Annotated in this window: 51 protein-coding genes and 2 tRNA genes (2 of these 53 running past the window's edge); 19 read left to right on the forward strand and 34 right to left on the reverse strand. The window is 43.6% G+C overall.

What is annotated here, in order from left to right:
- The 5 genes from CDO33_RS16505 to CDO33_RS16525 form a co-directional block, all read right to left on the reverse strand.
- Window positions 1-567, reverse strand: the 5' portion of a protein-coding gene (locus CDO33_RS16505; protein ID WP_242973450.1) for an ABC transporter permease. Its footprint begins 333 nt before the window's first position; 567 of the gene's 900 nt are visible here — the first part of the coding sequence; the start codon lies at window positions 565-567; its stop codon lies beyond the left edge, outside the window.
- A 576-nt stretch (window positions 568-1,143) separates the two neighbouring features.
- Window positions 1,144-1,734, reverse strand: coding sequence for a 5'-deoxynucleotidase (gene yfbR / locus CDO33_RS16510; protein WP_103079740.1), 591 nt, complete (start codon window positions 1,732-1,734; stop codon window positions 1,144-1,146).
- 105 nt (window positions 1,735-1,839) lie between these two features.
- Window positions 1,840-2,991, reverse strand: a complete 1,152-nt coding sequence (locus CDO33_RS16515) for an HD domain-containing protein (protein ID WP_103079741.1) — start codon at window positions 2,989-2,991, stop codon at window positions 1,840-1,842.
- Window positions 2,992-3,032: 41 nt separating this feature from the next.
- Window positions 3,033-3,530, reverse strand: a complete 498-nt coding sequence (locus CDO33_RS16520; protein WP_103079742.1) for an SEC-C metal-binding domain-containing protein — start codon at window positions 3,528-3,530, stop codon at window positions 3,033-3,035.
- Window positions 3,531-3,847: 317 nt separating this feature from the next.
- Entirely contained in the window at window positions 3,848-5,047 is a 1,200-nt protein-coding gene (locus tag CDO33_RS16525; protein ID WP_103079743.1) for an AraC family transcriptional regulator, read from the reverse strand.
- Window positions 5,048-5,188: 141 nt separating this feature from the next.
- On the opposite strand from CDO33_RS16525, the gene CDO33_RS16530 reads away from it, so the two are divergent.
- Genes CDO33_RS16530 through CDO33_RS16540 form a run of 3 tightly spaced genes read left to right on the forward strand, consistent with a single transcriptional unit; the run spans window position 5,189 to window position 8,510 of the window.
- Complete coding sequence (locus tag CDO33_RS16530; RefSeq protein WP_103079744.1) at window positions 5,189-6,604, forward strand: phosphoglucomutase/phosphomannomutase family protein; 1,416 nt, start codon at window positions 5,189-5,191, stop codon at window positions 6,602-6,604.
- 32 nt (window positions 6,605-6,636) lie between these two features.
- Entirely contained in the window at window positions 6,637-7,770 is a 1,134-nt protein-coding gene (locus CDO33_RS16535) for a GHMP family kinase ATP-binding protein (protein WP_161496395.1), read from the forward strand.
- Window positions 7,770-8,510 (forward strand): sugar phosphate nucleotidyltransferase, encoded by a 741-nt coding sequence (locus CDO33_RS16540; protein ID WP_103079746.1) that lies wholly within the window; start codon window positions 7,770-7,772, stop codon window positions 8,508-8,510. The genes CDO33_RS16535 and CDO33_RS16540 overlap by 1 nt, the downstream gene beginning before the upstream one ends.
- Before the next feature lie 408 nt (window positions 8,511-8,918).
- On the opposite strand, the gene CDO33_RS16545 is transcribed toward CDO33_RS16540, so the two are convergent.
- The 14 genes from CDO33_RS16545 to CDO33_RS16605 all read right to left on the reverse strand — a co-directional run bounded on the left by CDO33_RS16545 (window position 8,919) and on the right by CDO33_RS16605 (window position 27,522).
- The gene (locus CDO33_RS16545) at window positions 8,919-9,869 is read right to left on the reverse strand and encodes a uroporphyrinogen decarboxylase family protein (RefSeq protein ID WP_103079747.1); all 951 of its coding nucleotides are present in this window, start codon (window positions 9,867-9,869) and stop codon (window positions 8,919-8,921) included.
- A 274-nt stretch (window positions 9,870-10,143) separates the two neighbouring features.
- Window positions 10,144-11,196, reverse strand: coding sequence for a glycoside hydrolase family 18 protein (locus tag CDO33_RS16550; protein WP_103079748.1), 1,053 nt, complete (start codon window positions 11,194-11,196; stop codon window positions 10,144-10,146).
- Window positions 11,197-11,245: 49 nt separating this feature from the next.
- Window positions 11,246-12,526 carry a glycoside hydrolase family 125 protein gene (locus CDO33_RS16555; RefSeq protein ID WP_103079749.1) on the reverse strand — a complete coding sequence of 427 codons (1,281 nt, stop codon included), beginning with the start codon at window positions 12,524-12,526 and terminating at the stop codon, window positions 11,246-11,248.
- Between the two features lie 298 nt (window positions 12,527-12,824).
- Complete coding sequence (locus tag CDO33_RS16560; RefSeq protein ID WP_103079750.1) at window positions 12,825-14,657, reverse strand: ASKHA domain-containing protein; 1,833 nt, start codon at window positions 14,655-14,657, stop codon at window positions 12,825-12,827.
- 317 nt (window positions 14,658-14,974) lie between these two features.
- On the reverse strand, window positions 14,975-15,613 hold the full coding sequence (locus CDO33_RS16565; RefSeq protein ID WP_103079751.1) for a cobalamin B12-binding domain-containing protein: 639 nt from the start codon (window positions 15,611-15,613) through the stop codon (window positions 14,975-14,977).
- 156 nt (window positions 15,614-15,769) lie between these two features.
- The gene (locus CDO33_RS16570; RefSeq protein ID WP_103079752.1) at window positions 15,770-15,961 is read right to left on the reverse strand and encodes an aspartyl-phosphate phosphatase Spo0E family protein; all 192 of its coding nucleotides are present in this window, start codon (window positions 15,959-15,961) and stop codon (window positions 15,770-15,772) included.
- Between the two features lie 157 nt (window positions 15,962-16,118).
- Window positions 16,119-17,003, reverse strand: coding sequence for an L-serine ammonia-lyase, iron-sulfur-dependent, subunit alpha (gene sdaAA / locus CDO33_RS16575; RefSeq protein WP_103079753.1), 885 nt, complete (start codon window positions 17,001-17,003; stop codon window positions 16,119-16,121).
- 24 nt (window positions 17,004-17,027) lie between these two features.
- Window positions 17,028-17,705 (reverse strand): L-serine ammonia-lyase, iron-sulfur-dependent subunit beta, encoded by a 678-nt coding sequence (gene sdaAB / locus CDO33_RS16580; protein ID WP_202849458.1) that lies wholly within the window; start codon window positions 17,703-17,705, stop codon window positions 17,028-17,030.
- Between the two features lie 50 nt (window positions 17,706-17,755).
- Entirely contained in the window at window positions 17,756-19,504 is a 1,749-nt protein-coding gene (locus tag CDO33_RS16585; RefSeq protein ID WP_103079755.1) for an ABC transporter ATP-binding protein, read from the reverse strand.
- 523 nt (window positions 19,505-20,027) lie between these two features.
- Complete coding sequence (locus CDO33_RS16590) at window positions 20,028-21,686, reverse strand: DUF4091 domain-containing protein (RefSeq protein ID WP_202849459.1); 1,659 nt, start codon at window positions 21,684-21,686, stop codon at window positions 20,028-20,030.
- A 331-nt stretch (window positions 21,687-22,017) separates the two neighbouring features.
- Window positions 22,018-23,796 carry an aminopeptidase P family protein gene (locus CDO33_RS16595; protein WP_103079757.1) on the reverse strand — a complete coding sequence of 593 codons (1,779 nt, stop codon included), beginning with the start codon at window positions 23,794-23,796 and terminating at the stop codon, window positions 22,018-22,020.
- 246 nt (window positions 23,797-24,042) lie between these two features.
- On the reverse strand, window positions 24,043-25,206 hold the full coding sequence (locus tag CDO33_RS16600) for a Gfo/Idh/MocA family protein (RefSeq protein ID WP_103079758.1): 1,164 nt from the start codon (window positions 25,204-25,206) through the stop codon (window positions 24,043-24,045).
- A gap of 22 nt (window positions 25,207-25,228) precedes the next feature.
- Entirely contained in the window at window positions 25,229-25,375 is a 147-nt protein-coding gene (locus CDO33_RS20970; protein ID WP_161496396.1) for a hypothetical protein, read from the reverse strand.
- Between the two features lie 59 nt (window positions 25,376-25,434).
- Window positions 25,435-27,522 carry a sodium-translocating pyrophosphatase gene (locus CDO33_RS16605; RefSeq protein ID WP_103079759.1) on the reverse strand — a complete coding sequence of 696 codons (2,088 nt, stop codon included), beginning with the start codon at window positions 27,520-27,522 and terminating at the stop codon, window positions 25,435-25,437.
- A gap of 263 nt (window positions 27,523-27,785) precedes the next feature.
- Between CDO33_RS16605 and CDO33_RS20975 the strand changes: the two genes are divergently transcribed.
- Window positions 27,786-28,001, forward strand: coding sequence for a hypothetical protein (locus CDO33_RS20975; RefSeq protein ID WP_161496727.1), 216 nt, complete (start codon window positions 27,786-27,788; stop codon window positions 27,999-28,001).
- A gap of 384 nt (window positions 28,002-28,385) precedes the next feature.
- On the opposite strand, the gene CDO33_RS16615 is transcribed toward CDO33_RS20975, so the two are convergent.
- From CDO33_RS16615 to ruvC, 10 genes are all read right to left on the reverse strand, one after another.
- Window positions 28,386-28,462 (reverse strand) — tRNA-Arg (locus CDO33_RS16615).
- Window positions 28,463-28,473: 11 nt separating this feature from the next.
- Window positions 28,474-28,547, reverse strand: a tRNA-Gly gene (locus CDO33_RS16620).
- 361 nt (window positions 28,548-28,908) lie between these two features.
- Window positions 28,909-29,418, reverse strand: coding sequence for a metallophosphoesterase family protein (locus tag CDO33_RS16625; RefSeq protein ID WP_103079761.1), 510 nt, complete (start codon window positions 29,416-29,418; stop codon window positions 28,909-28,911).
- 39 nt (window positions 29,419-29,457) lie between these two features.
- On the reverse strand, window positions 29,458-30,060 hold the full coding sequence (locus CDO33_RS16630) for an XTP/dITP diphosphatase (protein WP_103079762.1): 603 nt from the start codon (window positions 30,058-30,060) through the stop codon (window positions 29,458-29,460).
- Window positions 30,029-30,805, reverse strand: coding sequence for a ribonuclease PH (gene rph, locus CDO33_RS16635; RefSeq protein WP_103079763.1), 777 nt, complete (start codon window positions 30,803-30,805; stop codon window positions 30,029-30,031). The genes CDO33_RS16630 and rph overlap by 32 nt, the downstream gene beginning before the upstream one ends.
- 36 nt (window positions 30,806-30,841) lie before the next feature.
- Window positions 30,842-31,930, reverse strand: coding sequence for a GerMN domain-containing protein (locus CDO33_RS16640; protein WP_103079764.1), 1,089 nt, complete (start codon window positions 31,928-31,930; stop codon window positions 30,842-30,844).
- Window positions 31,931-32,167: 237 nt separating this feature from the next.
- Window positions 32,168-34,198, reverse strand: coding sequence for an N-acetylmuramoyl-L-alanine amidase (locus tag CDO33_RS16645; RefSeq protein WP_103079765.1), 2,031 nt, complete (start codon window positions 34,196-34,198; stop codon window positions 32,168-32,170).
- Window positions 34,199-34,349: 151 nt separating this feature from the next.
- Window positions 34,350-35,345 carry a Holliday junction branch migration DNA helicase RuvB gene (gene ruvB, locus CDO33_RS16650; RefSeq protein ID WP_103079766.1) on the reverse strand — a complete coding sequence of 332 codons (996 nt, stop codon included), beginning with the start codon at window positions 35,343-35,345 and terminating at the stop codon, window positions 34,350-34,352.
- A 125-nt stretch (window positions 35,346-35,470) separates the two neighbouring features.
- On the reverse strand, window positions 35,471-36,076 hold the full coding sequence (gene ruvA, locus CDO33_RS16655) for a Holliday junction branch migration protein RuvA (protein WP_103079767.1): 606 nt from the start codon (window positions 36,074-36,076) through the stop codon (window positions 35,471-35,473).
- Between the two features lie 2 nt (window positions 36,077-36,078).
- Complete coding sequence (gene ruvC / locus CDO33_RS16660) at window positions 36,079-36,573, reverse strand: crossover junction endodeoxyribonuclease RuvC (RefSeq protein WP_103079768.1); 495 nt, start codon at window positions 36,571-36,573, stop codon at window positions 36,079-36,081.
- A gap of 611 nt (window positions 36,574-37,184) precedes the next feature.
- On the opposite strand from ruvC, the gene CDO33_RS16665 reads away from it, so the two are divergent.
- Together CDO33_RS16665 and argH are read left to right on the forward strand one after the other, a co-directional pair.
- Window positions 37,185-38,405 (forward strand): argininosuccinate synthase, encoded by a 1,221-nt coding sequence (locus CDO33_RS16665; protein WP_103079769.1) that lies wholly within the window; start codon window positions 37,185-37,187, stop codon window positions 38,403-38,405.
- A gap of 115 nt (window positions 38,406-38,520) precedes the next feature.
- Window positions 38,521-39,909, forward strand: coding sequence for an argininosuccinate lyase (gene argH / locus CDO33_RS16670; protein WP_103079770.1), 1,389 nt, complete (start codon window positions 38,521-38,523; stop codon window positions 39,907-39,909).
- Window positions 39,910-39,957: 48 nt separating this feature from the next.
- Here argH and CDO33_RS20980 read toward each other — a convergent pair whose 3' ends face one another.
- The 3 genes from CDO33_RS20980 to CDO33_RS16685 form a co-directional block, all read right to left on the reverse strand.
- Complete coding sequence (locus tag CDO33_RS20980; RefSeq protein ID WP_161496397.1) at window positions 39,958-40,131, reverse strand: hypothetical protein; 174 nt, start codon at window positions 40,129-40,131, stop codon at window positions 39,958-39,960.
- Window positions 40,132-40,545: 414 nt separating this feature from the next.
- Window positions 40,546-40,857, reverse strand: a complete 312-nt coding sequence (locus CDO33_RS16675; RefSeq protein WP_103079771.1) for a hypothetical protein — start codon at window positions 40,855-40,857, stop codon at window positions 40,546-40,548.
- A 383-nt stretch (window positions 40,858-41,240) separates the two neighbouring features.
- Window positions 41,241-42,422: a polysaccharide deacetylase family protein gene (locus CDO33_RS16685; protein WP_103079773.1), complete on the reverse strand. Its 1,182-nt coding sequence runs from the start codon at window positions 42,420-42,422 to the stop codon at window positions 41,241-41,243.
- A 228-nt stretch (window positions 42,423-42,650) separates the two neighbouring features.
- Here CDO33_RS16685 and CDO33_RS16690 point away from each other — a divergent pair, with 228 nt between their 5' ends.
- Complete coding sequence (locus tag CDO33_RS16690; protein ID WP_103079774.1) at window positions 42,651-42,842, forward strand: hypothetical protein; 192 nt, start codon at window positions 42,651-42,653, stop codon at window positions 42,840-42,842.
- A gap of 261 nt (window positions 42,843-43,103) precedes the next feature.
- Window positions 43,104-44,390 carry a hydroxylamine reductase gene (hcp, locus tag CDO33_RS16695; protein WP_103079775.1) on the forward strand — a complete coding sequence of 429 codons (1,287 nt, stop codon included), beginning with the start codon at window positions 43,104-43,106 and terminating at the stop codon, window positions 44,388-44,390.
- 149 nt (window positions 44,391-44,539) lie between these two features.
- Here hcp and CDO33_RS16700 read toward each other — a convergent pair whose 3' ends face one another.
- Window positions 44,540-47,101 (reverse strand): beta-mannosidase, encoded by a 2,562-nt coding sequence (locus CDO33_RS16700; RefSeq protein ID WP_103079776.1) that lies wholly within the window; start codon window positions 47,099-47,101, stop codon window positions 44,540-44,542.
- Window positions 47,102-47,218: 117 nt separating this feature from the next.
- Window positions 47,219-47,764, reverse strand: coding sequence for a type 2 periplasmic-binding domain-containing protein (locus tag CDO33_RS16705; protein ID WP_103079777.1), 546 nt, complete (start codon window positions 47,762-47,764; stop codon window positions 47,219-47,221).
- A gap of 585 nt (window positions 47,765-48,349) precedes the next feature.
- Here CDO33_RS16705 and CDO33_RS16710 point away from each other — a divergent pair.
- The 11 genes from CDO33_RS16710 to CDO33_RS16755 form a co-directional block, all read left to right on the forward strand.
- Window positions 48,350-49,363, forward strand: coding sequence for a substrate-binding domain-containing protein (locus CDO33_RS16710; protein WP_103079778.1), 1,014 nt, complete (start codon window positions 48,350-48,352; stop codon window positions 49,361-49,363).
- Window positions 49,364-49,414: 51 nt separating this feature from the next.
- On the forward strand, window positions 49,415-50,137 hold the full coding sequence (locus CDO33_RS16715; protein ID WP_161496398.1) for an SDR family NAD(P)-dependent oxidoreductase: 723 nt from the start codon (window positions 49,415-49,417) through the stop codon (window positions 50,135-50,137).
- 14 nt (window positions 50,138-50,151) lie between these two features.
- Window positions 50,152-50,811, forward strand: a complete 660-nt coding sequence (locus CDO33_RS16720) for a ThuA domain-containing protein (RefSeq protein ID WP_103079780.1) — start codon at window positions 50,152-50,154, stop codon at window positions 50,809-50,811.
- A gap of 53 nt (window positions 50,812-50,864) precedes the next feature.
- Window positions 50,865-52,337 carry a carboxylesterase/lipase family protein gene (locus tag CDO33_RS16725; protein WP_103079781.1) on the forward strand — a complete coding sequence of 491 codons (1,473 nt, stop codon included), beginning with the start codon at window positions 50,865-50,867 and terminating at the stop codon, window positions 52,335-52,337.
- Between the two features lie 52 nt (window positions 52,338-52,389).
- Complete coding sequence (locus CDO33_RS20625; protein ID WP_133158793.1) at window positions 52,390-52,584, forward strand: hypothetical protein; 195 nt, start codon at window positions 52,390-52,392, stop codon at window positions 52,582-52,584.
- Entirely contained in the window at window positions 52,559-53,581 is a 1,023-nt protein-coding gene (locus CDO33_RS16730; RefSeq protein ID WP_103079782.1) for a glycoside hydrolase family 130 protein, read from the forward strand. Before CDO33_RS20625 ends, CDO33_RS16730 begins: the two co-directional genes overlap by 26 nt.
- A 620-nt stretch (window positions 53,582-54,201) precedes the next feature.
- Window positions 54,202-54,612, forward strand: a complete 411-nt coding sequence (locus CDO33_RS16735; protein ID WP_202849460.1) for a VOC family protein — start codon at window positions 54,202-54,204, stop codon at window positions 54,610-54,612.
- An 11-nt stretch (window positions 54,613-54,623) separates the two neighbouring features.
- The gene (locus CDO33_RS16740; RefSeq protein ID WP_103079783.1) at window positions 54,624-55,301 is read left to right on the forward strand and encodes a PHP domain-containing protein; all 678 of its coding nucleotides are present in this window, start codon (window positions 54,624-54,626) and stop codon (window positions 55,299-55,301) included.
- Window positions 55,302-55,551: 250 nt separating this feature from the next.
- Entirely contained in the window at window positions 55,552-56,205 is a 654-nt protein-coding gene (locus CDO33_RS16745; RefSeq protein WP_103079784.1) for a hypothetical protein, read from the forward strand.
- Between the two features lie 16 nt (window positions 56,206-56,221).
- Complete coding sequence (locus tag CDO33_RS16750; RefSeq protein ID WP_103079785.1) at window positions 56,222-57,505, forward strand: alpha-helical endospore appendage domain-containing protein; 1,284 nt, start codon at window positions 56,222-56,224, stop codon at window positions 57,503-57,505.
- Between the two features lie 53 nt (window positions 57,506-57,558).
- Window positions 57,559-57,671, forward strand: the 5' end (the start) of a protein-coding gene (locus CDO33_RS16755; protein ID WP_103079786.1) for an alpha-helical endospore appendage domain-containing protein. 214 nt of this gene lie beyond the right edge of the window; the window shows 113 of its 327 coding nt (coding positions 1-113); its start codon is at window positions 57,559-57,561; its stop codon lies off the right edge, out of view.

The raw sequence follows: 57,671 nt of genomic DNA on the forward strand, positions 1-57,671 counted from the left end.
CTCATATAACATTTTGTCAATTCCCGATATACTAGCAAGATATACTACCATTCCATACCCCATGCCCTTCCATAAATTCAGGAAAATCAGGATATATGGCCAGTATTTCTTTTCCATATACCATTGAACGCTTTCTTTGCCCAACATGTTCATTATCTGGTTGGCCATGCCTTTATCGGCACTCAGGAAAGAAAACACAAAATAGCTGACTACGACCCAAGATAAAAAGTATGGTAGAAATATGATTGTCTGATATCCCTTGGCAAGCCTTTTGGAATGGAGATTGGAAAGCATAATAGCCAGAGTTACCGGAATTACAATACCCAAAATGATGAACACGCAGTTGTAGAGAACGGTATTTCGAAACATGATCCATGCATCAGGCGTCGCAAACAGGAACTTAAAATTGTCAATTCCCACAGGCTGACTCTTGATCAAGCTGACTAAGAAATTTGAGTCAGGAAGCGGCCTATAGCGCTTGAACGCCACGATAATGCCGAACATTGGCAGGTATGTGAAAAGTATATACCAGACCACAGTTGGTAGAGCAAGTAAAGTCAATTCCATATCATCTTTAGTAAAACGCCGTTTTTTAGCCAAGATGATCACACTCCTATCTAAGAATGAAAATGAACCATTTTGGGAATCAAGCCTTGAAATATGATGATAAAAAGCCCAAAACAGGTATGCATAAAATTGCATTATTGTCAATATAAGGAAGTTTGCCATATCAATATATAGCAAAACTGACAAGTAAAAAGATGTATACTAATAGTACATGAGTTGGCAGAAAAATGTGAATCATGCCTATACTTAATTAAAAGCCTTTATTAGATTTTCAAAGAACTTAAAATTCACAAATATGGTAATTTCCGGCATGATGCAACTTTCTCAGAAAATGTTATGTGTTGCCAACAGATAAGCCATCTGCAAAATACCGGTACAGAGATCATTGATTTTTTAAGACAAGTGTTGCGATTGCTTGCTACAAAAAAGCCATTTAAAACTTCATTGTTTTATACAAATATTATATAGGTTTTTTGCACATTTTGCAATAACTTTCTGAAAGAAATGAAAAAAAAATTCAGCTTTTGGGATCTAAGCTGAAAAAATCAAACACATAAAGATTATTTTCCTATATCATTAGTCCAACTCATCAAGGGTAAGGGAAAAGCTGGGAATAAAATTCTTCATGAAATAAGCCACCTCAGGCATGTCAATTTGGGAAATGGCATCATATATGGATTCACTGGCTTTTTTGAACTCCATATTCCCTGCCTTTACTTCCTCCAGGCATTTTATATAAGCCGATATCTTGTCGGCTGCTTTTACTATCTTCCAAGATTCAGGGTCGATATCCTCATGAAAAAGTATTTCGGTATAGTCGCTCTGCAGCTCTTTTGGAAGCATGGACAATATCTTCCTCTTGGATGTCTCTTCCACATCCTTGTATGCCCTGCTGATTTGCGGGTTGTAATACTTAATGGGTGTGGGCATATCGCCTGTGATTATCTCATTGCAGTCATGGAACAAGCCCAATACCGCCACCCGGTCGGCATTGATATTTCCTCCGTAGAACTTGTTCCTTATCAGCGCCAACCCATGAGCTATCATTGCTACCTGAAGGCTGTGCTCCTGAATGTTTTCCGGCTGGGTGTTCTTCATAAGCCCCCAGCGGGTGATATATTTCATCCGTGAAAGGAACGCAAAAAAATGAAATCCTGATTTAGCCATGCTCTCCCCCTTGCTACCGCCTGTTAGTCCCGGGCAGCAGCTTTGTACCTTTTAAATAAATCCGATGAAAATAAGCCAACCGACGGATTCCTTTCCGATAATCAGCTACATCCAGTATATTTCGTCAAAGCATTTCATTGCAAAACCATCGGTCATTCCTGCAATAAAATCTATCACCTTTTGCTCGTCGGGTTCATCCTCATCGTAATCCATATCCACAATGAAGTTGTAAAACTTGCGGTATATGTTTAATTCGCTGTGCTTCAGCCTTTCAAAATCCTTCAGACATTTCAGAAGATCGTAAAAAAGACCTTCCATGATGTTCTCTGCGGTTTTTTCATACCTCTTGATTTTTTCCGACTGGTATATAAGCCTTACATTCTCCTTTATCAAGCTCTGCAGAGCTTCGCCCTTTTCGTGGCTAAGTTGAATGCAGTCCCTGTCATAGCTGTTCTCTATTAGATCGCATACTAGTGTATTTATGATTTCACCGTTGGTGTGGCCCAATATGTTTCTGATCTCCAGAGGTATGTCATTTATGTCTATAAGTTTTACCCTCAAGGCATCCTCGATATCCCTTCCCACATAGGCTATCTTATCCACCAACCTCACTATGCATGCTTCCAGAGTGAAGGGTTTGGCCGAACGATTCTTCATGTTCTTAAGACTGGACAAGTCCTTGGTCGTATCCCGTTCCAGCCTGTATTCATCATAATTTTCCCCGCAGTGGCATGCAATTCCGTCCCTAACCTCAAAGGTCAAGTTAAGCCCGCATTTTTCGTTTATTTTCTCTTTTGAAATTCGGGTAGCCAGGCGATCCACCACTCTCAGGCTGTGCAGCTCATGCTGAAAGGAATAATCAGGATTAATGCTTTTAAGGCAGCGGTCCAAAACCTTCTCACCGCTATGGCCAAAAGGGGCATGCCCAAGATCATGCCCCAGTGCAATAGCATATGTCAGGTCCTGATTGAGATTCAGCGTCCTTGCTATGGTGGTGGCAATAGAACCCACATTGAGCACATGCTCCATCCGTGTGCAAATGTGGTCATTCTTTGCATTGAAAAACACCTGCGTTTTATGCCTCAACCTTCGGAATTCCATGGAATACAATATCCTGTTGCCATCCCGTTCAAAATCCGTCCGTATCGGGCATTTAGGTTCATCCACAATCCTACCCAGGGAATTCCTGCTCTTTGCGGCATAGGGACTGAGCATATTCTCCTGCTCTTCGCGTCTTTCCCTCCATACAGCTGACATATTTCACCTCCGATGCGAAACAACAGGCCGGAATCGGAGCTTTAATTCTTGCCGCAGCATTTTTTATATTTTTTGCCGCTTCCGCAAGGACATGGATCATTTCTCCCGACCTTGTTGCTTACTGCAATTTTTGATTGCCTATACTCCTTTGTGATTTCCTGCCTTCTCTCAACGCTCAGTATATCATCCCACTGGGGCAGATTATACAACCAGTCGGCTTTAGCATCCAGCATATTGAAATACAGTTTCTCAAAATCTATCTCCAGCTTTATTTCACTGTTTTCATTCAGTGTATCCAGATCAATGCTTTCCAGAAGGCTGGTGTTTATTCCGTCGATAAAACCGGTGAAATCCACCGGGCTCATATTGAAGCGTTCAGCCAATTCACTGAGGGTACCGGTGATGATATTTTCTTTTGCCCCCAGAATTTTCTCATATGCATTCTTTTCCTTTTCAAAATATGCCTTCCAGTACTTATCATATTCATCCTGTGTTTTTATGTTTTTTACAGCATTTTCCCATTGCTCATACAAACTCATAAAATGTATCTCTCCTTAAATTTTATCTGTTTTTAAGCGGATTAAGGATTTCATTATAAGGCACCGAGCCGGCACCGCAGCAAGCCTTACAAAGGGCGTCGGACACTAGCGCGAAAATCCTTAATACCACCTGTATGATAACATTATTTTAGCATAAGAACAAATTTTTGCACAATCCATTTTACATTGACATAATCTGGGGGCTTACCTAGCCTGTTGCGCCGCTTAAGTTTTACACCCATGCAAAGCTGCGCATCCCAAGTATGAACGCGTACCCTGAGCATGAATCCAATATTTCTCACCGGCAATACGAGGCCTCAGCTCTTTATGGATTTTGCGTAGCTCCTGGGACTGATGCCATATTTCAGCTTGAACTGGTTGGAAAAATAGTGAACCGATGTATAACCAAGAAGGTCCGCTATTTGTGTGATATTGTACTCTCCGCTTCTTATCAGTTCCTTGCTCTTTTCAAGGCGAAAGCTGTTTATATAGTCCACCAGAGTCATATCCATATGCTTTTTAAATATGATGGAAAGATAAGACTGGCTGATGGGTATGCTTTTTGCAATATCCGATACGGAGAGCTTCCTGCTTATATTATTGTGTATATACTCCAGACATCTTGCCACAATTGAATTTTCTATTTTGAATCTGACCTGGGTTTCCTGCCTGTCTATCGTGCTTTCAAGCTTCTCACCCCGTACGAGCTTTATGATAAGCTCTTTAAGGTAGCAAATAACCAGATCATCGGCATAATAGGAGTTGTTACTGCTCTCAGCTATTATTTTTCCAATTAACTCCCTCATTTCATGGTCCAGGATAAATTTTTTGTCCGTCAGCAAAGATGCTTCCTCAAACTCCATATCAAAGGTTACTGTGACAAAACATACTGATAAATCTACATCGGACCACTGGATGTGGTGCTGGTCACTGCCGTAGAACATAGCCTCTCCCTGGCTCAGCCTGTAACCTTTTCCGTCTACTATATTATACATGCTTCCCCGGTCGACGTAGGTGAACTCCCAGAAGCCATGCTTTTCGCCCTTGAAGATAAATCCTTTTTCCTTCTCTTGATAAAACAGGGTGTGGACTTTATTTATCTCAACCTTGGGGTATATTCCCAGGGGAGCAAACTCACGGGAGTTTTCCAGCTCTTTTAGGCGGGAGCCTTCAAGCATGGCTGACTTAATGCGGCACCTGCCGTAAAGGGTCAGCACGCAGTAATAAACACCCGGATTTATGCTTATCGCCTTGTCCAGGAGAAACATCCTTATCTCCTCCTGGGACGGCATTAAAGATACACACAGTATGGCAATGCCGTCAACAATATCCAAAGTCACGGGAGAATCCTCAGCACGCAGGAACTTTCCGGCAGTTTTTTCCTTTATCTCATGCTCCTCCAAAATTACATCCCCATGGTAAATGGATTTTATACCCTGGCTGAAACCTTCATATATGATGTTTCCATATTTATTGAAGCTAATTGCATTCAGGTTTTCTATCATATTATCCACCATCCTTGATACGGTGAATGCTGTTGTTAATCATATGAGCTTAGTCATCCAATAAGATTTTATAAAAAAATAGAAGGATATTGCAAATACATTATAAGAAATAGGATTTAATATTAAACTAACAACACATGGAGGTTTTATAAAATGATTAAATTTGGTACCGGAGGATGGAGGGCTATAATTGGTGAGGGCTTCACCATGGATAATGTAAAGCTCCTCTCCCAGGCTATAGCCGACGATATGAAGGCCAAAAATCAAACAGATAAAGGCATAGTGATAGGCTACGACAGAAGATTCCTTTCGGACAAGGCCGCAAAATGGGTTGCAGAAGTTATGGCGGCCAACGGGATTGCGGTTCATCTGATAAACAATATCGCTCCTACCCCGATGATAATGTTCACCGTAAAAAAGCTGGGCACGAAATATGGGGTTGCAGTGACAGCCAGCCACAACCCGGCTGACTATAACGGCATTAAGGTGTTCACCGAAGGAGGAAGGGATGCCACGGAAGATGTGACCCGCCGCCTGGAAAACCGGATGGAAAATCTTCATAAGGAAGATATAAAGTCAACACCTTTTGAAAAGGGACTAAAAGATGGCATTATTAAGCTGATAGACCCCTTTAACGATTATATAGACACCATATTGAGCATGATTGATACGGATGCCATAAGGTCAAGGGGCTTGAGAATACTTCTTGATCCGATGTTTGGAGTATCCAAAAGCTCTCTTCAGACCATACTTCTGACAGCCCGGTGCCATTTGGACATTATTAACGACCGGCATGATACTCTTTTCGGCGGCAGGCTGCCTTCCCCATCAGCAGCAACCCTGACCCGCCTTAAAGATATCGTCACGGAAAAAGGTTACGACCTGGGAATAGCCACCGACGGCGATGCTGACAGGCTTGGCATAATTGATGACAAGGGGAATTTCATACATCCCAATGATATCATGGTGCTTTTATACTATTACCTCGTCAAATATAAAGGATGGAAAGGCGGAGTTGTCAGGAATATCGCCACCACCCATATGTTGGACAGGATAGCCAAATCCTTCGGGGAGGAATGCTATGAAGTCCCTGTGGGTTTCAAGCACATAAGCTCCAAAATGGAGGAAACAGATGCCGTAATAGGCGGTGAGAGCAGCGGCGGTTTGACGATAAGAGGCCATATCAAAGGAAAAGACGGCATTTTTGCCGGTTCGCTGTTGGTGGAAATGATATGCTCTACCGGAAAGAAAATCTCCGAAATGCTGGATACCATCCATAGGGAGTTCGGCAACCTGTATACAGTGGAAAGGGATTTTAAATTTGCTCAGGAATATAAGACGGAGCTTTCCGATATATTATTTAAGCAAAAGAGGCTTCCTGATTTCGGATACCCAGTGAGGGAGGTAAGTTACAGAGACGGAGTAAAAGTATATTTCGAAAACGACGGATGGATAGTTGCGAGGTTCTCAGGGACCGAGCCACTGATACGGATATTCTCGGAGATGCCCGCGGAAGCCGAGGCAAAGGATGTAAACGTAAAAATGCAGCAATTTCTTAAATTATCTTAGTTTAATTTCCATAAGAAAGGATGAACATCCGGATGAAAAGAAAAGTATATGTATCGACACCCAGCAGAATATGTTTGTTTGGAGAGCACCAGGATTATCTCGGCCTTGAGGTGATCGCCTCCGCAATAAACTTAAGATTTTATGCTTCGGCAACCGACCGGGAGGACAGCCTCATACGCATCAGAATCAGGGATGAAAGGCTCAATTACCTTGGAGTTAAGAACTCCCAAGGGCTATACGAAACAGAAACAATTGACATATCCAAGCCCATAGTTTATGAAAACAACCGGGATTATCTGAAAAGCACGGTCAACCTGCTATTGAAAAGCGGATATCCAATAAAGCATGGTTTTGATATAACCATGGACTCAGAAATCCCAATAGGCAAAGGCATGTCCTCATCCACCACGATGATTGTTGTGCTGACAAAGCTTTTGCTGGAAATGATCGACTCCCCCGACAAGGACAATGCTGAAAAGATTGCATTGCTTGGCTTCAAGGCTGAAGTGGAAGAATTCAAGGAACCTGGGGGAATGATGGACCATTATACCTCAGCCCTGGGGGGGCTTGTTCACCTGAAGTTTAATGAAACCACGGAAGTCTCCAGAATAAACAGGACAATACCGGGCAGCTTTATCCTCTTTGACTCCATGGAGCGTAAAAACACCACAAAGGTGCTGGCCGACGCAAAATACCCTGTAATAAGCGCCCTGGACGATCTTAAGGATGTCGGTATATCAAGCGTAAGGGACTTCTATTATGATGAAGATAATCTCAAATATCTCAAGCTGCTGGATGAAACAAGAAAGACAAAGTTAATGGCAAGCATAGATAACTTCAGGATTTTAAAGGAAGCCGAAGCACTCATTAAAGGCTACAGCTTTTCCCCGGAAGTCTTCGGTGAGCTTTTGAAAAAGCACCATGCCAATCTCAGGGATGGCCTTGGCATATCAACCCCCACCATAGAAAACATTCTGGACACCGCTTATGCCAACGGAGCTCTGGGCGGAAAAGTAAACGGTTCCGGAGGAGGCGGATGCGCCTATGTCTATGCCTATGATGAGGATTGTGACAGGATAATTAAAGCCGTTGCCGATTTAGGGTATCCCGGCAGGGTAATGAAGCAGGACAGCGGTGTAAGAAAGGATAAGGAGGAAATAGTATAATGAAAGCGGTGGTATTGGCAGCCGGCAAAGGAAAGAGGCTTCAATCGGAGAAGTTCAGCCTGCCTAAGGTTTTGAGGAACGCCTGCGGAAAACCTTTGATAAGTTATGTTCTTGAGAATATAAAATTCATAAGGCAGGAAGACACTTGTATCGTAGTTGGCTACAAAAAGGAAATGGTCCGGGAAGCTGTCGGAGGCGAATATGTATATGTAAACCAGGATGAGCAGCTGGGAACGGGTCACGCCGTCATGATGGCCGAGCCTTACCTTAAAGATTATGACGGAGATGTTCTGGTCCTTTATGGTGATATGCCCCTTATCAGGGAGGAGACTTATAAAAAGATCATCGAAGTCCATGCAAAGGAAAACGCAGATTGCACCATACTTACAGCTGTTGTTGAAAACCCTCCCGATTACGGCAGGATAATAAGAGATTCCGACGGACGGATCATCAGTATAGTTGAAAAAAAAGACTGCACCCCGGAGCAGTTGAAAATCAATGAAGTGAACGTAGGCATCTATGTCTTCAAGAGCAAGCTTTTGCTAGAAAGCCTCAAGAAGCTAGATAACAACAATAATCAAAAGGAGTATTACCTTACCGACGTGCCGGTGATACTCATAAAGGACGGCAAAAAAGTTACCAGCTATACCATAGACGCATCCGATGAAATATATGGAGTAAACACTATAGAGGATCTGGAGTTCTGTGAAAATATATTAAAAAAGAGAAACTGCCAATAAGTAATCGTACGGCAGGAATATAAACTTAAAACCGGCTGCCTTGCCTGGGAATCCCCTGACAAGGCAGCCAGCTTACCCCCCGGTTATGGATATGCTATTGATATTTACATTCGATCCATCATGAACATTTTAGCCTCATGATAATTTCGTAGAGCTTTTCACTGTCATTTTTCTTCAGTTGAAAAACAGCCTTTTTTCTATGATGAACATTGATATCGGCAGCTCATAAAACTAATGCTATTAAAAGTCATTGAAGTCAAGTGAATAAAAGGCTGCATTCCGTCATAAAACCTCTGGAATGCAGCCTTTTTCCTATTATCTCTTAAAAATAGCTATTACAATAATTTTATCTGATACATTTGCTCCATTATACAATTCCGTCCATGAAAATACCTTGATCCCACATTATCACGAAAAGGCCAACCGGTACTTTTCCATGGCTACACAAAGAGCTTCAATTATTTCAAGGGGCACATCCGATGCACATTCTGCCTGGAGTATCAGGCCGCCCTCCGGAGAGCCAAGCTTTTCCACTACCTCCCGTACGTGGTCATCGATGTCCTTCGGGCTGCAGAAGGGGAACATCTGGCGGTCCAGGTCGATAGCGACACAAACCTTTCCCTTGCAAACCCGCACCAGATTATCAAGGCCGTTTGCCCTGAACTGAGGATTGATTATATTGACTCCGCACTCGACAAGATCCGGTATTATTTCATATATATGCCCGTCGGAATGCATATATACATACCTGCCGTCCTCATGACACCTGGAGTACATCTTTGCATAACAAGGCTTCAAATACTTCCTCCATTTCTCAGGGCTGATGGGAAGGCTGGTCTGCATCCCCAGATCATCACCGAAGTATAATATCTCAGACTTGTTATTTTTCAGCAATATATCAATCTGTCTCATGTTATATTCCAGAACTATGTCAATGAGCATCTGAAGTTCTTCCGGCTCTTCTGCAAAATCTATCATTGCTTCCTCAAAGCCTCTTAAGTCAGTCAGTCTTAAGAACATGAAGCCATGAGGCAATCCCGCGTCCACAGTGGGAGCCTTAAAGCTCCTTATGTCTTCCCGTCTGGGTATAGGGTGCTTTTTCACAATTGATTCAAAGCCATCCTTTACGTTTTCCCAAACACAGCCCCAGGCGTCAGTGAATTCCCCTTCTTTATAGGAATCCGGCTTCCAGTCATAATCATGGCCTTCTCTTTTGTATCCCGGGAATATTATGGGGTGCCTTTCCACCAAGTCGCTTAGCTCCTCCCTGTACTTCATCCAAGTGGCAGGAAGAAGCGATATACCGACAGGAATTGCGTCCGGGCGCTTAAAAAGCATTGCCTTCATATAATCATTCATAAATCATTACCCCCTAAATAGGTTATTGGTTGAAATATTTTTAATTTTAAAACCCAATCTGATGGAAAGTTAAACACCAAGCTGAAACATGCCCTTTCTTGTTTTAAATATGTCCTGCACATGGAGGAGCATTCTCCCGGCCTTTTTAAGTTCGGGAACGGCACTATCAAAATCAGCCGGATTTGATTGCAATCTCCGGCCTATTTTCTTTCTGAAACGAGAAGTTTCCTTCTCAAACCATATTTGTTTTTAACATATCAGCTTCAGGAGACTCTTATTTGCAGTTAATCTCCTTATAAAGCCTATCTACCAGAGTATAGCTGCTGTCCAGCGGATATTCCCAGAACATGATTCCAGCAAGCCCTCTGTTTTTTATGAACTCAGCCTTGTATGTCAAAGATTCCTCATCATCATAGGAGATAAAGGTATCTCCGTTAAATAAATACGGCGCTTTTGCCAGGTCATCCCAATATCTTGTATAACCGTTTTTATTTATATAAGATTCCAGCAAGCCTGTATAATCAATTGTATGGCATCCTGTTGTCTGAGCCTTCCTATTGAGTCCGGTGCCGGCGTTTTCCACGCCTTTCCATACCCGGGCATAAAAAGCGGCCCCCAAAACTATTTTCTCCACCGGTACTCCGGCTTCCACAAACATATTCACGGCTCTTTCCCCGCTTATTCCGTCCGGATCCCCCGTCTGATCGTACAGGTTTGTATGGTGCCCGGTAGTATTCTGGAAGCTGCCTCTCATATCATAAGTCATGAGATTGACATAATCTAAATACTGCTGGGCCTTATCCATTTCGGTCCCATCCAGAAAATACTGGCCGGCTCCGGCAGCTATATTGAGCATATAGTGTTTTCCGCTCTCCCTGCCTACTAAATCCAGTTTTTCACGAATCTCAGCCAGCATAAGGGTAAAGTTCTGTTTGTCGTCCGGGCTGGAAGCTATGCCGGCCAATGATGAACAGGGATATTCCCAGTCAATATCTATACCGTCAAAATTGTTTCTTAGCATTAGCTCCACAGCAGTATCGGCAAATTTCTTTCGGGATTCAGGCGTAGAAGCTGCTTCTGAAAAGCCTCCGGCTCCCCATCCGCCTATGGAAATCACCGTTTTCAAATCCGGATTCAGCGCTTTTAATTCATTCAGCCTGCCAATATTCTTCAAATGGCTACCGGTAACCTCACCATCCTTCACATGAGCAAAAGCATAATTGATATGCGTAAGCTTCATTACATCTTCTTCTCTCAGCATATGCGTGCTTCTGTCACCGAGATATGCCGCTATCATGAGCTTAGCCCCATTGGTTTTTGAAGACATAAAACTCCTCCTAATCATTACAAACTATGCAGAATAATCATCCGGCCAATTATAATTTGTTTTCCTTGACCAGCTTGTATATCAGTTCACCGAAAAGCGAGTTGGCCCATGCAAACCAGGATCTTGTAAATTCACTGGGATTGTCGGGGTTAAATCCTTCATGCATGTATCCGGTGCCTGCGTCCGTTTTCTCCAGCATATCGACGATTTCTGCAATTTCTTTATCGTCATTGGAGGTTAAGGCCTGCATAGTGAGAGCAATATGCCATATATATCCTTTAGGAGTATGGGGGCTTCCTATCCCCTTTGCAAATTTTCCTTTATAATAATACGGGTTGGCTTCGCTTAAAACAAACTTTCTGGTATTGATGTAAACAGGATCATCCGCCGTAGTGTACCCCAAATATGGTATGGACAGAAGGCTGGGTACGTTGGCATCATCCATAAAATTGTAATTGCCCAGGCCGTCGGTTTCATAAGCATACATCCTTCCAAACTCAGGATGATCAACCATACCGTATTTCTTTATGCCACTGTCGATTTCATCCTTGAGGGATGCGGCTTTTTTTACCAGATCATTGTCCTTGTATACTTCGCCGGCGATTTGCTCTATGTATCCGAGCACTACTACGGCAAACATATTGGAAGGAATCAGATAACCATACTTGCATGCATCATCGCTGGGCCTGAAGCCGGACCAGGTCATGCCTGTATATCCCACTTTTGCTCCCTTGCCTTCGTTTATAAGGGTATCGCTTTCAGGGCAGTTAAACCTCTGGAAGCTGTATTTGGACTTCTCCCAGTGGTTTTGCTCGGTAATCCATAAGTTTATAATCACATCTACAGCCTTTTTGAACTTTTCATCGAAAACCTCTACCGAACCTGTGGCTTTCCAATACAGGTATGCCAACTGTATAGGGTAACATAAAGAGTCAATCTCATACTTTCTCTCCCATACCCAAGGGTTGTGTTCGGTAATATCATTGCTGAAGCATTTGTCATTGGGCTCCTTATTGAAAGCATTAGCATATGGGTCTATGCATATGTAATCTATCTGCCTTTTTATAAGACCTTCTATTATCCTTCGTACATCCTCATCCTGTGACGCAAAGGGAATATAATGGCGCACCTGGGCTGTTGAATCCCTGAGCCACATGGCAGGTATGTCACCTGTAAAAACAAAAGTTGTGCCATCCTCCAGCAGTTCTGTTGTTGTTTCTAAAGTATTGGGAAAGCAGTTTCTAAACATATCACTAAGCTTGGGCCGATTACTTAACTTCTTCGATATTGCATCAATTTCCTTCTGAATTGATACGGGCAAGCTGCTCATTAACATCTTCCTTTCTTCCGATTAGTATTAGTATCATAGCGCTACCACGCCTAGAACAACCATGTATAATGCTTTACATATTATATATTAACAAAAAAGCAGATAGAAGTAAAACCAAATAAATTCATATCGTATTCTAATTTTTTTAACCATACCACGCTTTAAAAAAATGTAAAAAAGCCAATGCCGTCATGCGGAATTAACAGGCGAAAGGCTCCGTTTGGAGCCTTTTTTTGCAAAAATTCCCCTTAAAAAGTGCCATCATACTTCATGCTTAAACACACCATGGAAAACCACTTCATTCAAACATCATGCATTCCACATACTCATCCACAAATTCAGGCTTGGCGGAAAGCTCAATATACTTTATCCTGCTTCTTATCTCATCCGCTTTTGCCAGCATGACGGAAGATACAATCCCTTCTATCGCTCCTGCTCCGGCGGCATTTCCTATGGACTCCACCCTTCCCTCAAGTTCTGCCGGCAGAAGACCGATTTTCAACGCGCTGGCAATATTGATATAGCTGCCGAACCCACCGGCCAGATAAACCCTGTCGACATCCTCCATCTTTATACCAGCCTCTTTAACCAGCACCTTTATACCTGCTGCTATGGCGGCCTTGGCATTCTGAAGCTCTCTTACATCCTTCTGGGTAATCGCTATATCAATGGGTGAAGCGCATTCTTCCGCTTTTGCAATCAAAAAGGCCTTCATGCCGTCGATGTCCACCAGCCTCTCCCTGATGCTTTCATGCAGTTGGCTATATATCTCATCATCTTCATCCACAATCCTTCCTGTCTCATCTATAACACCGACAGAGAGCATTCCCGCTATTGCATCAACTATGCCCGATCCGCATATGCCTATAGCTTTGCTGTCCCCTATGGTGGTATAGCTGAAACCACCGGCAAAATCCAGTTTATCTATCGCTCCCTTTACTCCTCCGACACCGTTTCTTATGTTTGCCCCCTCAAAAGCCGGCCCAGCGGCGGTAGAGCATGAATACAACCAATCCCTGCCTCCCAGCACTATCTCTCCGTTGGTACCGATATCGATCAAGAGCGAAATCCCATCGTTCTCATACATTCCGCTGGAAAGCACTGCTGCCACCGTATCCGCTCCGATATATGCCGATACGCAGGGAAACATTACGGCATAGCCGAAAGGATTGATTTCTATCCCCATATCCCTCGCCCTGAACTTGTGCATCCTCGTTGTCCCAGGAATAAACGGGGCTGCAGCGATGTTATTCGCCGGTATTTTCATCAGAAAATGCATCATTGTGGTATTCCCCACCAGCACGACGGCGTAGATATCTTCCCTGGCAAGGTTTCCCCTGCTGCAGAATACAGAAGCGGCTTCATTCACGCAGCTGATTATCAGCTCATTCATTTCATCCAAGCCGGTGGGGCAGCTTACCGTATAATCGATACGGGAGAGAACATCAGCACCATACTTTCTCTGAGGGTTCAGCAGGGAATACACATCCCGTTTCTTTCCGGTGTTCAAATCCAGCAGATAGGCCGCAACAGTGGTTGTACCTATGTCCACGGCAATTCCATAGAGCTTTTGAGTAGTGTCCCCCGGTTCAACAAAAATCAGTTTGTCATCCATGTATCCGCATGTTACGGCAAAGTCGCTGTTCCTTAAAACATGAGGCAATGTTCTGATAAGTGCAATATCCTCCGGCATATCAAACCCGCCGGAGCAAGCAGTCACCCTTTCTATATCCGAAGCCTGATCCTCTATGTCAGGAGCTTTCAGCTTCACAAACCGCTTTGAGATTATGGGACAATGCTCCACCTCTCTCTCCTTCGCCCCGGTAGCAATCTTCGCCTCCCCGGCATCCGAATCCACATACACTTCAATATCGGAGGTGATTTTATTATAGCAAGCAAGTCTGTACCCATTTTCCAAAGCATTCTTCCCCAGCAGTTTCATTTCTTTTTCAGAGGCTTCTTCCATAAGCCCCTGCACCCTTACCTTGCATTTTCCGCAGGTCCCTTTTCCGCTGCATGGAGTATCTACATCAACGGAATTCATCCTCAAAAAATCCAGCAAATTGATCCCGGCGCCGGCTTTTAAACTCCTGGTTCCGCTTTTATCATGCACTTTTACGTTATAGTCCATTAAAATCCCCCTTTACAACATTTTGCATCCATCACTTTTTAACTGCGATATGACCTTCCTCCATCGTCTGCCGAAACTTCGCCTGAAACTTGCCAAAGGCTATTCATATAGTTTTTTAATCCATATTCGTAATTTATCGCAGGAGGAACGGACTAAAGGTATTGCACCTTGGTTTTCATACGTCCTGTTAATTTAATCAGACCAATCACAGCTTATGTTATAAAGAATACCATAATATAACTTGTTATAAAACATAAGGGAGATGCATAAAAATACATCTCCCTTTTAATTGGCTTCAATCAACCGGTTTCCCTTCATCAGGAAGCCTTGCAAACCCTTGCGGCTTCGTCTGCGGCAGAGGCCGCGTCCGGAGTATATATATCCGCACCTATATTCTTGCAGAAGCTGTCGGTTACAGGAGCTCCTCCTACCATTATTGTAACCTTATCTCTTATGCCAGCCACCTTGGCTGCTTCCACAACATTCTTCATTTCTCCCATCGTTGTCGTAAGAAGCGCGGAACATGCAATTATCTGCGCATTATGCTCTTTTGCCGCATTTATGAATTTTTCAGGAGGCACATCAACACCCAGATCTATAACTTCCAGGCCTTTACCTTCCATCATCATTCTTACGAGATTCTTTCCGATGTCATGCAAGTCGCCCTTTACAGTTCCGATTACCACCTTGCCGACTGCCTTAACCCCACTTGCTGCAAGTAAAGGCTTGAGTATTTCGGTACCGGCATTCATAGCACGGGCTGCAATAAGTACATCCGGAACATATACCTCATTGTTTTTGAATTTTTCACCTATAACACTCATTCCTGCAAGAAGGCCTTCTTCCAATATAGTTTTCGCATCCATACCTTCGTCAATAGCCTTTTGCACCAATTCTTTAACATTCTTGGCTCTGCCCTGCTGCAGAAATTGGGAAATTTCCTCCAGTAAGCTCATTTGATCTCCTCCTAATCAAAGATTTAGTAAACGCTTCTTTTCGCTCATGACAATATTATAATATAATCATGGAGATTATTCATCTAGTATTCTCAATCCAATATTACTATAGTGAAATTTTATTATATTGGATTTTTTTTCGTTTTTTTGTTCTTTTTAATGACAATCCAGCCAAGTCGGCGGCATATAGACATGCTTATAATATTTCACGATGAGAGAATCCAGCTTTTGGCTCATTTCTACGACTTCCTTGCTGCTCAATTGCTTATCGCTGGATATTCCATAGAGCTTGCTTTTCAATTCTTCAATTTCTTTGGCTAAGGCTTTATAGGCCGTAGTATCATTCATTAGTACAATACCTCACAAACAATAATAATAGAACAACATTTTAATCGGTTGTTAAACTATTATGTCCATCTTATAATTTATTGATTATTTTACTAATATATATACCTCTTGTCAACATTGTTAAACATTTTTCGAAAAGTGTTCAACAATGTTGACACTATTTTATTCCTTTTTTGAAATTGTTTGCTATACTCTTGCCCGTAGGTGTTGCAGCCAAACCGCCTTTTGCAGTCTCCTTCAAAGTATAGGGCATGGACACTCCCACAGATTTCATGGCATCAATCACCTCATCAGGAGGTATTACACTCTTGATGCCCGCCAGTGCCAGTTCTGCAGCAGTCAAGGCGTTTGCCGCTCCGGCGGCATTGCGTTTTACACACGGCACCTCCACCAATCCGGCGACGGGATCGCATACCAATCCCAGGGTGTTTTTTATTGCTATTGCACAGGCATTTGCAGCTTCGTACGGAGACCCCCCCAGCATCTCTACAGCAGCTGCAGCCGCCATGGCGGACGCACTGCCGCATTCGGCCTGACAACCTCCTTCGGCTCCCGATATGGTAGCCTTATTGGCAATGACCATTCCTATACCGGCTGCTGTAAATAGGCTCATGATCGCCTTCTCCTCCGGTATTTTTTTCTCTTCCATAATCGTGACCAGGACAGCAGGCAATATGCCGCAGGAGCCGGCTGTCGGAGCCGCCACAATTCTACCCATGCATGCATTCATTTCGGAAACTGCCAATGCCCTGGCAAGAACCCCGGTAAAAATTCTGCCTCCTATGCTTCTGTTTGAATCCATAGCCTGTCTCAGCTTATATGCATCTCCACCGCTCAGGCCGCTGTGGGACTTGCTTTGAGAGTTCATCCCGGCAGCAATGCTTTCCTTCATGACAGCGAAGTTGAAGGCCATATTTTTATAGATTTCCTCTTTTGACAAGGCCAGCTGCTTAGCCTGATCAGAAAGCACGACATCCGAAATCCTTGCGTTTTCTGCCACAGCATTTTCTACTAGCTCCTGTATCGATTTATAAGTCAACATATTTTCCTCCGGTAATGAAAAATTCTAAAGCTTGTGTAAACTGGTGGCCTCAAAAATATCCGGAATTTGCTTTATTATTTCCGATATATTTCCATCCACATAATCATCGGTCTCTATGACCATTATGGCATTTCCTCCCCGGGATGTGCGATACACCTTCATACTGGCAATGTTAATGCTGCTGCCGCTTAAAATTCCGCTTACCCTGGCAACCATGCCTGGCTTGTCCCTATGCTGTATGACTAGAGTGTGATACTGCCCTGTAAACTCCACCTCAAGCCCGTTAATCCTGGTTATGACAATATTTCCACCACCTATCGAGGAACCCATAACGGATATGCTCCTGCCTGACCTACCCATCACCTCTATGTATGCAGTATTGGGATGGACTTCTCCCAAATCCGTTGTTTCAAAGGTATACTGCATCCCGGCTTCTTCTGCCAGTTGGATGCTGTCCCTTATCCTTATATCGTCGGTGTCAAAGTTCAGAAGCCCTCCAATAATAGCTTTATCGGTGCCATGCCCAAGATAAGTCTCTGCAAAGGAGCCATGCAGTTTTATCAAAGCCTTTGCAACCTCTTCCCCCAGCAGCATCCTTGCCACCCTGGCTATCCTGATGGCGCCTGCGGTATGGGAGCTGGAAGGTCCAATCATCACAGGACCTATAATATCAAATATATTCACACTATCACCTAAATTCATTGATTTTTATCAACGGTTGATTTAACCGTTGTCACACTTTCAACACACCTTTACATTATTATCTCATCCAGCCCTTCAAACTGCATGTTGTAATATTTGGCATAAAGTCCGTTCCTTTTCAGCAGTTCTTCATGGGTACCCTGCTCCTGAACACTATTATTGCTGATTACCAATATTTCATCAGCATTGCGGATAGTGCTAAGCCTGTGGGCTATGACAATAGTGGTGCGGTTTTTTGACAGACGGTCGAGAGAAGCTTGTATGTGTCGCTCGCTCTCATTATCCAGCGCAGAAGTCGCTTCGTCCAGAATCAGAATTTTAGGATCTTTCAAAAATACTCTGGCTATGGCTATACGCTGCTTTTGTCCACCGGAAAGACGGGTTCCCCTCTCCCCGACATGACTGTTGTAGCCATCCTCAAGGCTCATGATAAAGTCATGAATGTCGGCATTTTTAGCAGCTTCTATGATTTCCTCATCCGTTGCTCCAGGCTTCCCGTAAGCGATATTATCACGGATGCTTCCATCAAATATATAAACATCCTGCTGCACGATTCCTATAGCTTTTCGCAGCGACTTCAGCGTGACATCCCGCACGTCTATACCGTCAACCTTGACAGCTCCGGCAGTTACGTCATAAAAGCGGGGTATCAGGGAGCAAAGGGTGGTCTTTCCACCGCCCGACGGACCTACCAAGGCTACGGTTTTTCCGGCTTTTATATCGATGCTGATGGAGTTTAAAACCTCGGCATCGTCCTTATATTGAAAGGACACATTCTCAAAGGTGATGTCGCCTTTTACGTCTGTGAGCTCCACCGCATTCTTTTTATCAACGATTTCAGGCTCTGTTTCAATTACTTCCAGAAACCTGACAAAACCTGAATATCCCTTTTGAAACTGCTCTGTAAAATTAATGAGCACATTGAGCGGGTTTAAGAATATGCCTATATACAGGGCGTATATCGCCAGATCGTCAGCCTTAAGACTGCCCTTTGCGATGAAGTATCCTCCGCTTACCAGCACAACTGTGTATAAAAGTCCCTGAAAAAATCCGTTCCCTGCGTGAAAGCTGCCCATGACTTTATAGCTTTCTATTTTTGAGTCGAGGAATTCAATATTGCTTTTGCTGAATTTCTCTTGCTCCAAGCTTTCATTGGCAAAGGACTGCACTACTCGTATCCCTGAGAGAGTGTCCTGCAGCCGGGAATTAACCTTTGCAATCTTCCGGCGGTTATCCAAGAACGTCCTGCGCATCTTTATGTTTTTTCGGAAAGAAAAAACGACCATAACAGTGGTAACACAAAGCAGTATCAGAGTCATTCTGACATTTATCATCATCAGCAGGGCAAAGGAGCCTATAATCTTCAATACTGAAATAAAAATATTCTCAGGTCCGTGATGGGCAAGCTCCGCTATGTCAAACAGGTCGGAGATCAGCTTCGACATCATTTCCCCTGTATTGTTGCGGTCATAGTAGGAAAAAGAAAGCCGCTGGTAATGGTCAAACAAATCCTGCCGCATATCGCTTTCCATGCGGGCACCCATTGCATGCCCCCATGAAGTTATGTAATACTCACAGACATATCGGACTGCGTACATCACCAGCAGGCCGGCTCCGACATATACAACCACCCGGGTTATATTTCCGGTCGTGTCTGTAAAAACTTCATCCGTTAATATGTTCAATATCTGCGGAAATGCCAGGTCTATTAAACTTAGAACCAGGGCACAAAACATGTCAAGAAAAAAAATACCGCGATACGGCTTGTAATATCTCATGAATTTTTTTAAAACTGACATAACTAAGTCTCCTCCAACGTTTCAAGCATATCGAGCACTCTAATTATACAATATTTAATATCTATATGTATAGACGTCTATATTAGCTTCTACTGACCACGGCAAAATATTACCATATCGTTTCATTGGAGGCAATAGCTTCCAACAATTTTACCTTCCCTTAATGCTGCAATTGAAACCAGAATTATGTAAAATATCGCAAAAAGAATTATAACTACAACTGAATTTATACCGGCACCGATACCGGGACTATACCAATGCTGCATGGTTACATGGTACAGTCATCGCTTATCCTTTATCGTACAAGACCCTTCCAATATTGAAATGCTGCATCTTATAAAAACTGAACGGAAATGCCGGGGACTTACCCGAACAGCAGGATGCATCCCCGGCACCAAACCTTTTCCTTTCCTCGGAAGGCATTCCCTTATATTTGCTTACAGCAAAGAGAAACCTTCTCCTGTTAAACACCTTTTGATTACTATTTACAAGATTATTTATTTGCAAAATTCCGTATAGTTGCTTACATTCGTACGTTTTCTGCTATCACCCTGTTTATTTGCTCCCTCTTTGAGAGAAGCCAATCGTGTCCTTTAGGATATTTGCTGAAAGTGATGGGCTCATCCAGTCCATCCTCCAGCATATGAAGGACAGCTTCCTTTCCGATCAGTCTTTCCAGCAGTTGAAGGGCTCTCTTATCCTGAAGGGCTTCATAAAAGACCTCAAGCCTTAAAGATTCAATAGGTCCTTCCTTACCCGGATATACAACGAAAGCATCTCCCGACGGAAAGGCATATCCGGCGTCCGTTACACGGAACGGATCGATGGGATATCGGGAATACTGGGAATACCAAAAATTGTACCCCCACTGCAAAAAGCCTTTTATATCATACTTGTACAGCTGCATGCCTATTATCCTGTTTCTGGCCGAAGGCATGTTGAAAAACCGGTTTGATACTTCGCAATACTGTCCGCAGCAGTAATACGCCCATAAATCCGGCACATTGTTATCAAGGAACGGTTCTATGTGGTTTGTAGCCGGTATGGGCCTTTTTACCAAGCCCAACTCGTAATATTTATAATCCGACAGCGCATCTATAATCGGGAAGCCTTTAAGATACCTGTTGATTATGTCGCTGGCACTTCTATAGGACTCCAATTGCTCCGTGGACGGCTCATCGGAGACATGGAAATAACTCCGTTTTTCGATCCCCTTTTTTTGTATGAAGTCCACAAGGCACGGCAGGAACTGTCCCAGAAAAGAGCTATATTCCTCTCCGGCCGCATCGGTGTCCCATCCGAAAATGCGCTTTAATTCTCCATTCTCCTTTGCCATGATCTTGGGCGCATGTTTTGAACCCCACTGGGTAAAAAGATGGGAAAACTCAAAATATTCCACACCGCAGGCTAGGCACAGGTCTATCCATCTGTGGAGCCTGTCGAATCCAAATTTGTAGCTGTCCCCCGATTTTTCCACATCCACGAGCTGCACAGTCGGCCTCTCTTTGCCCACTTCCGTGTCCAGGGGAGGGGTGAAGATGGGCGTCAGAATCATGTTTATCCCATGCTTAACCGCTGTGCGGATAAACTGTTCAATGCGCTTCCAGTGCTCCTCGCTGAATATTTCCACATCGTACAAGGTCGCCAGGCAATCGGTATGGAACCATTCGGTATGTATAAGCGACTGCTTGGGAAGCTCCGCCCCTATCAATTCCAGATGAAATACAGCATCGCCCAACTCTTCTCCCGAGCTGTCAAGGAATATAACCTGCACGGTATAATTTCCCGGCCCTGCCGCTCCCCTGGGGTCAACTGCCACCCATAAGGACCGCCATTGATCGGGAAGAAGTACAATCCCCTCTTCATCCAGAGGCATCAATGGATCGGGATACAATCCGGGAGTGGATCTTAAAATATAGTCGTCATGGTCGGCATAACAGGGCATTTCCGAAGGAACCAGACCTACGCTGCGGACTGATATCCACGGAGCCAGCTCTGAAACAACTTTCACCTGCACCTGCTTCATCATCGGGCCGCTCCACCTATAAGCGACCTGGAATGAGTAAACCTCATTGGACAACATCGAACCTCTGCACCATGGCTCTGCCATTAGCTCCTCATCGGCAAACACCTTGGTCAATGAACTCAATAGCTTTATTTGAAGCCCTTTTCCTTTTTCCATCCTAATCATCTCCTAATTATTAAGGGACATTCTTTTATTTTAGCAGACATTATTTATTTATATAAAATCGGTTTGAATTCAGCTAATTGAAATGGATGACTGTTGTTCCGAAAGGATTCAAAGCATATAACAATCAATACATCCATTATTAGCTGAATTCATTGCTAAACTGTATAACAGGAAAGGCAAATCGCGGCAATATTCCACTCTGCCGCCATATTCGGACAAATTCTTTGCCCTGTTGTGGATACATGCCGGCAGGGTGGATTTAAATTACGCCCTATAACACATTAATTACAAAATATGAATGTCCTATATAGAGGGACACCCTCTATATTTCACGGGTTTCCTTCCTAAGCCAGTCTTTCTCTTCTTCATTGAGATAAGGTGAAAGCTTGGAGTATACATCCTTGTGGTATTCATTCAATCTCTTTTTCTCAGCTTCCGTCAACAAATCCACATCGATTCCATCCAGATCAATGGGACAGCAGGTAAGGGCCTCAAATCTCATAAACTGCCCGGATTCGGTTTTCTCATCTTCTACGACAAGCATGATGTTTTCGGTCCTGATTCCATGCTTCCCTTCCTTATATATACCAGGCTCATTGGTCACAATCATGCCCTTTTCCAGCTTGACATTGTTTACAACCTGGCTTATCCTTTGAGGACCCTCATGCACATTCAGGAAAAAGCCCACTCCATGACCTGTTCCGCATTTATAATCCATTCCGTATTCCCAGATGGGTTTCCTTGCCAGAACATCCAGATTGGAGCCTGTGGCACCATAAAGGAACTTCACGCTGTCCAGTCCCAGATAACCTTTAAGCACCAGGGTAAAATCCCTTCTCTCCTCCTCAGTGAGCTTGCCCAGAACTATAGTCCTGGTAATGTCGGTGGTGCCGTCCAGATACTGTCCGCCCGAATCCACCAGGAGGAAACCTTCATTCATCAAGGTATACTGGGATTCCGGAGTCGCCTTGTAATGCATCATTGCCGCATGATCCTTGTATCCTGCTATGGTATCAAAGCTGGGTTCCACAAAAAGCTCCTGCTGCCTCCTGAATTCCTCCAGCTTCTCCTCTGCCGATATTTCAGTGATTTTCTCCTTTCCCACCGATTCCTTCAGCCATTTGATGAATTTAACCATCGCAACGCCATCTTTTATCATGCAGTTTCTGAGGTTCTGGATCTCCACATCATTTTTGATCGCTTTCAACCGTGTAGTAATATTGGGATGCCTTATTTTCTTAGTGTTGGTGTTTATGGAGTTATACAGGTTCATATTTGTCCTTGCAGGATCGATGATTATGCTGTCCCCATCTCCGATACCTTCCAGAAACTTCTGGATATCGCCATATCCCATCAACTCGACGCCATCAGAATTCAATTCCTTTTTTATTTCCGAAGGTATCTTTTTGAGGTCGACAAACAGGATACAGCCGTCCATGGATATCACGGCGTTTGATATTACCACCGGGTTGTTGGGCACATCCGATCCTCTGATATTCAGCAGCCATGCGATATCATCCAGGGAAGACAGCAAATAGTAGTTTGCTCCAAGGGATTTCATCTCTTTTCTTACCTCATTGAGCTTCTCAACCCTTGATTTCCCCGCATATTTAACATCATGCACAAAGACTGTGCCCTCAGGAAGTCCCGGTCTGTCCGTCCACAACTGGCCTATTAAATCCTTGTCGGTCTTTAAGGATATTTTCTTTTCGGAAAACTCCTTTTCCATCTCATCAACGCTCTTTACCGAAAAGAGGCTTCCGTCAAAGCCGACGCAGTCCCCTTCCTTCAGAACATCTTTAAGCCATTTCTCGTATGAAGGCACATCCGGCTCTCCTGCCCTGAACAATTGAATCCCGGAACCGGCCAGCTGCTTTTCCGCCTGAATGTAATACCTGCCGTCAGTCCACAAGCCTGCATCTTTTTCCGTAATAACCACAGTGCCTGCTGAACCGGTAAAACCTGATATCCACTGCCTGGATTTCCAATGATCGGCCACATACTCGCTTTGATGCGCGTCGGAACTGGGTATTATGTATGCGTCAATTCCGTTTTCCTTCATCAGCTGCCTTAATTTCTCCACTCTTTCTTTAATCTCCAAGCCAAATCCTCCTTCTTAATACCTTTTTGTTCCTGTCCCGCACATCAGGCTTAACGCATGCAAAACAGGAAAAATCCCTTCTGTCAGTTATTTATTCACATAGACAGATTTTATAATTCTTATCTACACTTAAGTAAAACCACTTTAATTATTATAATACATATTGCATCTTCTTAAAATTGAATTTTGCTGTTATCAGAAACTTAATTTTATTGATTGGGAGAAGCTGTACCAGCACCCAAATCCTTATAAGCTGTCCACCTCAACCCATTGTCTTTCTTCGATGGACAAGTCCACAGCTTCCAGAACCTGAGAGCACTTCACCCCATCATTGAAGTCAGGCTCAGGATGCCTATCCTTTGCTATGGCCTCCGTAAACTCATACAATTCATGCACAAACGTATGCTCATACCCAATTACATGCCCTGCCGGCCACCATGCCTGCATATACGGATGTATTCCTTCCGTAGCCTGAATGAGTCTGAAGCCCTGTACTCCTTCCTCGTCCTCCGAAGAGAAATACTGAAGCTCATTCATACGTTCAAACTCAAACTTAATGCTGCCCTTGCTGCCATTGATTTCGAAGGACATGGCATTTTTATGACCATTGGCAAACCTGGTGGCTTCAATTGATCCCAAGGCCCCATTCTTAAACTCCGCCAAAAAGATGGTGGCATCATCCACCGTTACTTCTCCCATGGGAGCATCCGATTGGGCTTTTCCACTTAAGCCCGTCATCCTTTCCACCAGAGGTCTTTCTTTAATAAAGGTTTTATTTATGCCTATTACTCTATCAAATTCCCCTACTAAAAACCTCGCCACATCGATGATATGGGCTCCCAGATCTCCCAGGGACCCGGAACCGGCCACTTCTTTATCCAGCCTCCATACCAGGGGAAATAGGGGGTCAACGATGAAGTCCTGAAGATACGTTCCTCTGAAATGATAGATTTTACCGATTTTCCCCTTATCGATGAGCTTTTTTGCCAGTTGTATGGCCGGTATAAACCTGTAATTGAAACCAATCTGATGCTTGATGTTGTTCTTTTCAGCCGCTTTCAGCATCTCTCTCGCATCTTTCAGGTTTAAGGCCAGAGGTTTCTCACAAAAAACATGCTTTCCATTTTCAGCCGCAGCAATGGCAATTTCCTTATGAAAATTACTGGGAGTGGTAATATCCACCATATCGATATCATCCCGACGGACAAGCTTTTCCCAGGAAGTCTCATATCCTTCCCATCCATATTTTTGAGCCGATTCCCTCACCCAGGATTCGTTTCTTCCGCAAATAGCTTTCATGACAATCTTTCTGCTCGGCTCGAAAAACATCCCTATACGCTGAAAAGCGTTGCTGTGAGCCTTGCCCATGAATTTGTAACCGATCAACCCGACATTTAACTTATCCTCCATTCCACATCTCCCCTTTACTGTTTTATATATATAGATATAATTTCAATATGCCATTGGAAATTCCTTCTATTACCGGCAGAGTATATGAAAATGCCGCCGAGCTTTCCGGACAAACCGCAGCATCAGGCAAGCCGTTGTCGTTCACAATATAAAACGCAGGAGATGCCATCTCACATCTCCTGCGCAAAGGATCGAACGATAACTATATATTGTCGACACCGGGTTGCATCAACCGAATATTTTAATTGTCAGGAACAGCGTAGCCATAATGGAGGATACCAAGGATACAACTGTAACCTGTGTATTGATGGAAGGTCCTGCGGTATCTTTAAACGGATCGCCTACTGTGTCACCGACTACAGCGGATTTATGAGCATTAGACCCTTTTCCTCCGTGGTTGCCGGCTTCTACATACTTCTTGGCATTATCCCATAAGCCTCCGGAGTTGGACATGAACAATGCCAGCAGCAAGCCACTGATGATATTTCCTGCCAGGAAGCCGCCCACCGCATTCACGCCTCCGACAAAACCCACTACAATAGTAGCAGCGATTGCCATAAGGCCTGCAGGAATGAGTTCCTTCAATGCGCCGGTCGTTGCTATGTCAATGCACTTGTCATATTCCGGCATAGCGTCTTCCTTACCTTCTTTAAGACCCGGAATCTCATTGAACTGCCTATGAATTTCTCCCACCATACGCTGAGCGTTACGGTCAACGCCAAGCATGAGCATGGCAGAGAATACCGCAGGAATTGCTGCACCCACCAGCAATCCGAAGAATACGGTAGGATTCAATATATCGAAATTCTCAATTCCGGCAAGTCCACGTTCACTAGCTGCAACATTAACCTCACTCATAAAAGTACCGAGTAATGCAATAATAGTCAGTCCTGCCGCACCGATGGCAAAACCTTTGGTAACTGCCTTAACCGTGTTACCCGCGCTATCCAGAGAGTCCGTAATTTCCAGAGCTTTATCGCCCAGATTGCCCATTTCAACAAGTCCTCTTGCATTATCAACGATCGGTCCGTAAGCATCGTTGGAAATTATCATACCTACGATGGAGAGCATACCGACTGCTGCCATAGATATGCCGAACATTCCGTAAACCGGATTGCCGGGATTTAACTGAGCAGTAAGGTTATAAGCTACAAGAGCGGAAACTGCAATGCCTGCCAGGGCAGGTAAAACGCTTAAGAAGCCGTAGGAAACGCCCGACAAAATTGTGAATGCCGGTCCGGATTCAGAGGCTTTAGCGACATAATGGACAGGTTTCTTATTGTCATTGGTGAAATAGTCGCTGGCTATACCTATTATAGTTCCAACCAAAAGACCTGCAATCATGGCTCCCCAAATTCTCCACTCAAATTTGAAAATCCATGTGACTAACGCAGTAGCGCCGGCATAAAGAGCAGTGGTAACATAAGTGCTCATATTCAGCGCATTTGAGGGATCACCGCTTTTACCCATTCGGGCTGTGATAACACCAATGCTGGAAGCAAGCAGTCCAAGAGCTGCGTAAACAAATACCATCATGGTGAAATTTCCGGCTCCTTTGTCCAGTGTAATTGCCATAACCAGAGCCGCAACCATAGATGCAACGTTGGAGTCGAACAAATCTGCTCCCATGCCTGCAACGTCACCGACATTATCCCCGACATTGTCGGCAATAACAGCAGGGTTTCTCGGGTCATCCTCGGGTATGCCGAGTTCAACCTTACCAACCAAATCGGCACTTACGTCGGCAGTTTTGGTGTAGATTCCACCACCTGCTTTCGCAAAAAGTGCAAGGCTGGATGCTCCAAAGCTGAAACCTAGCATTGCGCTTGCATCCCTTGTAATGGCATACACTAAAGATACTCCTAAAAGACTTGAGCCTACAACAGCCATACCCATGACCGCACCGCCACGAAAACCGGCGAGAAATGAAGGCTTGATGCCTTTTGTCGCAGCTTCGGCTGCTTTCATATTGGCAATAGTGGCAATTGTAATTCCTATTTTTCCGGCTAATGCGGAAAGGGCCGTACCAAATATATAGGATACAGCCATGGCGATATTGTCTTTAAAATCACCCGACCAAATAGGCTGAGGCAAGAACAGCAAAATTAAAATAGCTATTACGCCTGCAAAACGTGCTAACAGGGCATATTCACGCCTAAGAAATGTGCTGGCTCCCTTTTGGATAAGTTCACCAACCATGTGGACCGTTTTGTTGGAGGAAGGCTGCTTCTTTACCCATATGTAAAAGTACGCAGCTACTCCGAAGGATAACAGTGAGACCACTATTGCTAGAATTAGTGCTGTTGAAATGTCCATATTTTTCGCCCCTCTACATTTTTTTATGCTGATATCTGCAGAGAAAAATATCAAGACATTAATCAACATAATCCAATATTCATGGTGTTAAGTACGTGGGTGATGTTGTGATTTGAACGTGTTGCGCTTTTTATATGCACGCCATCATAAGCTGCCGCTAAGAGCACTTATGTCTTTACATGCTAAACTCAGCATCAATATAGCCATTGTTCCCGGATTATAACAAAACTGGAAACAATGACTTAAAGCGTCGCCCCGAAAACTTGATAGCTGAAATTCGCAATTTGGAAAGGCAGAAAGCCTGTTACAATGCCTCCCGGGTCAGAGGTGATGCTTTTATATCGGGCTGTATGAAAAACCGGAACAAGGACAACCAGATACTTTATCTGCAAAACAGCAGTTCTTGTAAAAGCTATTTTGCAACATCCATACCTGAGGAGCCTTGCACCTGCAAGGAAAGACAATTCGGATTTCCTTAGGCAATCTTCTGATGGTGAATGCACTAACCGGTACAACACCATAAATACCTGGAAAATGTTAGCTAGTCTGCAATTCAGCTCCTTAATGTCTTTTTATTCTCCTCTTGCATCATATCATGTATTAACACAAAAATTTTTCCCATTGTCATTGTAGTACATAATTTTTCAATAGTCAAGAAAAACAAAAAATAAATTATTAAGTAATCAAAACTACATAGTTAATCTGAAAGTAATGTCTAAGGCGTCTCTTTGGAACCATTTCAAAAATAATCTGCTGTAAGATAAATAGAAAAAGAAATATTAAAAGGTAAAAAAAATCTGAAATGGAGTTGAATTAAAAACAATAAAGGAGATTGATAAAATCAATCTCCTGTTTTTCAAATTTGGCGTGCCTAGAGGGATTCGAACCCCCGACCTACGGATTAGAAGTCCGTTGCTCTATCCAGCTGAGCTACAGGCACATATTGGATTGTGGAGCGGGTGAAGGGAATCGAACCCTCACAATCAGCTTGGAAGGCTGATGTTCTACCATTGAACTACACCCGCAAACGGCTTGTTTAAGCCTACTCATCGGTTATCAGTATCAACTGCCGACTTTAAATATTATACAGACTAACTACCGTCTTGTCAACAATTATTTTATGGTTATTTATATTTTTTATTATACATTTTCTTTCATCTCAGGGTAAAGCACTATAGCCATAAGCAAATGCTTTCATATGCAAGGACCTTCCGGCGTTGCTTCTTTCCGGAAGGTAAAGCTGTCCTTTTTAAAAACGGCAGTTTTGCCGGCTTCCCTTGTATTCTCCCTTTCTCCGTGTGGCTAAGGGCCTATTCAATGTTATCCTTTGGCTGCCGGCATACTGCAAATCCATTTCTGAAAAGGATAAGAATCTATATATCCCAATTATTTGGCAGCTGTCTTTACCATAAATCTTTTATAGGTGCATATGACAGGCTGGATGCTGTTCTCATCCAGCGTTATTATTGCATAGGACTCCCTGCTGTCATCCCTGGGGTCGCTTATGCTTCCCGGGTTAAGCAGTATGCAGCTTCCTCTGTCCTCAATATGGGCGATATGAGTATGCCCGAATAAAATCATATCAACCTTTGTATCCTCCGCCTTTTTATAAAGCTTGCTGTAATCCCAGTTGACCGAATATCTGTGGCCATGGGTGATGAGGATTCTCTTGCCGCAATATTCCAGAATCTTTTCCGCCGCTACGCTGCCTATCATGAAATCACTATTCCCATAAACATATTCGAAGGGAATCTGCGGAAACATATTAGAAAGCTTCTGAGCATCCCTGAAGTAATCACCAAGATGTATTACCAGATCTATACCATTGCTGTTTCTTATTACGTCTTCCGCCCGGTCCGTTTCGCCGTGTGTATCGCTAAATACTAATATCTTCATAGTTTACAACTTCTCCTAATCAATTGCCGTATCGCATTGCTACGTGAAATTCTCATATTTTTTAAGTTTCTCGACCATAGCTTTCAGGGCTTTTCCCCTGTGGCTAATTTTATTTTTTTCATCCGGGTCCAATTGGGCTGTCGTCATATTGTATTCAGGCAGGAAAAATAGAGGATCGTAACCAAAACCATTGGTACCTTGAGGCACGAAACCTATATATCCGTCGCAGGTTCCCTTTACGGTGAAGCTTCTTCCGTCGGGGAAAACGACGGCTATAACACATACAAACCTCGCTGACCTCTTTTCGAAGGGCACTCCTTCCAGAAGTTCTAAAAGCTTTTTGTTTTTATCTTCATCAGTAGCACCTTCCCCGGCAAAACGCGCCGAGTATATACCCGGTGCACCATTCAAATAATCAACTTCAAGCCCTGAATCATCCGCCATGACCATTTCACCTGTCAGACGGTGAAGCTCCTTTGCCTTAATCATGGCATTTTCCTCAAATGTGGTGCCATATTCCTCAATGTCTTTATCAATACCTGCCTGTTCCATGGAAACAACCTCAAAGGGCAGCCCTGCCAGTATTTCCTCAATTTCTTTAAGTTTGCCTTTATTCTTCGTCGCTACTAAGAATTTTCTCATCCTTGCTAATTCTCCCAACTTCGTCTGCTAAGGAGCCGAGAGCTTCCTTCTGAAGTTTGATTAAGGTATTTATACCACCCTCGGCCAATTCCAAAAGCTTATCCAACTGCTGCCTGCCGAAGGTCGCTTGTTCTCCTGTTGCTTGTATCTCAACAAATTGACCATTACCTGACATTACAACATTCATATCCACAAGAGCATTGGAGTCTTCTGCATAGCACAAATCCAGCATCTCACAGCCGTCTACTACCCCAACGCTTACTGCCGCAACAAAATCAGTTACAGGCATTTTTTCGATTATCCCGCTGTCTATCAACACCTTGCATGCATCCACAAGGGCTACAAAAGCACCTGTAATAGAAGCTGTCCTTGTGCCGCCGTCGGCTTGTATTACATCACAGTCTATCAGTATCTCCCTCTCACCCAGCGCACTAAAATTCACAACAGACCTCAAAGACCTTCCTATCAGCCTCTGAATTTCCTGTGCCCGGCCATTAATTTTCAACTTGCTGATATCCCTGGGATTTCTAACTTTAGTTGCCCTGGGCAGCATGGAGTACTCGGCAGTTATCCACCCTTCCCCGCTGCCTTTTTTAAATGGAGGTACCTTGTCATCCACCGTAGCTGTACATATTACTTTCGTATCCCCCATCTCTATCAGGACGGACCCCTCCGCATATTTCGTGTAATTCCGTGTTATCCTGACGTCTCTCAACTGCGCGTTATCTCTGCCGTCAATTCTCAATTTGCTTCCTACCTTTCAATTCGCCATCTGCAAGAATCATTTATCTATATAATCATTTATCACGGAAGGAATTGACATGCTTTCCGTAAGATCCGTACCCTCCGGGAGGTTGGTTGCCTTTCCGCCTACCAGTATTTTTACCTTTTTAACTCCCTCTATCTGAGCCATGGAGTAGAGGATTTGCCTCAAAATGCCTTCTTCCCTCGCATTACCTCCATAGTTCATTATTTCCTTACTGATATCAAGAACAATCATATCATCCTTGATATCGCTTCCGATAAGCTCTGTTCCCTCAGGGAGTTCCGAAAACAGAACCCCTCCGGCAGGCTTTTTGCCCAGGTCGGATATGATCCTTGCCGCAATGGCATCAGCATCGATACCGGAAGCCTCGGCAGATACCGGCAATATGTATGAAAACCTGTCATTTGCAGCTTTAAAAAGGTAAACATCATACTTGGCCATACCCTGTTCCACATTTATTTTTTCGGAATTAATCAATATATTCTGTCTGTCCAAATCTTCAGATATATCTGTGCCGAATTTCAACCTGTCCTTTCGGCTGCCATTCACCAGGATTCTAACCCTTTGCACGGTGCTAAATTCCGTCAGCGTGTAAACTATGGATGAAATTATGCATTTTTCTGCCTTCTCGCTGTCATAATCCAGAAGCTCACCGCTGAAATCGATGATTGCCGTACCTTCCCGGATTGTCAATCCCAGTATCCTGGTACCTTTCGGCAGTACAGGATATAACCCGTAATAATCTATTTCCTCCCGATTGATGGAATTGTCAATCAAACTGTTAATTGCTGCTCTTGCGATTCCTTCCTGTTTGCTTATCCTCCTGGTTACCGGTATTATGTAACCATCTGCATCCTGATAGTATATATTCACCTGCATTGTCGGTTTTTCCGGCTTTTCAGGCTCATCAGGTTCATCAGTCTCAACAGGTTTATTATCGTAACTTACCTTTCCCTGGTCGCTCACGTCACCTTCTTCAACATCTACCATATTACCTTGGACAGAAGTATCTTCTGCACCTCTGGGATTGCCCTCCACCGGCAATGCGCATCCGGTTAAAAGGACAATGGCTGCTACCAGTAGTAAACATAAACTCCTCTTCATATTTTCCTCCTAACAGTAATAATTTTCCTATACTGTTATTATAGACAAAATATGAAGGTGTATATTATTTCCCACTGTTAATGCTATGTTACCATAAGCATGGGGTAAAAAAAACCAGTAGATTATATAAAATCTACCGTTTTTTTTATATATTTTAACTTGTTGTACCGGCATCTCCCGGCATAAATTACAGGACAAAGCCTCTGGAGATTTCGGGTCACAACAGGCTTATATACATCAATAATCCTCCAAAGCTTTGATTATAGCTCTGCACAGGGCTTCTGCGGCCTTCTGCCTGAAGTTTTCGTCCAGAAGTTTCTTTCTGTCCTCAGCACTATCCACGAAAGCTATCTCAGCCAATGCAGCAGGCATCTTGGTTGCTTTCAATACCACCAGTCCGGGTCTTTCCTTAAGCTTTCTGTCTTTAGTTTTAAGAGTGCTTATAAGCTCATTCTGAATTATCTGAGCAAACTTCTTGCTCTTTGCACTGTTGGGATGATAAAGGGTTTCGGTTCCCGTTTCCTTATTATTGAAAGCGTTGTTATGTATACTCAGGAACAGTGTAGCATTCAGGCTGTTGGCTATGTATGCCCTCTCATACAGCCCTACATAGCTGTCATCCTCCCTTAGCATATATGTATTTACACCTTTGCTTTTAAGTAAGGAATTCAGCCTCATGGCAATATCCAGATTCAGGTCTTTCTCCTTGACACCTGCACTCGTCGCTCCTGACTCGCTGCCTCCGTGCCCTGCATCTATCACCACCAGCTTGTCCTTGGCAGAGTACGGCTTTAATACCGTTATCGCAGTATCATTAACATCAGCACGGGTGATAATCTCGTATACGAATTTGTCCTTTGCATTAAAGGTAATGCTGGTATTCTTGCTTTTTTCATCAGTGCTGATCTCTATCGATTTCAGATAGCTGTCATTTATTTCCAATGTGCCGGTTCCTATATTCGCCAGATTGCTTCTGAACGTTATGGTGTACTTCTGCCCGGAAGAGTCATACTTTCCGGTATAGAATTTCTTGAGGTCCGCTCCTCCCTCGGTAAGCTTTGCGCCTTTCAGCGAAAAATATACCCGGTCTCCGCTGTTGTGGTAAACCAAATTTTTATATGTGGGACTTTGCACATCAATGATCAACTGCCCGTCTTTCTCGGCTATGCTGTAGTGGGGCAAGCCTTTTGTATCAATCACAACCCTGGCTGTGCTGCTGTTATGCTGGGCATATCTCACCGTGCTTATCCTTCCGCTGTCCACCTTTATGGTTCCCTGCTTTTCAGGCACCGAAGCGTTCGGTATATCAATCACTATTCTGTCAGGGTCGGTAAGCCTGAAAACATTGTACCCTTCATAGCTGCCGACAGTCAACGCAACCCTGTCCCCATTTGAAATTGCGGAATATTTGACATCCAGCTTTTTGGGTTCAGGATTCTCTGTTTCCGGCTTATCATCTTTAGGCTCCTCGGTTTCCTGTTTTCCATCACCTTCATCCGGGGAAGGTTCCTTGCGGAATGAAACGACGGAACTTCCCAATTTGTCATCATGGATGACTTCATATGTAAAATTTTCTTTGGCGTATATCGTCATGGTGGTTTTTCCCGCAGACTTGCTGTTATAAATACGGATCATATTGATATAGCCATCATTGATGCTCACTATTTTGCTTTTCACTTCTCCCAGGGTGTTGGGAAAAGCAATGGTGTACTTTTTGCCGTTGGAATCAAAAGTTTCCGTGAAGAGCTTTTCTGACCCGTTATCCCCGCCAAAAAGCTTTATTCCATCCAGCACCAGATTTCCCCCATCGTCGTCATTGTAATAAATGACATTGTCTACAATGGGTTTGGTTAAATAAAGAACCAACATTCCCGATTCCTTCCTGACAAAGTACTGAGTCATTTCCTTCAGATCAACCACTACCCTGGCTGTATCCTCGTTAAACTGCGCATACCTTACCGATGATGCATACCTGCCTCCAACATCGATTTTATTCTGTGTGGCAGGCGCTTTTGCTTTGGGAATATCAATCACAACCCTGTCGGGGTTGGGCAGGTAGAAAACATTATAATCCTTAAGCTTGCTGACATTAATCTTGATTACGTCCTGGCTGCCGTTTGTGGAACATTCAACATTTTTCAGCTCACCGCTAACGGTAGCTCCTAAAGCAGGAGGTAAGACAGCCACGAGCTTTGCATGTGCTACAGTATTAATTGTGGAAGAGATTAGTGTAATTGATGCCAAGATAGATATTGCAAGCTTTTTCATGAAAACACCTCGTCATTTTATCTTTTGAATAGTTAGTTGTCAAATGGACCGGAAATATCCTCAACATGTTTATATTACCATATTTTTCGACATATTTGCCAATTTTAAATTAACTAAAATAAAACTTTAATTAAATTGTAACATTGAGGTGTTATTCATATCTGAGCCCAAAATGCTCATAAGCTAGCTTCGTAGCCATCCTTCCCCTTGGAGTTTTGTTGATGAATCCCAACTGGAGGAGATAGGGTTCATACACATCTTCAATGGTGTTGGCCTCCTCCCCTATCGATGCGGCAAGGGTATCCAGCCCTACCGGTCCTCCGGCAAACTTGTCTATTATTGTCATGAGCATTTTCCTGTCTACGCCGTCCAGGCCTATCCTGTCTACCTCCAACGCATCCAGCGACATTTTTGCCACTTTGCCGTCAATAAACCCCTCGGCTTTTATCTGTGCAAAATCCCTCACCCTCTTTAAAAGCCGGTTTGCTATCCTGGGCGTTCCCCTCGCCCGTCGGGCGATTTCTTCAGCGCCTTCCTCATCTATCCCTATATTAAGTATGCCGGCCGACCTTTTTACAATCTGCTTCAGCTCCTCCGTATTATATATTTCAAGCCTGTTGATGACACCAAACCTGTCCCTCAAGGGAGATGTAAGCAGCCCTGCCCTTGTGGTGGCCCCCACCAAAGTGAATTTCGGCAGATCCAGCCTTATGGAACGAGCGCTCGGGCCTTTTCCTATAATAATATCCAGGGCATAATCCTCCATGGCAGGATAAAGAATTTCCTCGACACTTCTGTTAAGGCGGTGGATCTCATCGATAAAAAGCACATCGTAATTTCCAAGGTTGGTCAACAATGCTGCCAAGTCCCCGGGCTTTTCTATGGCAGGCCCTGACGTGACTCTCAAATTCACTCCCAATTCGGAAGCTATTATCCCGGCTAAAGTAGTTTTTCCCAGGCCGGGCGGTCCGTAAAGCAGCACATGGTCCAAAGCCTCCTTGCGCTGTTTTGCCGCCTCTATAAATATCGAAAGGTTTTCCTTTACTTTTGCTTGTCCGATATACTCACTGAATTTTCTAGGCCTGAGGCTGGCTTCGTCATAATCCTCCTGTTTGATTTCGCATCCCACAAGTCTTTCTTCTTCCATACATAACCTCCGGTCACCAAAAGTTCGGGGCACACTGCTGAGTAAAAGGCCAAGCTTCCCGCAGAGTCTCCCCGTATATATTTCCATCTTGTCTTCCAACATCAATAGTCAAAAGCACTTTCCAACTATCGCGCAAGCCCTTTCAGGGCATTTTTTATAATCGATTCCAGATCCATATCATCGGAATACACCGCAGATACGGCCCTGCTCGCTTCAATGGGGGTATATCCCAGAACCATTAACGCGCTTATGGCCTCAGGTATCCTGGTATTCTCACCATCCGCCGGCACACTCTCCTCCTTAAGTTTTTCGGTAGCCACCAGCTGCTCCTTCTTTATCTTGTCTTTAAGCTCCAATATTATCCTTTGAGCCATTTTGCTGCCTACGCCCTGAGCCTTTGTCAGGGTCTTGGCATCGTCGGTGATTACCGCCAGGCTGAATTTGGACGGCGTGATGGATGATAACAGGGAAACAGCGGCTTTCGGCCCCACTCCCGAAACTGAAATCAGCAGTTCAAACATGCTGAGCTCTTCCTGCGTACAAAACCCATAAAGGCTCATGATATCCTCTCTGACATACAGATATGTATACATCTTGACTTCATCCCCCACCGGCCCCATCGCCTGAACGGAGGAAAGGGATGTGAATATTTTATATCCGATCCCGTTGGTTTCAACTATTATATATTCATTGTGCTTATAGGCAATTTTTCCTTTTATGTACGCAATCATGCTTACCTCCTGTTCAAATAAGCGTTCATCCTGTAGGAATGGCCATGACAGATGGCAACAGCCAAGGCGTCTGCAACGTCATCAGGCTTTGGTATACTGGGCAGGTTCAGGATAATTTTAACCATTTGCTGAATCTGAGCCTTTTCAGCCCTGCCGTAGCCCACCACCGACTGCTTTACCTGCAGCGGCGTGTATTCAAAAACACTCACACCGGCCTTTGCTGCCGAAAGAACTGCCACTCCCCTTCCATGGCCTACAGCCAGCGCCGTCTTGATATTCTTGTTGAAAAACAATTCCTCAATCGCCACAGCATCCGGATTGAAGGTCTTAATCAGCTCCTGGAGCCTGTCATATAAGCAAACCAGCCGGTTGGGCAGTTCCATGGAAGCCTCAGTTGTCACCGCGCCATAATCAATTACCGAAAATTTGTTCCCCTCATATTTTACTATACCATACCCGGTTATAGCAAATCCAGGGTCAATACCCATGATGATCATAAAACTCCTCCGTCAAAACAATCCCCTGCTGCAAGACCCGCACCACTGCGCCTCCGGTGCTTGTTTTAGCGTCCATGCCTTATCGGACAAAGCTCTGATCAATCTACCCCTACCATCGGATTTACCTTATTATTCAGGAACAGATTAAGGAACTCAGCAGCCATACTCCGCCTGCGGTATCAAACATAAAGGCAACAAGGCAGCTGTGCTTTGATTTCTTCTGAAACTGCTAATTGTTAACCTTTGTGAAACATGGTACTATAATTCTGTACTCCGGCAAATATTGTCGAGATTTTGCCGGAATTTTGCCCATGTGGCTTTGCCATGCCCGGTTTGCTTTATTCGTGGCAGGTGCAATGCAAGGGTCGCATATTTATGCATATTAATGTATAATAATAAACAATATATTAATACGCAATGATATCTAAACCAGTGCGAATTGCCATATCAGTCAGCGCCAGATTTGCAGGTTTGCACTTAAAGCTTTACAGCCAAAGAGGCAAATTTGCATCAGCAGCTTTGCTGCTCCTATATGCACTGCAATGATAGCTTCGCTGTCTGTATAGATAGATTGCTAAGTTACATTTTAACATATTTAAGGAGGTAATTGTATGAGTCAGAAAGAAAAAGTAATACTTGCCTACTCAGGAGGCTTGGATACATCAATAATAATACCATGGCTTAAGGAAAACTATGATTACGAGGTCATAGCCATGGCTGCCGATGTAGGCCAGAAGGAAGAGCTGGATCATCTGAATGAGAAAGCGATAAAGACCGGAGCGAGCAAAATTTACATAGAGGATTTGAGGGAAGAATTTGTGACCGATTTCATATTCCCGACGCTAAAAGCCGGTGCGATATATGAAGGAAAATACCTTCTCGGAACATCCTTTGCAAGACCGTTAATCGCCAAGAGAATGGTAGAAATCGCCGAAAAGGAAGGTGCTACGGCTATTGCCCATGGCGCTACCGGAAAAGGAAATGACCAGGTAAGATTTGAGCTTACGGTCAAAGCCCTTGCCCCCCACCTGAAAATAATAGCTCCATGGAGGATCTGGGATATCAAGTCGAGGGAAGACGAAATTGATTATGCAATGGAAAGAAACATACCTGTCCCGGTTACTAAAAAGGAAAACTACAGCATGGACAGGAACCTGTGGCATTTGAGCCATGAAGGACAGGACCTGGAGGACCCCTGGAATGAGCCTCAGTATGACAAGCTTCTTAAACTCATGGTTCCTCCCGAAAAAGCCCCGGATAAACCCACCTATGTGGAGATATATTTTGAAAAGGGCATACCCAAAAAGGTGAATGGCGTTGAATACGGCCCTGTAGAATTAATTGAAGTTCTTAACAAAATTGCGGGAGAAAACGGCGTAGGTATCGCCGATATGGTTGAGAACCGTCTGGTGGGCATGAAGTCAAGAGGAGTATATGAGACTCCCGGCGGAACAGTCCTTTATGCCGCCCACAGGGAACTGGAGCTCCTCTGCCTTGACAGGGATACGCTTCACTACAAGGATATCGTAGCCCAGAGATTTGCGGAGCTCGTGTATTACGGACAGTGGTATACACCTTTGAGGGAAGCAATATCAGCCTTTGTGGATGTCACACAGCAGACTGTCACCGGAACGGTCCGCATGAAGCTTTACAAAGGCAATTGCATGCCGGCCGGAGCAAAATCCGACTACTCCCTTTACAGTGAAGAGCTTTCTACCTTCGGCAGGGATGCGGTCTACAATCAAAAGGATGCGGAAGGCTTCATAAACCTCTTCGGTCTGCCTATGAAGGTCCAGGCATTGATGAAGGAGAAAAATAAAAATAATAAGTAAAAAATAAAATATAAACATCAAAAAACATCAAACTATACCGGGGACATTTCGCAAAAGCCCAAGCTTTAAGGCAGCGAACTGTCCCCATAAATATGAACTGGCTGGAGATGATTGTGTGAAACTTTGGGGCGGAAGATTTCAAAAAAACACCGACAGGTCGGTGGATGACTTTAATTCATCCATAAGATTCGATTGCAGGATGTATAAGCAGGACATTCGAGGCAGCATGGCCCACGCCAGGATGCTTGGAAAATGCGGCATCATTTCTGAAGCCGATGCGAAACTCATTCAGAAAACCCTGGCTGAAATCCTTGACGATATCGAAAAAGGCCTGGTGGAATTTGAGGTGGATGCGGAAGACATCCATATGAATGTAGAAAAAATCCTCATATCAAGGATAGGCGATGTGGGTAAAAGACTGCATACGGGTAGAAGCCGGAATGACCAGGTGGCCCTGGACATCCGCATGTATCTAAAGGATGAAATCAATAATATCCGGGACATGCTTATTTCCCTGGAAAAAGTGCTGCTGGAAAAGGCAGAGGACAACCTGGATACCATACTGCCCGGCTATACCCATCTTCAAAAGGCGCAGCCCATCACCTTTGCCCACCATATAATGGCTTACTGCCAGATGTTCAAAAGGGACATAGAGCGGCTGGAAGACTGCTTCAAAAGGACAAATGTGATGCCCCTTGGTTCCGGGGCACTGGCGGGTACCACCTATCCCCTTGACAGGTATATGGTAGCTGAGGAGCTTGGTTTTGCCGGAATAACGGAAAACAGCCTTGATGGCGTAAGCGACAGGGATTTTGCGATAGAACTGGCATCATGTCTTTCCATTATTATGATGCATCTCAGCAGATTCAGCGAAGAGCTTATATTATGGTCTTCCCATGAATTCAGCTTCATAGAGATGGACGATGCTTACAGCACCGGGAGCAGCATCATGCCTCAGAAAAAGAACCCTGATGTTGCCGAACTGGTGAGGGGCAAATCGGGAAGGGTTTATGGAAACCTTATGGCTCTCCTGACAGTCATGAAATCCCTGCCCCTTGCCTATAACAAGGATATGCAGGAGGACAAGGAAGCCATATTTGATTCCGTGGATACTGTAAAGATGTGTATTCCGGTATTCACAAGAATGATAGCCACCATGAAAATCAGAAAGGAAAACATGTATAAGGCTGCCCAGGGCGGTTTCACCAACGCCACCGACATGGCTGATTATCTCGTCAAGAAAGGCATCCCTTTCAGGGACGCCCATGCCATTATAGGTAAAATGGTACTTTACTGCATAAACAATAACAAAGCCATTGAAGAACTGTCGTTGGAGGAATTTAAGAATTTCTCGGGCATAATTGAAGAAGACGTATATAATGAAATCTGCCTTGAAAAATGTGTTTCCGAAAGAAAGCTGCCCGGAGGACCTGCCAAGGAAAGCGTAATGAAGTCAATAAGCAATTTGAAGGAGCATCTCGCTTCTTTGAAGCAGAGTTTGTAATAGATATTTTATGATAGTAAAATAGCAGGGCGGCTCCGGCCGCTCTCCTTATTTTTCGATTATCTGCACTTTTACATTGAGCTTTCCGGATTCCATACCTATATGAATTTTACTTATATCCACACCCTTTTTCTGCAGGCTGGCAACCAGATCCCTTCTTATATTCTCTGCAATATTGCCGCTGGTGCATGTACTGTTTGCTATTTGCTTTTTAAAGAACATGATATCCCCCCTTGTCCATCTTAAATTATGTTATAATATTTCCCCATATTTTCATAATATTTCCATCTAATGTAATGGATAAATCTGCCCTGTCCGCTGAAGCACAGTTGATTTTTCATGGCTTATTTCTGTTTGACATACTCACGGATTCTTTTGACAAGTGTAAAATAGATTGTTAAAACTCTATATGGCGCTATTATATGTCACTAATCTTTGCAAGGAAGGGATATATTTAAAAAGATGAGGCAGATAAGTTTTATGCTTTTGATTTGCTTTATTTATTCTCTCAATTTACTTTTCGACTTGGCCTTATCGATTATTCTTTCCTTTACTTTATCATTTTAGCTTTCGCTTTCCAAAGTATAGAAATATGATACACATAAAAAAGCAAGCCTTAATCAGCCTGCTTTTAAATCATCCCTGTTTGACCTTTTTATCCAGGGCTTTACCTAAACTATACCATGAATCTCTAAGTTTGAATCTTATTTCTTCATCCAGAGTACTCTCTATTATTCCATTCAATCTTTTTCGCATCTCGAAATACTCAAGAATGTTAAACTCCGGCTTCTTGAGCAGCTCCTCCATTTCTTCCACCCATTCATTGACATACTGAGACCCTATGAACTCCCTTGATATCTTTTTCTTTAAATGTGTGATTACCAGCTTTATAGCCTTTCTTTTCACATCGACATCAGTTTGTTGTTTCCGCATAGCCTCTTTTGCCATTCCAAACACTCCTTAAAAAATAATAAAGACAATCGCAACTGATAACACAATATGGGTTTTGACCATGGTATACCCATTTATAACATATTATATCACATAAATATATAAATATCCACGGAATAAGTATGTAAAAAGCTTTTTAGCCATGGATATCCCGGTGAAAAAAAGAAGGGATACGATTGCTGTGCGGCCGGCACTAAGCCCGGTACCGGCCGGCAGCGTTAAAACCATATTCCACATTCTTAAAAGAGCCTTTACCAATGCAATTATAAGTATGGACAAAATTAGATATAATAATTCCTTGTCTTTATAATTTGATATTATCTCTCCAAAACTGATAATAAGGGTAGTTTATTACAACAGGCAAAACTATGCTTAACCTTTTAGTAGGTAATCAGCTTCTTGTTCCCAAGCTTGCTTACATCGATTTCATCTTTCTTTTCCTCCGGTACAGTTATGGTATCCGGGTTCCCATCACTTACGTATTCCTGGCTCCTCGAAATATTGTCCAGCCACCAGGATAAATCCATCTCCACCTTCTTGAGTCCCGAAGCTCTGACCCTCGGTGTGTACAATGAGCCATAGTTGATGTTGATAGGAGTTACGGTCGGGTCTGCTCCTACTCCCAGCAGGATAAGGTTTTGATACTTAGCCCCCTCATATTCTCCCTGCACTAAATAATTCCTCAGGCTTTTATCCCCGGTACTGTTGCCCAAGGGCAAAGCCATGGTTTCCATTTTGTAGCCCGGGATAAGCTCCTCCATCCTTTTCTGGTTTGCTCCCAGCTCCATCTGCACCTCTTGCGCAGTCTTGACATTAAGCAAATTGACATGGTTATATGTGTGATTTCCTATTTCAAATCCCAGGTCTATTAAGTACTTGAGCTTTTCGGCCAGAGTCCCTGCTCCGCCTTCAAAGGTGCCTCCTCCCAGGTTCACATAAAAGGTCCCTTCAAGGCCAAAATCCGGATGCTGCTCATAAAATTCCATCATTACGCCCACCGCCGACTTTTTATTAACCACCAGCTTCCCATCCTCTTCAACAAGACTGAACTGTCCTGGGGTACCGTCATCAAAAGTAAACACCATGGGTACACATCCGGCAGGGACATCTATATTGTCATTTAAAAAGTCCTTCATGCTGATCAATCTGTATCCTTTGTCATACAGCGTCTGAAGCAGGTTCCTGAATTCATCGAAGGTGGTGACATATTCCATATCACCGGATTCATATTTCTCTATAAAACGATGGAACATAACTATCATAACCTTACCGGCCTCATTAGGCTTTACCTTTTCCAGGTCGATTTCAGGGCGGACAGTCTGGTCATCCTTCTGATTCCCGGCATCGCTGCCGGTTTCCTGAGGCGAAGTCCCGGTATTCTCGTCTGGTATGGTTGCTTCGTCGGAATTTGAGCCATCCTCCTGTGTACCTTCCGCCGTGGAAGATTGAACCGTGGACTGGCCGGGATTTTCGTTTTTGGGAGACAAAGCTCCGTTGCAGCCTCCAAGCAGCAAAGAAAGTGAAATTGTTGACGCCATAAGTATTTTGTATAATTTTGTCATCTGTATGCACCTCGTATAGTTTTATGATGAGCCTTTAATGCTCTCCCCCTATAATTCATTATATAATAGCGCTTATGTAAATCCAAATACATTTTTCAAACTTATGAATAATTTGGTGCAAAGTTTGACAAAATAATTTTGAGGGCGTTTTTTGTTGATATAATATATTATTTATATCAACATGCCAAGATAACACAAGAAATAAATGACTATATAAGGAGCGCTTGTATGAGCAAAGATATTTTCAGAAACAAAAAGGATTTTGCCAGGGCTGAGTTTGCAACTGAAATCCCTGAACACAAAGGACATCCCGTGCCAAGGGAAGTAAAATCCCAGAAAGCGCAGCTGGAAAGCTTCGGTGCTCCAGGCATGGTGGAGAGAAAAGACAAAAAAGTGAAAATGGGCCATAAGCTTAAGTAGTATGAGTGCGGAAATGTACCGCACTCATTTTTAATTTTTAAAGCACACTTCTAAATCTTTATCTCCATTCTGCCGCAACTCTTCAGGCCATCCCACCGGAACCTCCCCAGAATGGCCTTACCCGTCGGTTAAGCTATTTCTTGTCCCCCGCCTGTGATATAAATCACGCATATATGTGTTATTGGCAACATTCAACCTTCTTGATCTTAATTAAAATTATAACATCTGGATGATTGAAATGAATTTCAAGGAGGTATTTTAATGTTTTGTTATCAATGTGAACAATGTCCGAGCGGCGGATGCACAAAAGTAGGCGTATGCGGCAAGGATGAAACTGTTGCAAGTCTTCAGGATACAATAATTTTCGGTTTGAAAGGCATAGCGGCTTATGCTACCCATGCAAGGCAACTGGGTTATACGGACCCCGAAATTGATGCCATAACCCATGAAGCCCTTTATATGACACTTACCAATTCGAACTTTAATGTTTCAGAGCATATAGATATGGCACTGAAAGTGGGATCTGCCACCGTTAAGGTGATGGACCTGCTGGACAGGGCTCACACATCAAGGCTTGGAATTCCGCAACCTGTTACGGTTACAGAGGATAGAATCGAAGGAAAGTGCATACTGGTTACAGGCCACAACCTGTATGCCCTGCAGGAATTGCTCAAGCAGTCGGAAGGCAAGGGAGTCAACGTATACACCCACTCAGAAATGCTTCCGGCCCACGGCTATCCGGAATTGAGAAAATACAAGCACCTCAAGGGAAATGTAGGTAAGGCTTGGTATGACCAGAGGAAGGTGTTTGAAGAATTCCCGGGCGCAATACTGGGAACCACCAACTGCCTCATGCCCATTAAGGGAACATATTTTGACCGTTTCTTCTCCTATGACGTACATGGTCTTGAAGGAGTAAGAAAAATCGAAAACAATGACTTCACTCCGCTGATAGAAAAGGCACTGTCCCTCCCGGAAGCCAATGTTCAGTCGGACAAAACCCTGATAACCGGTTACCATCATGAGACCGTTCTGGGATTGGCCCCTGAAATCATCGATGCGGTAAAAACAGGAAAGATCAGAAGGTTCTTTGTCATAGCCGGTTGCGATGCTCCTGGCAAAGGCGGTGAATATTACAGAGAGCTGGCTCTCTCCATTCCCCAGGACTGCGTCATCCTGACCACCTCCTGCGGAAAATTCAGGTTCAATGACCATGATTACGGAACGGTTCCCGGGACAAACATCCCCCGCTACATTGACCTGGGCCAGTGCAACAACTCGGGTTCGGCAGTGAAAATCGCCGTCGCCCTCGCCAATGCCTTTAACTGCACTGTAAATGATCTGCCTCTTTCCATCGTTCTGTCATGGTTTGAGCAAAAAGCGGTGGCTATACTTCTGGGGTTATTCAGCCTTGGCGTAAAAGATATCCGCATAGGGCCCAAGGCGCCTGAATTCCTGTCGGAAGGAGTTGTAAAGGTTCTTCAGGATACCTTCAACCTCAAGCTTATAGGGGATGCAAAAACAGACCTGCAAGAGATGCTGGGATAAATCCACAAGGTTCCTACTAGTATATGAAAGAAAGGCTCTGTGTCCTGAAACATCGAGCCTTTCTTTATTCATTAAACAGTAATATAAATCTTTTAGCACGACAAACGAGTAAAATCAATAAAAATGTCTTTCCGTTATAATCTTTTCTGTTATCTATTGTCAATTGGTACAGCTTGCACTTCCAAATCTCCAACGCAGTCAAAAACACGAACCTTTTTGCGCTGGCCTGGCAACATCTCAAAAAAGTTATCATCAAACCGCACGGTATCATCCGGACAACGCAGATAAACCAACGGGCAATAGGTTTTTGACGAGACTGTGACAAGCAGCTCATTTCCTATTTGCTCCATTTTTTCTATCTTTAAGCCGGCATTCTCAACAGAGATATCGCGATAATATCCACGAATACTCGTGGCAACGCCAAAGAAATCACCATCGATTTGACGCACATAATAAGCGCCGTCAAATCCCATATCCTTTGCAGGAAACTCAAATTGCATTCGGGAATGAGCAGCCATATCAACGCTCCACAAACCAATAGATTGCATGTCTCCCTTGAAAGTAAAAAATCCGTATTCCAATTCTGCCTTTAGATCCTCAGGTGTTTCGTTAATAACCGTAACCACAGCAGTTCCCTGCTCAGCCCGCAGGATAAGTTTACGTGGTTCAAAGGCTCGTTTTAGAAAGTAGTAGCTGATCTTTCGGGTCAGATAGTAGTCTATGGGTGTCCATCCTGTCTCCGGCCAGCAATCGTTATACATCCATATCAAACAGCCGGAGCAGTGCTCAAATCGCCTAAGGGCCAATGCCATGTCGGCATACATAAGCCCCTGCACGATACCGCCATAGAGAAGATAACCGTCCAAATCATGCAGCTTTGCTTCATCTGCAAGATGCACCCGGATACGCTCTACAATGTGCTCATGCTTTTTATGATGTTCGCCATGGTGTCTCCATATCTCGCCATCCATGGAAACAGGCTCGCCACAATGATAACGTTCGACAGAGCTTCTAACGAGGGGTCCATGGAAACCATATTCGCTGGAAAAACGCACCTTTGCCGCCAATCGGTCAAAAGCATAAAGGTCAGCTGCATTTTTCATGCCGATTTCACTATCTTTACGCATGTGGTTCCACACATGGGTGTCACCTGCATACAGGCTGTTAGCACGGTCTCCGAAAAATGGCGAGCTGGGCATATAAGGAACGCGGGGCGCATGATTACGCACGATTTCGGGGAAGATGTAATTAAATAATCTGCTGCCGAAGTAATAATCTGCCTGTTGATGCTCATCAAACCAGTCCGTATACGACTCATGCACTTCATTGTTGCCTGTCCAAACAGCTATGCAGCAATGATGAGCAAGACGTTTTACCTGATACTCTGCTTCCAGTCTTGCCTCATGTACGAACCAGGGAAGATGATCAGGGTAATATGCGCAAGCATACATGAAATCATGCATAACAAGAATTCCTTTTTGCGAGCAATAATCGTAAAACTCATCCGGTTCGTACAGACCTCCTCCCCATATACGCAGCATGTTGCTATTCATATATGCGGCTTCATCAACCAATGTACGATAGGTAGAAAGCGGAATACGAAGATACACAGAATCAGCAGGCACCCAGTTGCCACCCTTGCAAAAAATTGGGACACCATTTACAATAAACCGGAATTCACGACTTCCATCAGGAAGTTTATCCTGACGCAATACAAGAGTTCTTAAACCAACAGTTTTTGGCTGCATTTCATTTTCATGGCCTCTGCAGATTACACCTGCTCTGGCAATATACAGATTTTGCAGACCATAACCATTTGGCCACCATAACTTTGCCTTTTCAATTGTTTTGTATTCTGTGATAAAGTTAATCCCTCCGGCAAGGTAGAGATCCTTTCTTTCGCATATCACCCTGCCATTTGCATCGCATATTTCGTACCACAGCACAGCATCGTCAGCACTGCATATAGACAGATTTGTGATTTCAAAATATAGCTCAATATCAGCTTTATTATCATGTATCGACACGGTGTCCGCACGAAAACCGGTAATATGAGCACCACTTACCCCTCTGAGCTCAATCTTTCTTCCAATGCCGCATGTCGGTACAGGTTTACACCAATCCCAGCCCATACTGTAAGCGGGCTTGCGAAGATACACACGTTGGTCGGCTATACCGTTACCGTTGGCACAGTAATAGCTTATGCTATCGTTGGGGTAATGGTCTTCGAAACCCGACGTCAAACGAATGATAATCTGGTTTGATCCTTCCCTCAGATAACGTTTTACGTCTATGTCAAGTGGCCTGAATGCATTTTTGTGGCTTGCAACCGGCATATTATTGATGATTATATCCGCTTTGTAATCCAGTATTTCAATATATAACCGCACTTCTTCGCAGTTCAGAAGCTCCTTATCCACTTCGAATTCCCGCAAAAACCACCAGGAGTAGTCACATATCCACAAGCAGTCATCGGTGTTTTTCTTATCCAAAGGTTCTTCGAGAAGGTTATTTTCCATAAGTGGCGTAATAACATCGCATGGCACTTGTGCCTGTATAAATCCCTGCTTGGCAGGGAAACGGCGTTTAACACCATGGATAAATGAGAACTTCCCCTTTGGGCGTCCAGCCACCTCTGCGAACCGTTCCGGTCCCACGTCGATAAATTCGGCACGAAGTCGCCATGTGCCTGCCAAATCCAATGTCTTCATATACGCACCTCTTTTATTAATTTGTGAATTGATTTTATGGCAAGTGTCCCATTCCAATAGCTGTATGGGGCACTATAGCAGAAAGGTATTACAGCCTCATCTTTTTCAACTATTTTCCTATAGCTGAGATATATTCCTGATATTGCTGTTGCTGCAATTGTTGCTGGTAAGTATTGCCGGATCAATGTAACCTGCAGTAAAGCACTCCCGCATAAATGCCAAAGCTTCTTTCATTTCAGGCTGTATTGAGCCATGGGAAACCTTGCCGTCTTTAAGGACAAAATTAATTGGATCTGCTTTAAATGGATACATGAAAGGTGCCCAGCTGCGCCATTCGGTTCCTGCACCCGTAAAGCCATATGTATCATCCTGGCCGTTTTTATCCGGATCATCCTCTGTAAAGGCACGCAGCATTTCCTTGAACTCTTTTGTATTCGTAAGCGCTTTCATATTCAGTGCTTCCAGCCAGTCCTGACGAACAAGCAATGTCAAGCAACAAGATTCGGAGACATCACCGGGAATACGCCAAATAGTTCCGTCATCATTTGCAGCAAGGAACATTGTCATATCGGTATAATATGTTGAATAATACTCGCGAATATTCGGATGTGTCATTATATTATGAGGTATACGATGCCAGGGAGCAGCATTAAGTAAATCCATCTATCTCTTACTATACGCCTTAAAATACTCTGCTCTCTGTTAATAGTAGATTCGGGTATATCTACTTTAACCATTACCCTCTCTCCATTTACTTAAATTTAAGTAATCCATTGCTTTTTATGTTAAAATAATAACCCTAAATTTACCTCTTGTCAACACAAAATTTAAACTGAAATTTATAAGAAATTAACTCATTTACATGGAAAGGAAAAAGAAATGGGACTTACCATTTAAGCCAGCATTGGACTACATACAAGCTCGATGCTTTGGATTGCGCTGTCTTAAGCCTCAAGCTTACTACAACACCATCTCAACCTGACCAGCACAACATGTTAATTTAACTCTTGACAGCACACAAGATTACTTATATATTATACTTAGTATTTAGGTAAATTAATAAACTAATTAAGTAAATTTTAACTTAAATTTTAATTAATAAACTGATGTTTTTTGTTTGACATGGCATATTTAGTTATTTATAATTTTGTTATGATTAAATAGCAGATAATAAGCATAAATGCATTTTAACTATCAGACAATTCGTATAGAATATATTGAGTATGTAAGAAAAAGCAGGAGGTTTACATGGGAGTTACGATGAAAGATCTGGCCAAAGAGCTGGGGGTAAGTATTGTTACTGTGTCCAAATCTTTGGCAGATAAAGAAGGTGTAAGTGAATCTGTTCGCCAGCAAGTTAAAGAGCTGGCTAGAAAAAGAGGCTATCGCATGAACAGGGTTGCTCGTCAGCTCAGGCAAGGTAATACTCAAAATATCGGCATACTTCTATCTGAATCTTTCGGACGAGGGCCCGAGACATTTTACTGGAGTGTTCACAGTCAGCTTTCATTACAGCTGACACAACTTAATTATACAAGCATACTGGAGATTGTTTCATCCTCCATGGAAAAAGAGAAAAAGCTGCCCTGCATGTTGCAGCAGAACAAGGTAGACGGTATTATTGTTTTAGGTCAGATAAGCGATGAGTACCTATCTTTCCTCAATGAGCAGAGTGTACCTTTTATTTTGCTGGATTTCTATACGGATAACGAGAAATACTTGTCGGTGACAACCAACAATTTTCAAAGCTCTTTTATCAGCACAAGCTATGTGATTTCATGCGGGCATAAAGATATTGGATTTTTGGGCAACATTCGTCATTCCACCAGCAGCATCCAGGATAGATTCCTGGGTTTTTACAAAGCCATGCTGGAACATGATCTACCCATTCGCGATGAATGGATTATCAACGATCGTACAGATAGAGGACGTATTCTGGAGCAATTCGCTCTTCCCAATAAACTTCCGACTGCCTTTGTATGCAACTGTGATGAATCGGCATACAAACTGCTGGAGCAGCTAAATAAAATGGGTCTTCGGGTTCCTGAAGATATTTCGCTTATTGGGTTTGATAACTCTATATACTCCCAGATCAGCAAACCTCAAATCACCACAGTCGCTGTCGATGTGGAAACACTCACACACAAAGCTGCGGAATTGATAACCTATTGCATAAACCATCAAAACAGTGCCTCCTCGTCCGTAGTTGTGCCTGGCAAAATGATTTACAGGGATTCTGTTCGCATATTAAACGAAAAATAGGATAAAACAGGTTTGCATATGGTGCACCCTGCTTTGCAAAGGAGGTGTATAATGTTGAGCACACAGCATATTTTTATCAGCGGAGCCGACAGAGGGCTTGGCTTTGGTATGACAGAGCAGCTTCTTTCCCAAGGTCATATTGTGTATGCGGGACAATACATGCCTGAATGGACTCAGTTAAAGGATTTGAAAGCTCGTTATCCCGATAGCCTTTTCTTAGTTCCGCTGGATGTGGGAAGCGACGAAAGTGTGAAAGCTGCCGCAGAAACTGTCGCCAACCTCACCTCTTGCCTGGATGTGCTCATAAGCAACGCAGGCATCAACGGACATAATGATAAGGATAAAGGTCTTCATATCGAAACCGATACAGCATTACTCGTATACAATGTTAATGCACTTGGCTCGGCAAGGCTTGTAGAACATCTTTTTCCATTACTGGAGGCAGGCAGTGAAAAAAAGCTCTGCTTTATATCATCAGAAGCAGGCAGCATCACGCAGTGTTGGCGTTCTGAAATGTTCAGATACTGCATGAGTAAGGCAGCCCTCAACATGTACGTTCGTATCCTGTTTAATCAGCTCCGGCCGAAAGGATACCGCTTCCGTCTCTATCATCCAGGCTGGATCCGTTCGTACATGAGCGGTAGTTTAAATCCGGATGCAAAACTGGATATTGCTGATGCCGCCCGTCTAGCTATTTCTTATTTCTTCTCACAGACAATAAATGAGGATGAGCTCGTGCTGTACGGTTATGACGGAGAACGCTTTTCCTATTGATAGGGGGAACCTAAGTGAATATTTTATTAATATGCAATGATTTTTATCATCCCGGAGAGATAATAGTTGAAGGGCTTTCTTTTCTGCGCGCTGAAGGACACACTCTGGATGTTCAAAGCGACGCTTCCTTTTTCCAACCCGATATACTGAAACAATACGAAGTTGTCATATTTGCCAAAAGCGATGAGGTAAGCGCTTCCAAGCGAGAAAAATGGGAAACGCCGGAGGTTCAGTGTGCATTGCAGGAATATGTTGAGCATGGCGGCAGGTTGTTCGCCATTCATTCCGGAATCGTTGGGCACGAGGGAACAGAGCAGCTGCGTACATTGATCGGATGCCGTTTTTCACATCATCCGGAGCAGTGCCCTGTTACGGTTCGTCCGGTAAAAAAACACACAATTACGGAAAACATCAGCGATTTCGTGGAAGTTGACGAGCATTACTTCATTGAATTGCTTACCGACGATCTTGACATCCTGATGCATTCGATTTCCAGATATGGCGAAGTTCCGGCCTGTTATACACGCACACAGGGAAAGGGTCGGATTTGTACCTTCACTCCCGGGCATAATCCTTCTGTATGGCAAAACCCTGTAGTGAGGCAAATAATGCGAAACGTCCTTAAATGGATGATGGAGACTGATGTTCCATCGCAGCTAAGGCGCCAGACATGAAGCATCAAAATGTAGATTCAATCAATAAAAAATATGAAAAGTGAAGTGATAACATGATATTAAAGATTGGTGCGGGAGAACTGAAAGGACGAATGGATGGAAATATGATTGCTTTTCTCGGCATTCCTTATGCAGAACCTCCTGTTGGGGAAAGGCGTTTCAAGCCTCCTGTAAAAAAGAAAGGCTGGAAAGGTGTATTGGATTGCACTGCTTTCGGGCCGCGTGCCATGCAGCCTCGGGCGCTTAACCCTGAGCCAGGAGTGGTTTACAGCGAGGATTGCCTGAATCTTAATGTCTGGACTCCTGCCTTGGACGGTAAAAAACGCCCTGTGGTTTTCTATATTCACGGTGGTGGACATGTTGAAGGCTCCAATTCCGAAGAAGGATTCGACGGACCTTCCATCGTCCAGGGACATGATGTGGTGGTTGTCATGCCAAACTACCGCCTTGGAGCTTTTGGGTATCTGTATTTGGGAAAGCTGCTGGGTGAGGATTACGCCATGTCTGGAAACCTTGGCTTGATGGATCAGATACTTGCATTGGAGTGGGTTCAGGAGCATATAGAAGCTTTTGGCGGTGACCCTCAAAATGTGTGTATTATAGGTCAATCCGCCGGGGGAAAGTCTGTTTTGAACATGATGATGGCGCCTGCAGCAAAAGGTCTGTTTCACTCTGCCTTTGCCATGAGCGGTGCATTGCAAAGCATCAAGGATATAGAAACCGTAAATGCGCTGGCTCTCAACTTTCTTGATGCTCTAAATATCCCATCGCAAAATGCTGCTTCCATTCTTGATGCCTCCCCACTGGAGATTATAAAAGCGCAATTAACTGCCCACAGCAAATATATCATGTTTGAAAGTTACGGTACTACCGCAGACGGTATTGTACTGCCTAAGGATGTATCTGCTTCTGTTATGAAAGGAGAAATACACGATGTGCCCCTTGTGATGGGATATATGGAAAAGGAACTTCACATCAACACCTCACTTCCTTACAATGTATTGAGTGATGACGATGTGGAAAGGCGTTTGCTTTGGAAATTCGGTGACAACGGCAATTATATTTTTAAGGAATACCTGAGATTAAAGGCTACACATGGCTATGTTGAAGCCTTGGGGAAGGTTTCTTCGTATTACACTTACATCAATGCCTACCTTCACACTGCAAGCCTTCTGTTGAAAAGCGGCTACCGTTCACCCATTTTCTTATACCGGTGGGCGTTTGGCGGTGCAGGTATTGCCTGTCATAGCACAGACAACGAGGCTCTGTTCAGAAGAACCCAGCCGGACAAAAAAGTGGGTTTTGAACAGACATGGAGTGAGATGGAGAGAATTTTCCACCAGTCTGTCATGCAGTTCATTAAGACAAAAAACCCATCCACCAAGGATATGCCACCGTGGCCCTCAGCACAGCAAAACAGCCAAATGCAAATGGTCATCGACATGCCTCCTCGGCTTGAACCCATCGATGTTTCCAGGTATGACACCAATTTACCCCTCAGCACAATGGTGGTAACGAGGCCATGAATACAGCAGAATTAAATATAAAGCAAGCACAAAACCTACATATTATTATGGTTTGAGTGGAATTATTGGAAACATGATTGGTGGATGGATAATTGAGCGCTATGGTTACCAGGCCATGTATGCAAACAGTATCGTTATCACACTTTCAGCCAGCTTGTTATTTGTTTTGGTACAAAAAGCAATGAAAAAACATAATAAAAATTCAAAAGAGGTGATGTATTATGAAACTGACAAAATACAAAGGTAACCCAATATTGTCCCCCAATCCGGAAAACGATTGGGAATCTCTCTGCGTACTGAATCCTGCTGTGGTACTTGATGACGATAACACTTTTAAAATGCTATATCGGGCGGCGGGAAATGATGAAGAGCATTATATCTATCTTGGCCTTGCCACATCCAAAGATGGTTTTACTTTTACTCGCGAATTCGACCACCCGGTTCTTGAACCTGATAAAAACGGAGCTGACGGTGGTGGTGTGGAAGACCCCAGGGCTATTAAGCTTGGAGATCATTATTATATCACATATGCTTCACGGCCTTATTTCCCCGGTCAGTATTGGCTTGGCGATGATAAAAAAAAGAAGCCAGTGCACGCCTCTGCCGAGCCTTTATTCCTTATGGAAAATAAAACCTGCACCCATCTTGCCATTACGAAGGATTTCATTCATTTTAAAAAACTTGGGCGCATTACGGATAGCCGTTATGACAACCGGGACGTGATATTGTTCCCCGAGAAAGTCAACGGAAAATATGTCCTTTTATCCCGGCCTATGGAATGGGTAGGGCCTGAGTATGGAACACCGGTACCGTCCATATGGATTTCCTACAGCGATGACTTGATGGAATGGGATACACACACTCTGCTGGCAAAACCGGAACAATGGTGGGAGGACAAAAAAATCGGAGCTTCCACCCCTCCGTTGCGCACAGAGGACGGATGGCTCTTGCTCTATCACGGAGTTAGTGAAAAGGATAGCATGTACCGAGTCGGAGCTATGCTTCTACAGCTCGACAACCCATCCAATATCATTGCCAGAACTACCGATTTCATCATGGAACCCGAATTTGATTTTGAAACCAATGGATATTACAACGGCTGTGTATTTCCCACCGGCAATGTAATCAAGGACAACATACTATATGTTTATTACGGAGCTGCTGACAGATATATCTGCGTGGCTACCTGCGAGATGGATGAACCGCTTTCATATTTAAAGTCCCAGGCCCTGCAGGTTAAGTAATATCATTCCCCCTCAATAATTTATATGCTGACTGGCCACGCTCTACACCACGTAAGTTACATATTGCCACCACCAAAATTTCACCAATTAAAGGGAACTCTCAAGATGATGCTTTTTGATTTGACAGCATTATTAAATAATCATCGTTCCGGTATCTCGTGGTGTAAGTTCAGAGTTTGGGCCAGTCAGCTTATTTTAAGTCAATCGTTCACCCGGCTTAGATGATTTGCCACATTCTCTGTCTTAAGAACTATTTCTGCAAACAATATAATTAAATGGAATTTTTTTCTGAGCATCATATCCTCTGATTAAAGACTGCTTCTGTAATCTCTCTGCAACGCCATTTTCAATTAACCGGCGCAATCACTAATGCTTGTAAAACACAATCAATAATGATAATGTATGAAACCGCTAAGGCATACAATATGGTATTGCCAAACGTATAGCACGACGAGCTCAACCAAACAAAATAAACTTGCCTGTTCTTGTAATATCATCCTGCATTGTGATAAAATCATCCTATGGAAATTCAATTGCATTGGTCATAATTGGCGCATGGTTTCAACAACCATGCTAAAACAGTTTTTACCATAATATTTTGCATGGGAGGAGGGTTAATTTTGCAGAATTTTGAAGAAAAAAAGCTTGTAAAGGGATTTCATCATGTGGCAATGCGAGTAAAAGATTTTGATGCGACTGTAAAGTTTTATACCGAGGTATTGGGATTTAAGAAGTCAATATCCTGGGGAGAAGGCGATGAAAGGGCCATAATGCTTGATGCAGGAAATGGCAACCATCTGGAGATATTTGCGGGTGGTTCAGGAGAAGCAAAACCGGAAGGTGCTTTTTTGCATCTCGCCCTCAGCACCGACAATTGTGATGAAGCTATTGAAAAAGTAAGAAAAGCCGGTATGGAGATCACCATCGAACCCAATGATGTGGTAATCAACAGCAATCCTCCGACTCCTATAAGAATAGCCTTTTTCAAAGGGCCTGACGGAGAGATTGTAGAGTTTTTTCAGTACAGATAGAAGGAGAAAATATGGACCTATACAAATATGACACCCATGTACACACCGCAGAAACCAGCCCCTGTGCGCGAGTAAATGCGGCAGAACTGGTACACCTTTATAAAGATGCCGGTTATCAGGGGGTAGTAATAACCGATCATTATTTTGACGGCTATTTTGACAGTTTGGGGGATATCAGCTGGGAAAAAAAGATAGACAATTTCCTGGAAGGTTATAAAAATGCTTTAAATGAGGGCAATAAAATTGGCCTGGATGTCATCCTTGGAATGGAACTGCGCTTTCGTGAGAATTTCAACGATTATCTCGTATATGGGATAGATGAAGCCTTTCTTAAAGAAAACAAGGAGCTGTACAATCTCAATTTAAGCCAGTTCAGAGAATTGATCAGCAATAAAGGCATTCTGATTTATCAGGCGCATCCTTTCAGACTTCATATTATCCCAGCCGACCCTGGACTCCTGGACGGAGTGGAAACCTTCAACGGCAATCCCAGGCACGACTCAAAGAATCACAAAGCACTTAAGTTTGCTGAAGAGCATGGTCTTAAGATGCTATCAGGCTCGGATTTTCACCAGTATGAGGATATTGCCCGCGGAGGAGTTATAATCCCTGAGACTGTCCGCTCATCGAAAGACTTTGCCAGGATTCTGGACGAAGGCGGGATAGCAGAGCTTATAGTTTCCGGGTAAATTTGCTTCCTTTTAAAAATCAGCATACAGTAAAATCAGGACGCAGTTTAAATACTGACGAAAACCTTGCAGATCCCATTTGCAAGGTTTTCGCTTTTTTATCGTATTTTTAAGCAAGACAGATCATTTTTAACGACGAAGATATTGGGTAACCTTTTAACATCCTCATAAATACTATAACACTGGGGAATAAAAAATAAAATGGCTGAACTCCCCGGACAAAGCATTTTGGGGTGGTGATATAAGGTTTATGATAAAATGCAACAGCGAATATACATTGGAAGATGGGCATCTAGAGATTCCCACCGCCGGCTCTCTTTCAAAGCCAAAGGAACTGGTGTACATACAGGCTCTTAAAATTATGAGCCAGTTTTCAGTTAAAAAGCGAGTAACAAGGAATATTGCCCTCACACCGGGGAAAGGGGTAACTTGTCCCTCTTTTAAATTTATCGGTGCGGACAACTTTCAGATCATCGGCATCAATGCGATATCCCATGCCAATCTTCCGAAAAAGAAGAACATGAAAAGGTTTCAACTGTCGATTGAGGTCAAATATGACCTGCTATACTCCGACGGATTCAATAAGCTGGTACAGACCGATATGGCAATTTTTAATATCTCGTTAAATAATGTTTACTGTCCTGATTCCAGCATAAAATGCTACACGAGAGGACTTTGGAATGCTGCAGCCCGGGAAACCACCAGTTGTGGACCGATTATTGAAGTGGAAGCGCTGGCGGAAGAATTCGGCGATGTATTATCTCCCTGCACAGGGGCGTTAATACTGGATGTAGGCGTGTTTTTCAGCATCAGGTTTGAGCGTTATGTGCAGCTTCTTGTTCCAACTTACGGCTCCTTTCCCGAGCAGATTTCTACAAAAGAGAGTTTCATGTATTTAAGTTAAGGAAAGGAGTTTTGATATGTCTGTTGCTAATATTCCACAAAACAGCAAGCATTCCGGCGCATCATTGCAGGATGTGTTATCCTCGCATCTGGCTTCCATAGCCTACATGGGATCAGGTCTGTCAAAACTTATTGACTTTGAAGCCGATGCAATCAGCTTCATCGCAGATTGCAGTCCACATTGCCAGGACATTGAAGATATTAACAAGAGTGTGAACCAGGTTATGAAAAGCATTATAAAATTGCAGATGCTGCTGCAATTCAAATTTGAAAGTATTTGCAGGTTCTGGAGCGTTCCTTGGACTTCCCCCATACCGGACGGCAGCTTGGCTGCTGATACTGCTGCGCCGGGTGATGCCGTATCCGATGTATCCATGATGGGCAACGGCATGCCCGATATATCCAAATCTTCCTGCCCCGTGCCTGATGCAGATGTGCCAGACCATGGTAAGGGAGATGAAACAACAGCAGCCTCTGATATGTCTTCCGGAAACAAGCCGCATGGTGCAGACGAAGTACAGAACACGGATAATTCTGAAAATAACGGCATGACGCACAGTTCGAAAAAAGCACTTGCTTCCGATGAAATACATGCAGGAAATCCAATACAGGAAACAGATAAACTGCAGGGTTCGGATAAAACCCATAAGCCGGATGAAATATATAGTCCGGATGAAGTACATAAACCGGATGCCTTACATACTCCAAATGAAGTCCATGATGCGGATGAAATGCATGTTTTAGACCAAATGCATGGCTCGTGCGAAATACATGGCCCAGTTGAAATACACGGAAAGGAAACGAAAAATTCAAATGAGTTATATGAGGCAAAAAACCAGGCATATGCGGTAAATCCCTCCGCATATATAATAAAAGGCCGGGCCTTGGGCTTTGTATCCAATACACAGGATCCCTTCCACAGGGGCATTGCCATTATACAAGCCTGCGTAAGGGCTGAAAATTCGGACAAAAAGGATAATATCCTTTACTACAGCGTACATAAGGATACTGTCATGCAGATCCATTCGGTTCTTCCCGGCAGCCTCAAAGTGGAGCGGATTGCAGAAAGCAATTCCGGAAAGCTTGTGATACAAGGAATGGGAACTATTGTGCATAGAGAACGTTGTAAACCGGACGTGTGTGACAGTGGTAGCTTTACAATAACAATTTATTATTCCGGCAACCAGTTTACTGCCGATAGCTTACATGTTTCAGTAAAGGCAGGCAAAAACCCCGCTTTCAACCATGACAGCGGAAAAATCAAGCTTGACGGGCCGGATTTTACCATAGTAACGTTATGATAAATAAAGCATAAACTAATTATTAGCATTGAAAAAGTAAGGGAGTAATCAAAATGCTTTCTTATGACGGCCAGGATGATGCGGGAGCCTCTATTTGTATCGACAGTGATGATTCAATGATATCGCTTTTAAACTCCATTGCCTGTGATGAGCTTGATCTTGCCAA

The organism is Clostridium thermosuccinogenes (assembly GCF_002896855.1).
Taxonomy (GTDB): domain Bacteria; phylum Bacillota; class Clostridia; order Acetivibrionales; family DSM-5807; genus Pseudoclostridium; species Pseudoclostridium thermosuccinogenes.

What these genes read in the sequence shown, in the direction of transcription:
- CDO33_RS16520 (WP_103079742.1), bottom strand. Translation starts at nt 3,530, where the DNA reads ATGAGTTTGTATGAGCAATGGGAAAATGCTGTAAAAAACATAAAAACA.
- CDO33_RS16750 (WP_103079785.1), top strand. Translation starts at nt 56,222, where the DNA reads ATGTCTGTTGCTAATATTCCACAAAACAGCAAGCATTCCGGCGCATCA.
- ruvB (WP_103079766.1), bottom strand. Translation starts at nt 35,345, where the DNA reads ATGGAAGAAGAAAGACTTGTGGGATGCGAAATCAAACAGGAGGATTAT.
- CDO33_RS16715 (WP_161496398.1), top strand. Translation starts at nt 49,415, where the DNA reads ATGTTGAGCACACAGCATATTTTTATCAGCGGAGCCGACAGAGGGCTT.
- CDO33_RS16545 (WP_103079747.1), bottom strand. Translation starts at nt 9,869, where the DNA reads ATGAATGATTATATGAAGGCAATGCTTTTTAAGCGCCCGGACGCAATT.
- ruvC (WP_103079768.1), bottom strand. Translation starts at nt 36,573, where the DNA reads ATGATCATCATGGGTATTGACCCTGGATTTGCTATAACCGGGTATGGT.
- sdaAA (WP_103079753.1), bottom strand. Translation starts at nt 17,003, where the DNA reads ATGTTGACTTATAAATCGATACAGGAGCTAGTAGAAAATGCTGTGGCA.
- CDO33_RS16705 (WP_103079777.1), bottom strand. Translation starts at nt 47,764, where the DNA reads ATGGATTTACTTAATGCTGCTCCCTGGCATCGTATACCTCATAATATA.
- CDO33_RS16590 (WP_202849459.1), bottom strand. Translation starts at nt 21,686, where the DNA reads ATGGAAAAAGGAAAAGGGCTTCAAATAAAGCTATTGAGTTCATTGACC.
- CDO33_RS16540 (WP_103079746.1), top strand. Translation starts at nt 7,770, where the DNA reads ATGAAAGCGGTGGTATTGGCAGCCGGCAAAGGAAAGAGGCTTCAATCG.
- CDO33_RS16555 (WP_103079749.1), bottom strand. Translation starts at nt 12,526, where the DNA reads ATGAGCAGCTTGCCCGTATCAATTCAGAAGGAAATTGATGCAATATCG.
- CDO33_RS16600 (WP_103079758.1), bottom strand. Translation starts at nt 25,206, where the DNA reads ATGGAGGATAAGTTAAATGTCGGGTTGATCGGTTACAAATTCATGGGC.
- CDO33_RS16525 (WP_103079743.1), bottom strand. Translation starts at nt 5,047, where the DNA reads ATGGTGGATAATATGATAGAAAACCTGAATGCAATTAGCTTCAATAAA.
- CDO33_RS16535 (WP_161496395.1), top strand. Translation starts at nt 6,637, where the DNA reads ATGAAAAGAAAAGTATATGTATCGACACCCAGCAGAATATGTTTGTTT.
- yfbR (WP_103079740.1), bottom strand. Translation starts at nt 1,734, where the DNA reads ATGGCTAAATCAGGATTTCATTTTTTTGCGTTCCTTTCACGGATGAAA.
- CDO33_RS16665 (WP_103079769.1), top strand. Translation starts at nt 37,185, where the DNA reads ATGAGTCAGAAAGAAAAAGTAATACTTGCCTACTCAGGAGGCTTGGAT.
- CDO33_RS16570 (WP_103079752.1), bottom strand. Translation starts at nt 15,961, where the DNA reads ATGAATGATACTACGGCCTATAAAGCCTTAGCCAAAGAAATTGAAGAA.
- hcp (WP_103079775.1), top strand. Translation starts at nt 43,104, where the DNA reads ATGTTTTGTTATCAATGTGAACAATGTCCGAGCGGCGGATGCACAAAA.
- CDO33_RS16550 (WP_103079748.1), bottom strand. Translation starts at nt 11,196, where the DNA reads ATGTCTTCAAAAACCAATGGGGCTAAGCTCATGATAGCGGCATATCTC.
- CDO33_RS16710 (WP_103079778.1), top strand. Translation starts at nt 48,350, where the DNA reads ATGGGAGTTACGATGAAAGATCTGGCCAAAGAGCTGGGGGTAAGTATT.
- CDO33_RS16625 (WP_103079761.1), bottom strand. Translation starts at nt 29,418, where the DNA reads ATGAAGATATTAGTATTTAGCGATACACACGGCGAAACGGACCGGGCG.
- sdaAB (WP_202849458.1), bottom strand. Translation starts at nt 17,705, where the DNA reads ATGAATTTAGGTGATAGTGTGAATATATTTGATATTATAGGTCCTGTG.
- CDO33_RS16685 (WP_103079773.1), bottom strand. Translation starts at nt 42,422, where the DNA reads ATGACAAAATTATACAAAATACTTATGGCGTCAACAATTTCACTTTCT.
- CDO33_RS16640 (WP_103079764.1), bottom strand. Translation starts at nt 31,930, where the DNA reads ATGAAGAGGAGTTTATGTTTACTACTGGTAGCAGCCATTGTCCTTTTA.
- CDO33_RS16745 (WP_103079784.1), top strand. Translation starts at nt 55,552, where the DNA reads ATGATAAAATGCAACAGCGAATATACATTGGAAGATGGGCATCTAGAG.
- CDO33_RS16605 (WP_103079759.1), bottom strand. Translation starts at nt 27,522, where the DNA reads ATGGACATTTCAACAGCACTAATTCTAGCAATAGTGGTCTCACTGTTA.
- CDO33_RS16645 (WP_103079765.1), bottom strand. Translation starts at nt 34,198, where the DNA reads ATGAAAAAGCTTGCAATATCTATCTTGGCATCAATTACACTAATCTCT.
- CDO33_RS16630 (WP_103079762.1), bottom strand. Translation starts at nt 30,060, where the DNA reads ATGAGAAAATTCTTAGTAGCGACGAAGAATAAAGGCAAACTTAAAGAA.
- CDO33_RS16730 (WP_103079782.1), top strand. Translation starts at nt 52,559, where the DNA reads ATGAAACTGACAAAATACAAAGGTAACCCAATATTGTCCCCCAATCCG.
- CDO33_RS16585 (WP_103079755.1), bottom strand. Translation starts at nt 19,504, where the DNA reads ATGTCAGTTTTAAAAAAATTCATGAGATATTACAAGCCGTATCGCGGT.
- CDO33_RS16690 (WP_103079774.1), top strand. Translation starts at nt 42,651, where the DNA reads ATGAGCAAAGATATTTTCAGAAACAAAAAGGATTTTGCCAGGGCTGAG.
- CDO33_RS20980 (WP_161496397.1), bottom strand. Translation starts at nt 40,131, where the DNA reads ATGTTCTTTAAAAAGCAAATAGCAAACAGTACATGCACCAGCGGCAAT.
- CDO33_RS16515 (WP_103079741.1), bottom strand. Translation starts at nt 2,991, where the DNA reads ATGTCAGCTGTATGGAGGGAAAGACGCGAAGAGCAGGAGAATATGCTC.
- CDO33_RS20970 (WP_161496396.1), bottom strand. Translation starts at nt 25,375, where the DNA reads ATGGCATCTCCTGCGTTTTATATTGTGAACGACAACGGCTTGCCTGAT.
- CDO33_RS16560 (WP_103079750.1), bottom strand. Translation starts at nt 14,657, where the DNA reads ATGGACTATAACGTAAAAGTGCATGATAAAAGCGGAACCAGGAGTTTA.
- CDO33_RS16700 (WP_103079776.1), bottom strand. Translation starts at nt 47,101, where the DNA reads ATGAAGACATTGGATTTGGCAGGCACATGGCGACTTCGTGCCGAATTT.
- CDO33_RS16725 (WP_103079781.1), top strand. Translation starts at nt 50,865, where the DNA reads ATGATATTAAAGATTGGTGCGGGAGAACTGAAAGGACGAATGGATGGA.
- ruvA (WP_103079767.1), bottom strand. Translation starts at nt 36,076, where the DNA reads ATGATTGCGTACATAAAAGGAAAAATTGCCTATAAGCACAATGAATAT.
- CDO33_RS16565 (WP_103079751.1), bottom strand. Translation starts at nt 15,613, where the DNA reads ATGAGCTTACTGGAGGAAATTTCCCAATTTCTGCAGCAGGGCAGAGCC.
- CDO33_RS16740 (WP_103079783.1), top strand. Translation starts at nt 54,624, where the DNA reads ATGGACCTATACAAATATGACACCCATGTACACACCGCAGAAACCAGC.
- CDO33_RS16675 (WP_103079771.1), bottom strand. Translation starts at nt 40,857, where the DNA reads ATGGCAAAAGAGGCTATGCGGAAACAACAAACTGATGTCGATGTGAAA.
- CDO33_RS16530 (WP_103079744.1), top strand. Translation starts at nt 5,189, where the DNA reads ATGATTAAATTTGGTACCGGAGGATGGAGGGCTATAATTGGTGAGGGC.